Annotated in this window: 46 protein-coding genes (2 of these 46 cut by a window edge); 22 read left to right on the forward strand and 24 right to left on the reverse strand. The window is 42.3% G+C overall.

Going from position 1 to position 57,671, the window contains the following annotated elements; genetic code table 11:
* Positions 1-993, forward strand: partial view of an MBOAT family O-acyltransferase gene (locus tag BUC07_RS05605; RefSeq protein ID WP_217652652.1) — the 3' portion only. The gene continues 696 nt to the left of window position 1, outside the view; only the last 993 of its 1,689 coding nucleotides appear in the window; its start codon lies beyond the left edge, outside the window; the stop codon is at positions 991-993.
* On the opposite strand, the gene BUC07_RS05610 is transcribed toward BUC07_RS05605, so the two are convergent.
* From BUC07_RS05610 to BUC07_RS05620, 3 genes are all read right to left on the reverse strand, one after another.
* The gene (locus BUC07_RS05610; RefSeq protein WP_073167088.1) at positions 994-2,265 is read right to left on the reverse strand and encodes a DUF819 family protein; all 1,272 of its coding nucleotides are present in this window, start codon (positions 2,263-2,265) and stop codon (positions 994-996) included.
* A 140-nt stretch (positions 2,266-2,405) separates the two neighbouring features.
* Complete coding sequence (locus tag BUC07_RS05615; RefSeq protein WP_073166876.1) at positions 2,406-3,908, reverse strand: OmpP1/FadL family transporter; 1,503 nt, start codon at positions 3,906-3,908, stop codon at positions 2,406-2,408.
* Between the two features lie 122 nt (positions 3,909-4,030).
* Positions 4,031-5,494: a hypothetical protein gene (locus BUC07_RS05620; RefSeq protein ID WP_073166879.1), complete on the reverse strand. Its 1,464-nt coding sequence runs from the start codon at positions 5,492-5,494 to the stop codon at positions 4,031-4,033.
* 99 nt (positions 5,495-5,593) lie between these two features.
* Here BUC07_RS05620 and proS point away from each other — a divergent pair, with 99 nt between their 5' ends.
* From proS to BUC07_RS05640, 4 genes are all read left to right on the forward strand, one after another.
* Complete coding sequence (gene proS, locus BUC07_RS05625; protein ID WP_073166882.1) at positions 5,594-7,069, forward strand: proline--tRNA ligase; 1,476 nt, start codon at positions 5,594-5,596, stop codon at positions 7,067-7,069.
* 265 nt (positions 7,070-7,334) lie between these two features.
* Positions 7,335-8,561, forward strand: a complete 1,227-nt coding sequence (gene pepT / locus BUC07_RS05630) for a peptidase T (RefSeq protein WP_073166886.1) — start codon at positions 7,335-7,337, stop codon at positions 8,559-8,561.
* Positions 8,562-8,574: 13 nt separating this feature from the next.
* Positions 8,575-9,900 carry a tRNA lysidine(34) synthetase TilS gene (gene tilS, locus BUC07_RS05635; RefSeq protein WP_073166889.1) on the forward strand — a complete coding sequence of 442 codons (1,326 nt, stop codon included), beginning with the start codon at positions 8,575-8,577 and terminating at the stop codon, positions 9,898-9,900.
* Between the two features lie 352 nt (positions 9,901-10,252).
* Positions 10,253-11,626, forward strand: coding sequence for a T9SS type A sorting domain-containing protein (locus BUC07_RS05640; RefSeq protein ID WP_175552471.1), 1,374 nt, complete (start codon positions 10,253-10,255; stop codon positions 11,624-11,626).
* 152 nt (positions 11,627-11,778) lie between these two features.
* On the opposite strand, the gene BUC07_RS05645 is transcribed toward BUC07_RS05640, so the two are convergent.
* The 10 genes from BUC07_RS05645 to BUC07_RS05690 form a co-directional block, all read right to left on the reverse strand.
* Positions 11,779-12,717, reverse strand: coding sequence for a sugar phosphate isomerase/epimerase family protein (locus tag BUC07_RS05645; protein WP_073166895.1), 939 nt, complete (start codon positions 12,715-12,717; stop codon positions 11,779-11,781).
* Between the two features lie 22 nt (positions 12,718-12,739).
* Positions 12,740-14,146 carry a Gfo/Idh/MocA family protein gene (locus BUC07_RS05650; protein WP_073166898.1) on the reverse strand — a complete coding sequence of 469 codons (1,407 nt, stop codon included), beginning with the start codon at positions 14,144-14,146 and terminating at the stop codon, positions 12,740-12,742.
* Between the two features lie 255 nt (positions 14,147-14,401).
* Complete coding sequence (locus BUC07_RS05655) at positions 14,402-16,630, reverse strand: GH92 family glycosyl hydrolase (protein ID WP_073166901.1); 2,229 nt, start codon at positions 16,628-16,630, stop codon at positions 14,402-14,404.
* Between the two features lie 472 nt (positions 16,631-17,102).
* The gene (locus tag BUC07_RS05660) at positions 17,103-17,840 is read right to left on the reverse strand and encodes a 3-keto-disaccharide hydrolase (protein WP_083578118.1); all 738 of its coding nucleotides are present in this window, start codon (positions 17,838-17,840) and stop codon (positions 17,103-17,105) included.
* A gap of 63 nt (positions 17,841-17,903) precedes the next feature.
* On the reverse strand, positions 17,904-18,485 hold the full coding sequence (locus tag BUC07_RS05665; RefSeq protein ID WP_073166905.1) for a DUF2179 domain-containing protein: 582 nt from the start codon (positions 18,483-18,485) through the stop codon (positions 17,904-17,906).
* A 23-nt stretch (positions 18,486-18,508) separates the two neighbouring features.
* The gene (locus BUC07_RS05670) at positions 18,509-20,143 is read right to left on the reverse strand and encodes a peptide chain release factor 3 (RefSeq protein WP_245792646.1); all 1,635 of its coding nucleotides are present in this window, start codon (positions 20,141-20,143) and stop codon (positions 18,509-18,511) included.
* 666 nt (positions 20,144-20,809) lie between these two features.
* Complete coding sequence (gene galU, locus BUC07_RS05675; protein ID WP_073166909.1) at positions 20,810-21,679, reverse strand: UTP--glucose-1-phosphate uridylyltransferase GalU; 870 nt, start codon at positions 21,677-21,679, stop codon at positions 20,810-20,812.
* A 2-nt stretch (positions 21,680-21,681) separates the two neighbouring features.
* A complete protein-coding gene (locus BUC07_RS05680) occupies positions 21,682-22,686 on the reverse strand; it encodes a mevalonate kinase family protein (RefSeq protein WP_073166913.1) in 1,005 nt (334 codons plus the stop codon).
* A complete protein-coding gene (locus tag BUC07_RS05685) occupies positions 22,683-24,602 on the reverse strand; it encodes an AMP-dependent synthetase/ligase (RefSeq protein WP_073166917.1) in 1,920 nt (639 codons plus the stop codon). The genes BUC07_RS05680 and BUC07_RS05685 overlap by 4 nt, the downstream gene beginning before the upstream one ends.
* A gap of 194 nt (positions 24,603-24,796) precedes the next feature.
* The gene (locus tag BUC07_RS05690) at positions 24,797-25,843 is read right to left on the reverse strand and encodes an aldose epimerase family protein (RefSeq protein ID WP_073166920.1); all 1,047 of its coding nucleotides are present in this window, start codon (positions 25,841-25,843) and stop codon (positions 24,797-24,799) included.
* 161 nt (positions 25,844-26,004) lie between these two features.
* On the opposite strand from BUC07_RS05690, the gene BUC07_RS05695 reads away from it, so the two are divergent.
* From BUC07_RS05695 to BUC07_RS05705, 3 genes are all read left to right on the forward strand, one after another.
* On the forward strand, positions 26,005-27,006 hold the full coding sequence (locus tag BUC07_RS05695; RefSeq protein WP_245792648.1) for a GntR family transcriptional regulator: 1,002 nt from the start codon (positions 26,005-26,007) through the stop codon (positions 27,004-27,006).
* Between the two features lie 134 nt (positions 27,007-27,140).
* The gene (locus BUC07_RS05700; RefSeq protein ID WP_073166924.1) at positions 27,141-28,430 is read left to right on the forward strand and encodes a galactokinase; all 1,290 of its coding nucleotides are present in this window, start codon (positions 27,141-27,143) and stop codon (positions 28,428-28,430) included.
* A gap of 142 nt (positions 28,431-28,572) precedes the next feature.
* Positions 28,573-30,051, forward strand: a complete 1,479-nt coding sequence (locus tag BUC07_RS05705; protein ID WP_073166927.1) for an MFS transporter — start codon at positions 28,573-28,575, stop codon at positions 30,049-30,051.
* A gap of 79 nt (positions 30,052-30,130) precedes the next feature.
* Here the strand turns inward: BUC07_RS05705 and ettA are convergent, their stop codons facing one another.
* The 4 genes from ettA to BUC07_RS05725 form a co-directional block, all read right to left on the reverse strand.
* Positions 30,131-31,816, reverse strand: coding sequence for an energy-dependent translational throttle protein EttA (gene ettA, locus BUC07_RS05710; RefSeq protein ID WP_073166930.1), 1,686 nt, complete (start codon positions 31,814-31,816; stop codon positions 30,131-30,133).
* An 88-nt stretch (positions 31,817-31,904) separates the two neighbouring features.
* Positions 31,905-32,375 (reverse strand): hypothetical protein, encoded by a 471-nt coding sequence (locus tag BUC07_RS05715; RefSeq protein ID WP_073166932.1) that lies wholly within the window; start codon positions 32,373-32,375, stop codon positions 31,905-31,907.
* A gap of 81 nt (positions 32,376-32,456) precedes the next feature.
* On the reverse strand, positions 32,457-32,846 hold the full coding sequence (locus tag BUC07_RS05720; RefSeq protein ID WP_073166935.1) for a response regulator: 390 nt from the start codon (positions 32,844-32,846) through the stop codon (positions 32,457-32,459).
* 74 nt (positions 32,847-32,920) lie between these two features.
* Complete coding sequence (locus BUC07_RS05725; protein ID WP_073166938.1) at positions 32,921-33,427, reverse strand: O-acetyl-ADP-ribose deacetylase; 507 nt, start codon at positions 33,425-33,427, stop codon at positions 32,921-32,923.
* A gap of 294 nt (positions 33,428-33,721) precedes the next feature.
* Between BUC07_RS05725 and BUC07_RS05730 the strand changes: the two genes are divergently transcribed.
* From BUC07_RS05730 to BUC07_RS05740, 3 genes are all read left to right on the forward strand, one after another.
* Positions 33,722-33,949, forward strand: a complete 228-nt coding sequence (locus BUC07_RS05730) for a DUF6132 family protein (RefSeq protein ID WP_073166942.1) — start codon at positions 33,722-33,724, stop codon at positions 33,947-33,949.
* Positions 33,946-34,242 (forward strand): thioredoxin, encoded by a 297-nt coding sequence (gene trxA / locus BUC07_RS05735; RefSeq protein ID WP_073166945.1) that lies wholly within the window; start codon positions 33,946-33,948, stop codon positions 34,240-34,242. Before BUC07_RS05730 ends, trxA begins: the two co-directional genes overlap by 4 nt.
* A gap of 112 nt (positions 34,243-34,354) precedes the next feature.
* On the forward strand, positions 34,355-35,533 hold the full coding sequence (locus tag BUC07_RS05740; RefSeq protein WP_073166947.1) for an alpha/beta hydrolase family protein: 1,179 nt from the start codon (positions 34,355-34,357) through the stop codon (positions 35,531-35,533).
* 5 nt (positions 35,534-35,538) lie between these two features.
* Here BUC07_RS05740 and BUC07_RS05745 read toward each other — a convergent pair whose 3' ends face one another.
* Entirely contained in the window at positions 35,539-36,387 is an 849-nt protein-coding gene (locus BUC07_RS05745) for an MBL fold metallo-hydrolase (RefSeq protein ID WP_083578119.1), read from the reverse strand.
* Between the two features lie 158 nt (positions 36,388-36,545).
* Here BUC07_RS05745 and BUC07_RS05750 point away from each other — a divergent pair, with 158 nt between their 5' ends.
* From BUC07_RS05750 to BUC07_RS05785, 8 genes are all read left to right on the forward strand, one after another.
* Positions 36,546-36,929 (forward strand): hypothetical protein, encoded by a 384-nt coding sequence (locus BUC07_RS05750; protein WP_073166962.1) that lies wholly within the window; start codon positions 36,546-36,548, stop codon positions 36,927-36,929.
* Positions 36,930-36,932: 3 nt separating this feature from the next.
* The gene (locus BUC07_RS05755) at positions 36,933-37,277 is read left to right on the forward strand and encodes a translation initiation factor (RefSeq protein WP_073166965.1); all 345 of its coding nucleotides are present in this window, start codon (positions 36,933-36,935) and stop codon (positions 37,275-37,277) included.
* A gap of 444 nt (positions 37,278-37,721) precedes the next feature.
* Positions 37,722-39,944, forward strand: coding sequence for a carbohydrate binding family 9 domain-containing protein (locus tag BUC07_RS05760; RefSeq protein WP_073166969.1), 2,223 nt, complete (start codon positions 37,722-37,724; stop codon positions 39,942-39,944).
* A 259-nt stretch (positions 39,945-40,203) separates the two neighbouring features.
* Positions 40,204-41,214: a sensor histidine kinase gene (locus BUC07_RS05765; RefSeq protein WP_073166973.1), complete on the forward strand. Its 1,011-nt coding sequence runs from the start codon at positions 40,204-40,206 to the stop codon at positions 41,212-41,214.
* Complete coding sequence (locus BUC07_RS05770; RefSeq protein WP_073166977.1) at positions 41,207-41,902, forward strand: LytR/AlgR family response regulator transcription factor; 696 nt, start codon at positions 41,207-41,209, stop codon at positions 41,900-41,902. The genes BUC07_RS05765 and BUC07_RS05770 overlap by 8 nt, the downstream gene beginning before the upstream one ends.
* Positions 41,903-41,995: 93 nt before the next feature.
* Positions 41,996-44,503, forward strand: a complete 2,508-nt coding sequence (locus BUC07_RS05775) for a glycoside hydrolase family 3 N-terminal domain-containing protein (RefSeq protein WP_073166980.1) — start codon at positions 41,996-41,998, stop codon at positions 44,501-44,503.
* A gap of 128 nt (positions 44,504-44,631) precedes the next feature.
* A complete protein-coding gene (locus tag BUC07_RS05780; RefSeq protein WP_073166984.1) occupies positions 44,632-45,582 on the forward strand; it encodes a glycoside hydrolase family 43 protein in 951 nt (316 codons plus the stop codon).
* A 68-nt stretch (positions 45,583-45,650) separates the two neighbouring features.
* Positions 45,651-46,484: a CvfB family protein gene (locus BUC07_RS05785; RefSeq protein ID WP_073166987.1), complete on the forward strand. Its 834-nt coding sequence runs from the start codon at positions 45,651-45,653 to the stop codon at positions 46,482-46,484.
* 55 nt (positions 46,485-46,539) lie between these two features.
* Here BUC07_RS05785 and BUC07_RS05790 read toward each other — a convergent pair whose 3' ends face one another.
* On the reverse strand, positions 46,540-47,016 hold the full coding sequence (locus BUC07_RS05790; RefSeq protein ID WP_073166991.1) for a hypothetical protein: 477 nt from the start codon (positions 47,014-47,016) through the stop codon (positions 46,540-46,542).
* Positions 47,017-47,533: 517 nt separating this feature from the next.
* Here BUC07_RS05790 and BUC07_RS05795 point away from each other — a divergent pair.
* Positions 47,534-49,078, forward strand: coding sequence for an alpha-N-arabinofuranosidase (locus BUC07_RS05795; RefSeq protein WP_083578120.1), 1,545 nt, complete (start codon positions 47,534-47,536; stop codon positions 49,076-49,078).
* 83 nt (positions 49,079-49,161) lie between these two features.
* On the opposite strand, the gene BUC07_RS05800 is transcribed toward BUC07_RS05795, so the two are convergent.
* The 5 genes from BUC07_RS05800 to BUC07_RS05820 all read right to left on the reverse strand — a co-directional run bounded on the left by BUC07_RS05800 (position 49,162) and on the right by BUC07_RS05820 (position 55,831).
* Positions 49,162-50,334, reverse strand: a complete 1,173-nt coding sequence (locus tag BUC07_RS05800; RefSeq protein WP_073166994.1) for a DUF6340 family protein — start codon at positions 50,332-50,334, stop codon at positions 49,162-49,164.
* Positions 50,318-51,361 carry a DUF6340 family protein gene (locus BUC07_RS05805; protein ID WP_073166997.1) on the reverse strand — a complete coding sequence of 348 codons (1,044 nt, stop codon included), beginning with the start codon at positions 51,359-51,361 and terminating at the stop codon, positions 50,318-50,320. Before BUC07_RS05805 ends, BUC07_RS05800 begins: the two co-directional genes overlap by 17 nt.
* A 2-nt stretch (positions 51,362-51,363) precedes the next feature.
* Positions 51,364-52,416, reverse strand: coding sequence for a DUF6340 family protein (locus BUC07_RS05810; RefSeq protein ID WP_073167000.1), 1,053 nt, complete (start codon positions 52,414-52,416; stop codon positions 51,364-51,366).
* A gap of 15 nt (positions 52,417-52,431) precedes the next feature.
* Complete coding sequence (locus tag BUC07_RS05815; protein WP_139279486.1) at positions 52,432-54,483, reverse strand: hypothetical protein; 2,052 nt, start codon at positions 54,481-54,483, stop codon at positions 52,432-52,434.
* A gap of 250 nt (positions 54,484-54,733) precedes the next feature.
* Complete coding sequence (locus BUC07_RS05820) at positions 54,734-55,831, reverse strand: MraY family glycosyltransferase (protein ID WP_175552472.1); 1,098 nt, start codon at positions 55,829-55,831, stop codon at positions 54,734-54,736.
* Positions 55,832-56,039: 208 nt separating this feature from the next.
* Here BUC07_RS05820 and BUC07_RS05825 point away from each other — a divergent pair, with 208 nt between their 5' ends.
* Complete coding sequence (locus tag BUC07_RS05825; protein WP_073167011.1) at positions 56,040-57,167, forward strand: aldose epimerase family protein; 1,128 nt, start codon at positions 56,040-56,042, stop codon at positions 57,165-57,167.
* Between the two features lie 167 nt (positions 57,168-57,334).
* A protein-coding gene (locus BUC07_RS05830) for an RNA polymerase sigma factor (protein ID WP_073167014.1) crosses the window boundary here: on the forward strand, positions 57,335-57,671 show its 5' portion. The gene runs 173 nt beyond the window's last position; only the first 337 of its 510 coding nucleotides appear in the window; its start codon is at positions 57,335-57,337; its stop codon lies off the right edge, out of view.

A 57,671-nucleotide genomic window follows, 5' to 3' on the forward strand; every position in this document is an offset into this window, starting at 1 on the left:
GCAGTTTATATTATCCTGAAAGGGCTGGTGAAGAAAATTTTTATAGGTGACTACATTGCCGTCAATTTTGTCGATCGGGTTTTTTCCGATCCCATTTCGTATTCCGGCTTTGAAAATCTGATGGCGCTTTTTGGCTATTCGTTGCAGGTTTATGTCGATTTTTCGGGCTACACTGACATTGCCATTGGCGTGGCACTGCTAATGGGATTCCGGCTGCCACAAAACTTTAATTCCCCCTACAAAGCGAAAAATGTAGGAGAGTTTTGGAAGCGCTGGCACATTTCGTTATCGTCATGGCTGAAAGATTATTTGTACATCCCGATTGGCGGAAACCGCAATGGCTCCTTTTTTAGCTACTTCAGCCTCGGCATCATTTTGGCCATAGTTGTTTTGCTGGCCGGGAAACTGATTCTGATACCTATTTTTGCAGGTATCGTTTTGCTTTTTGCCATTTTAGCCCGCATTTTCCCAAAGGTGAAACGCCAAATTGATACCAACATCAACCTGATGCTGACCATGTTGCTGGGCGGATTGTGGCACGGCGCATCGTGGCAGTTTATCATTTGGGGCGGTCTTAACGGCGTTGGTTTGGTCGTTTACAAGTTCTGGCGTAAAATCAGTCCGTGGGAAACAAAGACTAACTGGCTGGCAACATTTTGGAAGATTACCATTACTTTCTGTTTTATCACTTTTACACGTATATTTTTCCGCTCCGAGTCGATGGAAGTGGTTAACGGCATGATGCATCAGATTGGAACCAACCTCGATTTGTCAATCGTCCCGGAAGTACTGGTGGCTTACAAATGGGTTTTCCTGGTAATGTTGTTTGGATTCTTTACCCACTGGGTGAGCCAAAAATGGAAAGACAGGCTGAAAGATGCGTTTATTGCAGCGCCGCTTTGGTTGAAAATTGTCATTTCGGCCATCGTCGTAATTATTGTTTACCAATCTGTTTCTGCCGACATGCAGCCGTTTATTTATTTCCAGTTTTGATTACAAAATCTTTCCGATAAAAATCCCCAGGTACGAACCAAATGCAAAACCTAAAATCCCAATTGTAATTCCACCAATGATTACATCTTTATTTTTTAATGCGCCTGCAACTGCCGGAACAAATGGCGGAGAATAAGTGAGTGCAGTAATGGCAATAATTGTGGTGTCGGCATCTACCTTAAAAATGTGGGCCAGCCCAACATGAATGATCATTGAGCCCACAACTACCCAGAGTACGTACAAAAACAATTCGAGAAATTCAATCTGGAACATTTCGCTCAGGTTGGCCATTGATGAAAGTGCCAGGCAAAATACAATAATGAAGTACATGCCCAGCGGAAAGCTGATATTTAGTTTGTTGACAGCTTTTATCAACGAAGCAGCCAGCCCCAGGGTAGTTATGGAAAGGATGACAATAATTACCTGATCCTCTTTAGGCACAAGTAACGATAATCCGCCTCCAATGGCAAAAACGATGAGGGCAAAGAGCATTGATTTTCCCATGGCAGGAAAGTTTTCTTTCCTGAAAAGTCCGTCGTAGTTCTCAATATGATGGTTTTCTTCCTCTATTTCAACCTGCATCACATTTTCTGCTTTTCGGATTACGCCATAGCGGGGAAGAAATGTTATGAAAAGGCGCTGTGCCACTGTCATTAAAAAAAGCAATGCCACTGAGCCAATAATTAAATCGTAGGTATGGGTAAGAATGAAAATGTCGGGACTTACCTTCAGCGCGGTGCCAATTGCAGCCAGGTTGGGTGTGCCGCCGGTATAAACGCCTATGAGCATTCCGGTAACTTTATCCGATTCGCTGATGTTGTGTGCAAACAAAAAATAACCCACAAAAATGGATGCAAGTAGCGAAAATATTGCCAGGACAAGAGACAGGAGCGTATTTCGTGCATTTTTTAGCCATTTCTTCAAGTGAAGGGAAAAGAGCAGTAGTGGCAAGGCAACGAGAATGGTGTAGTTCATGATATTCTCCTGGAGCCGTGCAATCATATTGTAAGTGAAATCGCCTTCCACGTAATTGGGAGAGTTCATGTATTCCTGAAACTCATCGGGCGGGAGGAAATTTTGTGTGCCCCCCAGCAGTTGAACCAAGGTGTCGCTTGGTGTTGGCAAAATGCCAATGTTTCCAAAAAATAACCCGATGGCATAGGCAAGCACCACAGCACCTATGCGGTTAAGTGTGTTCGAAATTTTACATAAATAAATGAGCAGAACGGGTGTGAGTAGATAAAATAGGATGAGGCCGATAGTTGTCCACATAATTGTTTTTATTACTACTAAATCAAAAATAGTTATTTTTCTGATGCATGCCAGAATATCGGGCACAAGTTATAAAAACAAAAAAAAGCACAAATAAACATCTGTGCTTTTTAAAACTTAAAATTCAACTATTATTAACCTTAAAACTTAAATCCGAATGTGAAGCGTACGTTGTTTTTTGTGGTGTTGAAATGTGCCATCTCGGGCATATTATAAAAATCGGTTGGCGGAGCAGGATATAGGGAATCGTAATTTCCTGTATCAGTATAACGATAGGCTAAATCGAAGAAGAAACCTCCGCTGCGGTACCCCAAGCCGGCTGAATAGATGTTCGTGTTCACATCGGCATTTGGCTGTGAAACTCCAAATGCATTTTCGTTATAGGCCGAAGGATAATATTCGAAACCTGCCCGCAGACTAACACTGCTGGTGGCCAGCAATTCGCCTCCAACTCTCAGGTTCCCAACCGAACGGTAAACTTCAGAAATTTCATCGTTTTCATCTACAAACTGGTACCCATCACCTCCGCGCCGTAAATTTGCCGATGCGTAATCCACAAATTCATAATCGATACTCAGCAACCCTTTTTTTGCAATCACAAAAGCACCGCTTAATGTAGCACGCAGTGGTGATTCCAAATCGTAGTCATATTCTGAGTAGGGCGATTGAGCCTCAAAATTGCCCATCACACCCTCTTCGTCGGCGGCATTCGAATACATCGAAGTTTCAAACACATCATGAAGATTGTAAAATGTGGGTGTATGAACCGATGCCCCCAGGCGGATTTCATTTATGGGTTTGAAGATTACCCCAATCTTTCCGTTGTAACCTGTTCCCGAGGTGCGTAAATAAGAGTCAAACTGCATTTCGTTGAAAAATTCACTTCTGTTTTGTTCGTCCCATTCCAGTAGTTCAGAAGTTTCTTTGTAGAAAACATCAACGATTCCTATGGAAGCACCTAAATACAATTTGTGGTTAAAGTTCATTCCCAGAGCCAGTGAGTATTCATTCATGTAACCTTGTTTGGTTATGCTTTTGCGTTGACTTTGCCCGTAATTGGCTCCCTCTGAATCCAGATCATGCCAGTAAACATCGCTGTTGTCTTCCTTCCAAAGCAGGTAAGTATCCCAGGCCAGCTGCTCATAAAAATCGCTCCAGTTGCCAACTGTAGCATTATCTGCCATGTAATCGAGAAACGAACCATCAGGGTTGGTGGCTCCCGCAAGCATGTTGTTGTTAAAGTCTTTTACCCTGTTGTAACCAATTCCAACATTTAGGTTAACAAGTCCGGTTTCGCTCTGGTTGCCGGTTTGAATAGCCGAAACATAGCTCAGGTTATTTAGTGAAAAATTGTATTTGCTGTCATTCATCGTATTGCCAAAGTAACTTGACTCAACTTTTGACTGCCCAAAAGTGGGAGTTAAAACAAGCTCGTCTGCGCGGTATAAACCGAGCCCCGCCGGGTTAATACTTACCGAAGTGAAATCACCTCCGAGTGCACCAAATGCATTTCCCATTGCGCCGGCCCGTGCTGTTCCCTGTACCTGGAATTCTGAATAGCGTAGCGCATCGGCTAAATCCTGTGCCTGCACGAAAAAAGGCACAAGCATTATTGCTGCTATAAGTGTTGTTAATCGTTTCATCTCGCTAAATTTATTGTTTTCAATGGTTTTATTAAATAAACTACCAGCCTGCTGAATAATCTTTATTCATTTTGTGAGGCTTATAATATTTTTGTTTCTACCTAAATTTTAGTTATACAATCTTATCTCCTTCTTCCTGAAGAAGAGGATGATGAACGGCTGCTTCCCGAGCTCCTTGAAGAACCTGAACTCCTGGTTACAGAACTTCCACTGCTTCTGGAGCTTGAGCCGCTGCTCCTGTAAGTGCCCGAACTGCTGCTCCTGCTTCTTGTCGGTGTGCTCCTGTAGCTACCGGAACTTGATGATTTTGTTGGAGTACTGCGGTAGCTCCTTGATGAGCTGCTGCTTGTGCTTTTTGTGTAGGTAGAGCTGGAGCGGTATGTACGGTTGTAGCTCGATGTTGACCGCGGCTTGGTATATCGGGTGTTTGAACTGCTGCCCTGGCTTACTACCCTCGGTTTGGTGTAATTGGTTGATGGCCGTGTATAAGTTCTTTGTGATGAATTACTTCCCGGCCGTGTATATGTTCTGGTATTGGAAGAAGTTTCGGAGTTTTTTACTGCTGTACGGGTATTGGACTGGCTTTCTGAAGCCCTTCTTCTTTCGGTTAAAACAGCATTGGTTTTTGACGATTTACGGTCAGTATTAACACTGCTTCTGTTTTCTGAACTGCCTTCACGCACACCCAAACTGGAAGTGCTTCTGCGGGTAGCCTGTGAGCCTTCAACTGTGCGGTTTACATCACCATTTCTGCTGCTTTTGGTTGTTGTGCCATTTGCGCGGGCAGAAGTAGTGGATGTGCGTCGGGTTCCGCTATCACCGTAACGTACATTTGTTCCGGTAGTTCTTCTTTTTCCGTACCTGTAGTTATCTGAATCGGCATACCAGCTGTTGTTAAAGTAGCCGTTGTAGTAGCCTGAGTAATATCCGCTATGCCATGAACTGTAGTATGGATATCCCCAGCTGTAGTAAGGGCTGTTCCAGTAACTGTAATATGGAGAATACCCCCAGCTGCGGTAAGGAGAATACCAGCTGTGGCCCCATCCCCAGTTCCATGAATACGACCAGGTTGGGGAGTACCATGAAGAGTAATAAAAAGGATCATAATAAGAGTCGTAGTACCAGGTGTCCCAGTAAAACGGATCGTAAAAATGCGGACGGTGGAAACGGCGAATGCGGTATGCATAATCAATAGCCTCGCCTTCGTAATAGTTGTTTATCACATATTTAACTTCATCGTCGTTGTAATAAGCAGTGGTATCCGTTCCATACATGTCCATTTCATCTATGTTATATTCCAGAGCGTCTGCATCTTCATCAGTCCCGTCGAAAATATAATTGTTCATGGTTTGCGAGCCTTCTTCATTTTCTTCAACGTCACTGATAATCATTCTTTCAGATGACTTTTCCTGAACAGGCTCATTTTGGGTAATTGTTTCTTCTTCTTCTTCCACAGTAATCGGTGGAGGAACATCTCCCGGGTTGAAGTAGATGTCGTCCGAATAGTTACTGGAGACATACGACCCCGTGGTACATGCACTGAAGATGAGTGCAACCACCGTTAAAATTGTTAATCTTGATTTCATAACTCTTCCTCCCAGTTTATTAATGTCAATAATATTTATTTTCTTTGTGAACGCTTAAATCATTTAAGTAAACTCAAAATTTGTACCAAATTTAATAAAATGGCGAAAGAATTAACACCACGAAGCGAAAATTACTCACAGTGGTACCAGGATCTGGTTATAAAGGCAGATTTGGCCGAGAATTCGGCTGTGCGGGGGTGCATGGTTATAAAACCTTATGGCTATGCAATTTGGGAGAAAATGCAGGCCGAGTTAGACCGGATGTTTAAGGAAACGGGGCACGTAAATGCATACTTCCCGTTATTTATTCCAAAATCTTTTTTTAGCAAAGAAGCCGCTCATGTTGAAGGGTTTGCAAAAGAGTGTGCGGTGGTAACTCATTACCGCTTAAAAAATGACGAAGAAAGTAAAGAAATTGTGGTTGACCCGGATGCAAAACTGGAAGAAGAATTAATTGTTCGTCCAACCTCAGAAACTATAATTTGGAACACTTACCGCAATTGGATTCAGTCGCACCGCGATTTACCGTTGCTGATTAATCAGTGGGCCAACGTGGTGCGTTGGGAAATGCGCACCCGATTGTTTTTGCGCACGGCCGAATTTCTTTGGCAGGAAGGCCATACTGCACACGCTACCAAGCAGGAAGCCATTGATGAAACCATAAAAATAATCAATGTTTACGCCGAGTTTGCTGAAAACTTTATGGCCATGCCGGTAATAAAAGGATTGAAATCGGAAAATGAACGTTTTGCCGGCGCAATTGATACCTATACTATTGAAGCATTGATGCAGGATGGAAAAGCCCTTCAGTCAGGAACTTCTCACTTTTTAGGGCAGAACTTTGCAAAGGCCTTCGATGTTAAATTTACCAATAAAGAAGGCCGCGAAGAATACGTTTGGGCAACCTCGTGGGGGGTTTCCACCCGTTTGATGGGAGCGCTTGTTATGGCTCACTCTGATGACAACGGACTGGTTTTGCCTCCAAAACTGGCTCCGATCCAAGTAGTAATTGTACCTATCTATAAGAAAATGGAACAGTTGGGAGTGATTTCAGAAAAAGTGGACACGATTGTGGCCGAGCTGAAAGCAAAAGGCATTTCAGTAAAATTTGATGATAGCGACAACAAAAAACCCGGCTGGAAATTTGCTGAATACGAGATGAAAGGTGTCCCTGTTCGCCTGGCAATGGGGCCGCGCGACCTGGAAAACGGAACCGTGGAAGTGGCTCGCCGCGATACGCTTTCGAAAGAGATAGTGCCGCTGGAAGGAATTTCTGAATATATTGAAAGACTACTTGAAGAAATTCAGCAGGGAATTTTCAACAAAGCACTCGATTTCAGAACAAAAAATATTACTAAGGTGGATACCTGGAACGAATTTAAAGAAACGTTGAATAAAAAGGGTGGTTTCATTTGGGCGCACTGGGACGGTACATCTGAAACCGAAGAGAAAATCAAAGCAGAAACAAAAGCAACTATTCGTTGCCTCCCGCTCGATAATGAACAGGAAGAGGGGGCTTGTGTCTATTCAGGCAAACCTTCAAAACAACGGGTTCTTTTTGGATTGGCTTATTAACGAAAAAAATTGAACTAAATATAGAAAAGCAGTCCGTTTAGGGCTGCTTTCCCTTTTTTAGCGTTTGTCATTCCTTAATAGATACGCAGCCGGAATAAGAAATCTGTTTTTTTCAAGCGCCTCCATTTCACAAGTTCCTCTGTTTTTTGCCCTCATTCAAAATTAAAACTTTGCGAAATGCGGCCTTTCTTTAAAGCCAATGCTTTGATGCCAGCGGTCTTTAAATTTATATATTTGTACAAATCATATAGAAAAGAGCAATTCAATGGAAAAAGTAGTAGAACGGTTTTTAAAATACGCAAAAGAATATACCACCTCAGACCCTGAAAGTAAGACTTTTCCAAGCACTGAACGTCAAAAAGTTTTCATGAAAAAACTGGAAGCTGAGTTGAAGGAAATTGGCTTGCAGGAAGTAGAAATGGATAATAATGGTTACCTCATGGCTACCATCCCGGCCAACGGAGTTGAAAACGCACCGGTTGTTGGTTTTGTTGCGCATGTGGATACCAGTCCCGACTTTTCGGGCGAAAATGTGAAGCCGCAGATTATTGAAAATTACGGTGGAACACCCGTGAAGCTGAAAAATGATGTGACCATCGATCCGGATGAATTCCCTGAAATTTTGAAATACAAGGGACAGTCGATAATTACAGCCGACGGAACTACCCTTCTCGGAGCCGACGATAAAGCCGGAATTGCCGAAATTGTTACGGCGGCCGAAATTTTGCTCAGCTATAAAAGCATTAAACACGGAAAAATCCGGCTTGGTTTTACCCCCGACGAAGAAATTGGCAAAGGTGCCGACTATTTCGATGTGAAAAAATTTGGGGCCGACTTTGCCTACACACTCGATGGCAGCGAGCTGGGCGAACTCGAATTTGAAAATTTCAATGCTGCCAGTGCAAAAATAACTGTAACCGGCCGCAGTGTTCATCCCGGCTATGCCAAAGACAAAATGGTAAATGCCCTGCTGGTGGCCAATAAAATTATTTCGATGCTGCCTGCTCATCAACGCCCCGAGCATACTGAGAAATATGATGGTTTTTACCACCTGCTTTCTTTGAACGGGAACGTGGAAAAAGCAGAAATGCAGTATTTTATTCGCGACCATGATGCTAAAAAGTTTGAACATAAAAAGCAGTTGATAGAAGAAATAATCGGTGTGGTGAATACCGAACTGGGCCGCGAACTGGTAAAACTTGAAATGGAAGACCAGTACTACAACATGCGCCAAAAAGTGGAGCCGGTAATGTATGTGGTAGATATTGCAGAAGAGGCCATGAACAAAGCCGGAGTTACACCAATTGTTAAAGCCATTCGTGGGGGAACCGATGGTGCCCGGCTTTCGTACGAAGGATTGCCCTGCCCGAATATTTTTGCCGGCGGCCACAATTTTCACGGGCCGTATGAATTTATTCCCATTCCCTCGATGCTGAAAGCTGTTGAGGTGGTTTTAAATATTGCAGAGTTAACTGGAAAACTGAAAAATTGAAAGTAACCAATTTATGCTGTCCCGTTTTACTGATTCCATAAACGAAAAACAGCTTTTTGAACCCCATCAAAAAGTACTGCTCGCTGTCAGCGGAGGCATCGACAGTATGGTGTTGCTGAATTTATTTGAGAAATCGGGATTAAATTACGGCGTGGTGCATTGTAATTTTCAGCTTCGCGGTGAGGATTCTGACAAGGATGAGCAATTCGTTAGGGAAGCTGTGTTGCAACACGGTGTTCCTGCCTTTTTTCAAACTTTTGAAACTGAAGAACATGCACGGCTGAATGGAGTTTCCATTGAAATGGCTGCCCGCGAATTGCGGTACGAATATTTTGAGGAAATCAGGATTAAGAATCAATACGATTTTATTGCCACTGCCCACCACCAGGACGATTTGCTGGAAACCTTTTTTCTCAACCTCTCGCGTAAAACCGGAATCCGGGGCTTAACCGGCATAAAAGAAAAATCGGGGAATTTAATTCGCCCGCTGCTATTTGCCAGTCGCAGAGAAATTGAAGATTTTGCCCGCGCCAATTTTATCGAATTCAGGGAAGATTATACCAACAGCGAAGTGGTTTACCAGCGCAATTTTATCCGGCATAAAATTTTGCCGCTTTTTCAGAAAATGAATCCCGCATTCAAGAAAAACCTGCTGGCCTCAATGGAACATTTAAAGGAAACTGAAGAAGTGTATTCTTTTTCCATGAACAGATGGCAGAAGAATGTGGTTTCCACCATTGACGGGAACATTGAAATTCAAATCTCCGCTTTGCTGAATTTACCTTTCCCGAAAATTCTCTTGTACGAAATTTTAATCCGCTATAATTTTAATCCTAAAGTAACAGGTCAGGTTTTTCAAAGCATTGAAAATGAATCGGGAAAGCAGTTTTATTCGCCTACTCACCGACTTGTTAAAGACCGGGAAAAGCTTTTTGTCATCGAACTTCCCAAAGAAGAAAAGCGAATTTATTACATTGAAAAAGACGATATTGAATTGTTTGAACCGTTTGACCTGGCAATTGAAAAAAACGAAAATCGGAATTTTGAAATTAGCAGAAACCCCAATGTGGCCTGCCTCGATTTCGATCAACTCGATTTCCCGTTGTTAATCCGCCGGTGGAAACAGGGCGACTATTTTCAGCCGCTCGGAATGAGCGGTTTCAAAAAGCTGAGCGATTTTTTTATCGATGAAAAACTACCGCTTCACGAAAAAGAAAACACCTGGCTGCTCTGCAGCGGGCAGCAAATCGTTTGGGTGATGGGACATCGCATCGATAACCGCTTCAAAATCACTCCCCAAACCAGGCAGGTTTTAAAAATTGAAATCAGGGAATATTAGCCGGTTTATATTCTTTTAGGGAATGAAATAGGTTAAAAACCTGTAATTTACGTCAGGTTCTAAAAGACAAGTTCGATTTTTAAACCAGCAAATCAAATCATCATGTTTAAATTTTCAATTCTGAAAAGTATATTTTTTGCGGGGCTGCTCAGAGCTTTAACAATTGTTTTTGGCCAAAACCACTGGGAGAATTCTGCCATTATCGAAATCAACAAAAACCTTGTTCTGCTTGTAGTTTGGAGAATATGAATTGAAGGATTTAAAGAATCAAAACTAATTTGAAATATATACGTATAAAAATGTTTATAGAATTTTACCAAAAAAATAATCGAATCACTAAAAACTCATGAACATGAAAAAATTTACCTTTTTATTGCTTATGGTTTTGGCTGTTTCTACCGTTTTTGCTCAACCAAACAGTCAGTTTATAGAAAAAACCGAACAAACACAAAATGCACTTCAACCCCTTATTGAAGCCAGTAACTTATTACTCAAACAAAGTGAGGCAAAAAATTATTTGATGGGTGAAAATAAACTGTTACTTAAGAATGCCCTTGCTACCCAAAAGCTCGACAGTGCAGTTTATATGGAAAGAGAACCCGGAGAAACCGAATGGAAGTATGTTTGGAAAGAGGAGTACCATTGGGATGCATCGCAACAAACCTCCACGTGGATTGAAAATGAGTGGGATGAAACTTCAGGGAGTTTTTTTGTTTCGTCCCAAACGATTACCGAGTTTAACAATGAAGGTACAATTGAAGTAATCTACAGTTATTATCGTTTTGAGCCCGGCGATGATTTGCTTCTCGAAGGCCGGATGGAGCCTGTGTACGATAACTCCGGAAGGTTGGAGTCAATTAAATATTATGCCAGCGAGGACGATGGAGAAACCTGGTTTCTGGAAATGGAAGTATTTTACTCGTATAACAACTCCGGTCAACTAATTGAAACTGTTTACTGGACCCTGGAGGACGAAGAATTGCTTCAGTCAATGCGTTTAACATATTCATACAACGAGGCAGGTGAGCGAACAATGAGTCAAACTTATTACATGATGGAAGGAGAAGAAATTTTATTTGCAGAAACCCAAAACGAATACGATAATTCGGGGCGGTTAACAAGCGAAACCGACTGGTCGTTAAATTACACAACTTTTCAGCTCACTAAATCATCAAGAATAACAACTGAGTACAATGCCACGGGTGAGGTTTCAGTTGAAATTTATTACGACTGGGATGATGTCAATGAAGTGTGGCTGGAAGTTGAAAAGGATGAGTACAGCTACACCGCCACCAACATGTCGGATGTGCTCTACCTGTCCACATTTTTTATGTATGATTTTATGGGATTTGTCGAGTTGACAGAATTTGATGGTAAAGCGGTTGCCGAAATTGCTGGCTATACCTGGGTTGATGATGATTGGCTCCATGCTGAAAATCAGGTGTTCTACTATTCGTCAATTAATGCATCGAATGTTGAATTAACCGAAAACAATGATTTTGCTGTTTTCCCAAATCCTGCCACCGATAATGCAATCTTTACCTGGTCAAATGACCATCAGCAGTTAATGCTTGAAATTTTCAAAGTTGACGGCGCAAAAATGCTCGAACGCAGGATTTCTTCCGGCCAAAATATTCAGCTTAAAAACCTTGAGAGTGGTATTTATTTATATCACATAAAAACCGAAAATGAAACCCTGTTTTCAGGGAAACTGGTAAAACAGTAGCCGGTTGCTTAAACTAATTCATTGTAATTCCGGGAAATTTCAGGATTAGCTGTTGTTTTCCGGTTTTGTTTTGAATCAACATACAGAATAAGGGGCATAAAAAACGAGTGCAGAGAACTACACTCGTTTTTATGATTTTTTTTTGTACGAATTTACTTCACAAACGGCGCGTTGTTCAGGTACTCAAAACATGCTTTCACACCTTCGAATTGTGTCATGTTCGGATCCCGGATACCTTCCAGTTCAACATAAAATTCATTCAGCCCGTTTTCGTAGGCCTTTTTGAAAATATTCGGGAAATTCATCATTCCCGACTGTCCCAAAATTGAACGGTCTTTGATGTGCAATACCGGAAACCTGTCGGGGTATTTTTCGAAATATTCCAGCGGATCGTTTGAGCCCATCACAGTCCAGTACACATCCATTTCAAAGAAAACTTTGTTGGGATCGGTTCCGTTCAGAAACAGATCGTAAATCACGTCGCCAACCGGCATCCACGGATTGCTTTGACTGGCTTTTTGCTCTTCGGTGGCAATGCGTTCAAACTCCATGTGGTGGTTGTGATAGCCCCATTTTATCCCCGCATTTTTAGCAATTTCGCCAGCTTTGTTGAACGATTCGCAAACAACAGCCACATCGTCGTGATTTTCGATTGCCGGCATCATGGGTTGCACCAGTGTTTTTACCCCGAACTTCACGTGGTCTTCAACGGCAACCTTCCAGAAATCAGTCACTTCACCCAAATTGGCCTTAGTAATTTTGCGTACCGGAGGATTTACATGCGAACCGGTAATTTTCAGGCCCGCATCTTCGGCCAGTTTGCGGTATTCTTCCGGTGAGTAATCACCCATTTTCCGGTTGCGGTAACCAGCCAGTTCAATGGTGCTGTAACCGATGTCAGCAATTCTTTTCAATCCGTTGGGAACGTCTTCGGTAAGCTCTCTTCCCAGCGAATAAATTTGCAAGCCAATTTCTTTTTTTGCCCTTGCTGAATGACTCAAAACAGTTGCTGCTGCCGGTCGGAATGAGCCGGCAATGGCACCGCCGGCTGTGAGCAGGCCCAGTTTTTTTAGAAATTCTCTTTTTTGCATAGTATCGATATATTGGTTTAAATTATAATTTATATGGTCTCCTGTAATCGTAATGATAGAGGCGGTGGTTCCAGGCTTCTTTGTCGTCTCCGAAACTCAGCGTGGCCGGATTCCAAGTCACTGGCCGTTTCAATTCGGTGGCCATATTTCCGAGGCAGCATAAAATGGCCGTGCTTGCACCCACTTCAATCGGGGCAATCGGGTCTTTTCTTTCGCGTACACTTTCAATAAAATTTTCCATGTGTGGCGAACTGATCTCGAAACTGCCTTTGCCTTCTTCAATGCTTTTCTGCATTTCTTCATACATTTTCCGCATCTCTTCGCGAGTCATTTTACGAGGCCGGCGGCCGGCAAGTTCTTCGGGTACAAGCGAGGCATCGGAACAGGCGAGGTATCCACGTGCCACTTCAATCCAGCCATTATCGCCAATAAATTTGATTCCCTGCGCACCAGGCATATCTTCGAGGTAAGGCTGCTCGGTCATCACAATTCCGTTCAGGTATTTAAAAGTCAGATATTCCTGACTGTTGTGTCCTTTGGGTATAATTTCGGCAGGACCGGAGCCATCCATTCCAATAGCAGCCTGTGCAATGTCGAACATGTGGGCGCCCCAGTCGGCGGTAAAACCATTGCCGGTTTCGGTGTACCAGCGCCAGGCTCCCCACAGTTTCTCTTTTTCAGGCGGGTCGAGTGAAATGGGTGGACAAAGATCAGGGTGATAGTGAATATTTGGGTCGTTTAACGGCCCCATCCACAAGTTGAAGTTGAGGTTGCCCGGAACCGGTTCTGCCGGAAGATCCAAAGGTTTTGGCGGATCACCTACTTTGGCATAAATTTTTTCAATATGACCAATTGCTCCTGACTGCACTAGTTCAATGGCTTTCTGAAATTCGCCGCTGGAGCGCTGCTGGCTCCCTACCTGCACCACTCGTTTTGTGTCGTTGGCAACACGCACCATTTTCATGGATTCCGTAATGGTAAAAGAGAGCGGTTTTTGCACATACACATCTTTCCCGGCCTGCATAGCGTGAATGGTTTGCAGTGCATGCCAGTGATCTGGTGTTACAACCTCAACTGCATCGATGTCAGTTCGTTCAAGTAGTTCTTCGTAGCGTTCGTATTTATCGCAGCGTGGAGCTACGCCCTGTTCTTTTTGCCAGGCTTCTACACGTCGTTTAAAACGTTCTTGTTTCATGCTGTCCACATCGCAGCCTGCCACTACCTGTACGCCCGGAACGCTGGCAAAACCGGCAAAATCGGACAATGCCTGCTGGCCCAACCCAATAAAACCAAGGACAACTCTGTCGCTCGGTGCAATTTTAATTCCGTTGATTGTCCAGCTGGGTAGAACCGTTAAACCGGTTAATCCCAAAGCCGAGAGCCCGAGAAATTTTCTTCGGTTCAATTGATTCGAATTTTTTGTATCCATAGATTTATATTTTGATGAATATTTATATTGTGTAATATTGACACAATAATACTAAAATTGATTGAATTTTCACCTAAAAGTTGATAGCCTTTTTGTGAATGTTACAAAAAAATCCATCCCGGTTATTCAGAATGGATTTTTTTAACGATATAATTTTAAAATTACCGGAAAAAATACACCAGTGGAATAGTGTTTTGTTGTTTTCCCGCAGATTATCGCAGATAAATGCAGATTTGCATTTGTCTGTATTTAAACTTAGTACACAATTGATTTCGGTCGGTTTTCAGGCGCTTTCCCAAAATCAGCATTGGGTTCACTTCCCATGAGGAAAGTGAGTGTTCCGCCCTTTATAATTGTGTCGTGCGTGATGAACGTTTTTTCATAAGGTTCGCCATTTAATTCAACCGACCGAATGTAAATATTTTGTTTGCTGTTGTTTTCAGCAACAATGGTAAATGTTTTGTCTTCAGGTAAATCAATGGCCACCTCATCGAAAAGCGGACTCCCAAAAATGTAAGCTCCGTTTGACGGGTTCACGGGATAAAACCCCATGGATGATAGCACATACCAGGCTGACATTTGCCCGCAGTCTTCGTTGCCACACAACCCATCGGGCTGGTCGTGGTACATGGTAGTGCAGATTTCGCGTACCTTTTCGGCTGTTTTCCACTGCTGACCAGCATAGGCGTAAAGATAAGTGGTGTGGTGGCTCGGCTCGTTACCGTGGGCATACTGGCCGATTAGTCCGGTAATATCTGCAGATGCACCTTCCACTTTTATGGATTCAATGGAGAACAGGCTGTCGAGTTTGGTTGTAAAAGCTTCCTCGCTGCCAAACAGATTAATCAGGCCTTCCACATCGTGCGGCACCAGCCAGGTATATTGCCAGGCATTTCCTTCGCAATAATCGTCGGTGCGGTGTTGCGAAGAAATCGGGTTGAACGGGCTTCGCCAGCTTTGGTCACTCAATTTTCCGCGCATAAACCCGGTGGATTCATCAAAATAATTCTGGTAATATTTGGCTCTTTTCGAAAAGCGTTCTGCCTCCCCGGTTTTCCCCATATCCTTTGCCATGGCCGCAATGGCCCAGTCGCTGATGGCATATTCCATTGCCCGTGCAACAGATTCCACCTGCGAATCGGCGGGAATGAAACCCTGCGATTTTATGTAATCGAGACCACGTTCATCAAGCAATGCCGAGGTTTTCATGGCTTCAAAAGCCAGTTCAGTATCAAAACCGCGAAATCCTTTAAAATAAGCATCGGCAATAACCGGCACGGCTGAATAGCCCACCATGGTATTGGTTTCGTTTCCGTGCAGGTGCCAGATGGGGAGTTTGCCCTGCTGTTTGTAAATGTCGAGCATGGTGTTTATGAAATCGTTTACCCGTTCCTGCTGAACCAGTGTAAACAGCGGGTGGGCAGCCCGGTAGGTGTCCCATAACGATAATGTGGTGTAGGTGTCGTGTCCCGGGTTTTGATGAACTTCCCGGTCGGCACCGCGGTAGTCGCCATTCACATCGCTAAATAACGACGGGGCAATCATGGTGTGGTAAAGCGCAGTATAAAACGTGCGTTTATCGGCCGCGTTTCCCGTTTCAATATTTATTTTCGAAAGTTCATTATTCCATTTTTCTTTTGCCTCATTTTGTACCTGCTTAAAATTCCAGTGGTCGATTTCGGAAGTGAGGTTGGCTTTGGCACCGTTGGTGCTCACGGGAGAAAGTGCTGTTTTGGCCAGCAACTCACCGTTTCCTTCAAATTCAATAAGTGCGGTTACCGAGCCTTGCTTTTCATTTTCCTTCAGAATCCTGAAATCAGAAATTTCTTTTGAAAATGTGGTGTAAAAGAAAACCTGCTGATCGTTGGCCCACCCCTGTGAAAGACGCTGGCCTTTCACTGTAAATTCATCCACCTGCTCCAGGGCGCCGTCGGTTAACATGTCCCATCCGGTGCCGTATTGCAGGTCGATAATCAGGTGCGAATTTCCACCGTCATTAAAATTGTATTTGTGAAATCCCACGCGTTCGCTGGTTGTGAGTTCAGCATCTATGTTGTAACGGTCGATGTGCAGACTGTAAAAACCGGGCTCCACCGTTTCGTGATTGTGCGAGTAGGTTGATTTCCAGTTAAAGGCCGAATCGGCATCCTCTTCCGGATTATAGGCATCTGAAACCGGCATGAAAACGACATCACCCAGGTCGCCGATTCCGGTGCCGCTTAAATGGGTGTGCGCAAATCCAATGAGAATGGAATCGGAATAATGGTATCCCGAACACCAGTCCCAGCCTTGCGTTTCGTTATTTGGCCCCAGTTGAACCATGCCGAACGGAACATTGGCACCTACAAAAACATGGCCGTGGTAATCGCTGCCGATATACGGATCCACAAATTGCGTGTAATCAGTTTCTACTGCTTCTTTTTGTGTACACGAAACAGCAAAAATTAAAACGGGAGCCAGAAGTGTTAATACTATTTTATTCATTGGATTTTTACTTTATAAAACTTTTTGCAAAACTAATAAAATTGTGCTGTGTTGGCTCCGTAGCCGGTGTTTATGAGCTAAATATATTTTGAGAAGCTTTGAGCTTTTGTAAATTCTATTCCATGCAGAATCCGCAAAATAAAAGAATCGCTAAAATCGCAAAGTAAAAACAAATGACTGAGAATGATATTGCTCAGTGTTCACCTATCTGAAATTACAAAGAGTAAAACCCGGGGGCTGCTCATAAATTTCAACACCAAAACGTAAAATGATAATAGTCGCCGGATGGTCTATAATCTTCAACCTTCGCGCATTTTGCGAATATAATTTTGCGCGTTTTTGCGTGGAAAATTTTACCAGCATTTTAAAGTAATTTTTAGCCTGATTATAAGTTGACAAAAAAAGCCTGCCGGCTTTTGTGATGAATTTTTCACTTGGCAGGCAGGCTTTTCCAATGTCTTTCAGGATAATTCTACAATTCTCTGATTTTTATGTTTTTGAACCAAACAGTATAGCCGTGGTCCTGCAATCCGATATAACCTTTTTTTGCAATTCCTTCAGTGAAACCCGGGAAGCTTTTGAATTTGCTGTTTTCTACCAGCTCATCCCATTCGTTGGTCCAGTGGGTGTATTCCACTACTTTGGTGCCGTTCATTGAAACGGTTGCTTTGCCATCGTTCACTTTAATAACGCATGTGTTCCACTCGCCGGCCGGATTTACGGTTGACGGGTCGGCAGCAATCATATCGTACAACGAACCGGCAAGGTGACTGTCGATTTTGTTGTCGGTGGCATTTTCGTTGTCGAGCACCTGGATTTCCGGCGCCGCGTAATAAATTGGTTTGCCCGGCTCTTCTTTTACGTAGTAGAAAATTCCGGAATTGGCCATGTCGCCTGCTTTCCAGTCAATTGACAATTCGAAGTCTTTGAATTGCTCATCGCTGAAAATGATGTCGCCACCGGCACCGTGACCCGGTTGTTTCCCTTCACCCGTAAAAACTTTCATGGCACCGTCTTCAATGGTCCAGTTGTCGGGCATGGTTTCGCCGGCATACTGACGCCAGCCGTTAAAATTTTTACCGTTGAACAACAACTCCCAGCCGTTTTTTTTCTCTTTTCTTGTCAGCTTGTTGTCTTTTTGTGCAAAAGTTTGGGTTGAGAAAACCATTACAAAGCTGATTAAAAAAACTGAAATAAGATTCTTTTTCATTTGATTGTAATTTTTACCCTTCCGGGTTTTGTTAATAATTAAATTTAATTGATCGGTTACAAATTATTTTCCTTTTCTCCACGGTCGCGATCCCTTTTTAATGGGATAGATTAAATGACTTACTGTTTTTACATCTTCAACAGAATAAAACGCCTGTGGATTGGTTGTTTTTATTATTTTTTCCACCTTCCTTATTTCGTGGCGTTTTATAATACTGTAAATTATGCTAACATTGTTATTATTGCTTCCCTTAGCCGCGTGGTGTGTTATTCCATATCCGGCTTCCTTCAGGTTTTCAATTAGTTTATCCGCATTTTTGCGGGTGATAATCTGAATTTTCAAAATGCCCACTGCGAGTTTTTCTTCTATGAGCAGCCCAATGTAGTTTCCGGCTGCAAAACCGCCGGCATAGGCAAAATAGCAGAGCCAGTTGTCCAGGTTCTGGAAGATTTTGGTCATGGCCAGCAGCCATACAAAAATTTCAACAAAGCCCAAAAAGGGTGCCCATTTCTTGGCCCCTTTTGAAATCATTACAATGCGAACGGTACCAATTGTAACGTCGGTGACCCTTGCCATGAAAATGAGCAATGGCAGCACCACGTAGGTAAATAGGGAGCTGTCGTAAAAAGTTTCAAGAATAACCATGACAGGCAAATTTATGGTAAAAATTAAAACTCCGAAGTAAAATGAAACTTAATGTCTTTAAATTCGTCCTGAGCCATTTGCAGGATGAACGGAGAATCAGCCATAAACACATCGCGCCCCAATTTGTCTTTGGCCATTTTCTGGTGTTTTCGTTTTTTAAACTCCACAAGTGTTTCCGGTTTGTCCGATTCAATCCAGCAGGCTTTGTGCATTTGCAACGGTTCAAATCGACATTTGGCGTTGTACTCATGTTCCAGCCTGAACTGAATGACTTCGAACTGCAACTGCCCCACTGTACCAATAATTTTACGGCCGTTAAACTGGCTGGTAAACAACTGCGCCACTCCCTCATCCATCAGGTGATCGATTCCTTTGTTCAGCTGTTTCGATTTCATGGGATCCGCATTTTCAATGTAACGGAACATTTCGGGGGAAAAGCTCGGCAGTCCTTTGAAATGGATTTTCTCACCGTCGGTTACAGTATCGCCAATGATGAAACTGCCGTTGTCGGGAATTCCGATAATATCGCCGGGGTAGGCTTTTTCAACAATTTCTTTTTGTTCGGCCATAAAAGCAGTCGGGCTCGATATCCGGATATTTTTACCCAGCCGGGTATGCGTATATACTTTGTTTCGCTCGAATAATCCGGAGCAAACCTTGGCAAAAGCAATACGGCTGCGGTGGTTGGGATCGATGTTGGCGTGAATCTTAAAAATGAAGCCGGTGAAGTTTTTTTCATCGGGTTTCACCACGCGTTCTTCCGCTGTTGAAGGTTGCGGTGTTGGTGCAATTTCAAGAAATGCATGAAGCAGTTCGTCCACGCCAAAATTATAAAGGGCACTGCCAAAAAATACAGGGGCAAGATTTCCTTCGAGGTAGCTTTGGCGGTTGAATTCCGGATAAACACCTTCCACCAGCTCCAGCTCTTCGCGCAGCGTTTCGGCATCGTCGCCAATATGGTTTTCCAGTTCAGCACTGGAGACATCTTCAAACTGAAGCCCCTCTTCAATTTCCTGAATACTCGGGTCAAACAGTTTCAGGCTTTTGGTGAAAATATTGTAAACCCCTTTGAAATCGGGGCCGTTGTTAATGGGCCAGCTCAACGGGCAAACCTGAATTTGCAGCTGGTCCTCAATTTCATCGAGCAGCGTGAAGGAGTCTTGTGCAGGGCGGTCCATTTTATTGATAAATACGATGACCGGTGTTTTGCGCATCCGGCACACGTTCATCAGTTTTTCAGTTTGCGGCTCCACACCTTTTGCGGCATCGATAACAATGATTACGCTGTCAACCGCGGTGAGCGTGCGGAATGTGTCTTCCTGGAAATCCTGGTGACCGGGGGTGTCGAGGATGTTAACTTTATATCCGCTATATTCGAACCCCATCACCGAAGTAGCGACCGAAATTCCGCGCTGCCGCTCAATTTCCATGAAGTCGGAAGTGGCGCCTTTTTTAATTTTGTTGCTTTTTACAGCGCCTGCTACATGAATAGCGCCTCCAAAAAGCAGTAGTTTCTCGGTTAATGTGGTTTTACCGGCATCGGGGTGGCTTACGATTCCGAATGTGCGACGACGTTGAATCTCTTTTTCTATGGTCATTCCAATCCTGTTAATTTTCGGGGCAAAAATAACAAACAAGTCGGGACTTTGAGTTTCCAACTCAAAGATTTAAAAAAAACGTTTTCTTCAGTTACCCGGTTAGCGGTTCGATCCGCTTACCGGGTAAGGTTGAATGAGCAATTTGGAACCCGACTGTCCCGGTTATGTGAAGCACGAAAGAAAGGCAAAAAAAACTCCCACCGAAGCGGGAGTACAGGACTTAATATCCTTCGGCATACCTGTCTGCCGAACAGGCAGGTAGCCTTATTGTGATAAGATGTAAAATTGAAATGATATTCACCGTGTTATAAAACAAAGACCTTTAACTGCTGTGGCGGCAATGGAGGAACTGAGCAGAGTTATGGCTGTTCCCGTAAGAATCAAAAAAGAAACCATCTGGCTAAGGACAGATATCCCTCCCAATGCCATTGGAATGAAGATACCACCAAAAATTTCACCTCAAAATAAGAAAATGTAGTGGCATAAATCGCGGCGAGTCTATTAATCTGTTTGATTATAAAATGCTTGTAAAAAATCAACTGTCAAACACGGGAAGTCCAAAAATTCCAAAGGCCATAATTAGCGCGAATAGTACTTTTTTGTTCATAGTGTAATTTTTAAGTTAATGTTTTAAAAAATAACTAATTAATACACTCCCAAATCTATTTTTCTGGATGATGTTCATGAAAACCGGGGTTGAAAATTGTCAAGCCAGCCCGGAGACATTTACAAATCCCCGGAAAATTCTTTCAGCCATTTTCGGAGTGGGGCTCCAATTTCTTCATTCATCAACCCATAAATAATATTTGTTTTTATGAAGTCGAGTTTGTTGCCAATATCGTAGCGTTTACCCTTGAATTGCAATCCATACATGGCATAGCGTTTCACCATGTCGCGCATGGCATCGGTGAGCTGTATTTCGTTGTTTTTTCCGGGTTTTGTTTTTTCCAGGTACTTGAAAATTTCGGGCGTGAAAATATACCGGCTGGCAATGGCAAGGTTCGATGGAGCTTCTTCTACTGTTGGTTTTTCAATAAAATCTTCGGCAATCATCACGTTTTTTTCCAGTGTTTTGCCTTTTATAACTCCGTAGCGGTGTACTTTATTTCGCGGAACTTCTTCGAGCGCCACCACCGAACTTTTGTAGCGTTCGTAAACATCCATCAGCTGTTTGGTAATTGGTTCTCCCTCACCGCTTATCAGTGTATCGCCAAGCAAAACAGCAAATGGTTCATTCCCTACGTGGTCGCTTGCATAACGAATGGCATCGCCCAGTCCGTTCATCTCTTTCTGCCAGATAAAGTGAATATTGGCCAGCTGCGATATTTTTTTGACTTTCTCCAGCAGCTCAAACTGTTTTTTGGCCACCAACGACTCTTCCAGGATTGGACTCCTGTCGAAGTGTTCCTCAATAGCCCGCTTCCCTTTTCCAATAATCATCAGGATGTCGGTAATTCCGCTGGCTACGGCTTCTTCCACTACATACTGAATTACAGGAGTGTCCACTATCGGAATCATCTCTTTGGGCTGCGATTTGGTGATGGGCAAAAACCGGGTTCCCCATCCGGCGGCGGGTATTACTGCTTTTTTTATCATCTCTAATTCTTGTTTACAATGTTGGGTTTTATTACTTCAATATCTTTTTTGGCCAGTGTCTCTTTCAGCCTTTTAAACATTTCGTCGTTTTTGTAAGTGCCGATTATTGCTCCGCCCGAACCGGTAAATTTTGCCGAAGCGCCAACCGAACGCGCGGCTTCAACCATTTCCACATTTCCTTTTGAAATGGGGATGAGGCTGTGGCGCAAATCGAAGTTGGCATTGATGAGGCGGTGCATGGTTTCGCAATCGCGGGTTTTCAGCGCGGCTTTAAAATCTTCAGTAAAACCGGCCCATTTTTCCATGGCCTCCAATACTTTTGGTTCACCAATATTGAAACGTGCCCTCAGGTTATTGTGCAATACTTCGGTGCCTTCCGAAAGGTTTTTGCGGAAAGCGATGTACATGTTCGGGAAACTTTCGGCATCCAGCACTTCGTAGTTGCCAAATCCCTGTTTTTCCATTGTTTTCTTGTTGAAATCCATGTAAACGGGCTGTTCGTAGGCTTGTGCCACGCGATCCTGTAAACCGGCTGCAATGCCCAGCTCCTGGTTTTCGACATTCAGCACGAGGTTAGCCAGAATGGCTTTGGGGATGGCCACGCCGTAAAATGAAATGAGCGCTTTCATGCAGGCTGTAATAATAGCGCTCGAACCGGCAAGCCCCAGCCGCAGCGGTATGTTCGAATCGTAACGGATAGTAAAATTCCGTTCGTCGAGCTGAATGTTGCACTCCCGGCAATAATCGTAAAACACCTTTATGGTGGCTTTCAGCAATCTGATGCCTCCGTAGTAACCCGATGAGTTGACATTTTCAACCAGCTCCTGCATGCTGCTGAAACGGGTTTTGTCGAGCCGCTGCGGCTGAATATCGAGTTCAGGAGTGTGGTAAAGCTGAACTTTTGCCTGAAAATTTGAAAACAGGAACGCGATGGTTTTTCCAAAATAACCATCTGACGGGTTTCCGATTACCGCTGCCCGGGGGTGACAAAGTGTTTCAATAATCATTTTTTAGTGCGTTTTAAGTTCCATTTATTTATGGCCGCTGTGTTTACATCATTTTCGATGTTGCGGGCCAGTGGTGAGTATAAAAATTCGAGTTCTTTGTTAAAATAGTCGCATATTTTTCCCCTGACCATTTTCATGGTGGTGTTCATCAACCCGTTTTCCTGGTTAAAACTTTCGGGCAACACAACAAATGTTGCAGGCAGCCAGCGGTCAGGAAACAAATTTTCATGTTCTCCACCTTTTTTGAATTGGTTGATTTCATTTTGCAGAATCAGCACCGATTCAAGGTTTCCCTCTTCGCTTCCCGGTTTAATGTTGCGTTTATCCAGTTCGCGGTTAATGGCTTCAATTTCGGGGACCAGCATGGCTGAGGTATAAGGATTTTGATTGTTGTAAAGCATCATTTGCTGAATAAAAGGTGATTGTTCCACAATGGCTTCTTCAATTCCTTCGGGACTGAATTTTTCGCCATCGTTGCCAATCAACAGGCTTTTGAAACGACCGAGAACATACAAAAATCCGTCTTGGTCCATGTAGCCCATGTCGCCGGTGTGCAGCCAGCCGTTTCTTATTGTTTCTTCGGTGGCTTTCTCATTTTTCCAGTAGCCCAGCATCACATTGTCGCCTTTTACCACTATCTCGCCTTTTTGTCCGGTTGGCATTTCGTTGCCATCGTCATCCAGGATTTTCAGGTCCATGTATTTTACCAGCTTTCCTGACGAACCAAATTTTATGGCATGCAGAGCGTTTGACGAGATAACAGGAGATGCTTCGGTTAAACCATATCCCTGGCAAACCGGAATGCCTATGGCATAGAAAAAGCGTTGCAGTTCAATATCGAGCAGGGCGCCGCCGCCAATGAAAAATTTTAGCTGGCCGCCAAAACCTTCTCTTATTTTTTGGAAGAGGATTTTATCGAAAACCCAAAGCAGCGGTTTTAAAATGAATTTCCATCCTTTGCCGCGGTTGTATCCCAAATCATTGTGAATATATGCCACTTTTAAGGCAAACTGGAAAACTTTATAGAGCGTTTCTCCTTTTTGCCGGATTTGGTTCTCAATATTTTGTCTGAATTTTTTTGAAAATGCAGGCACACTCATTAGCAGCGTGGGTTGAATTTCTTTTATGTTTTTAGGAATATTTTTTAAGGTTTGCAGGGCATTTTTACCGGGCTCAACAGACGCAATGCTGGCACCCTTAAACATAAAAGCGTAAAGACAGGCTGTGTGTGCAAACGCATGGTCCCACGGGAGAATGGCCAGTGTGCGCCATTCGGGTTGCAGTTCCATCAGGGTATTCGACTGCACCACGTTGGCCGCATAATTCAGGTGCGAAAGCATAATTCCTTTCGGATCGGCTGTGGTGCCGGATGTGTAGCTGATGTTGGCCAGATCGTTGGGCTGAATGTTTTTCCATATCTCTTCCAGTTCACTGTTGTGTTCTTTAAGGTATTCTTCTCCTTGCTGAATCAGATCCTGGTAGTTTACATCATCTTTTCCCGGATTTTCTTTTCCATCAATGAAAATTATTTTTTCAAGTTCAGGAAGGCTTTCCCTGATATCTTCAATTTTTTCAGTGTGGGGTTCTGAAACAAAAATATACTTGCTTCCACTGTGTTTCAGTCTGAAAATCAGCTCTGATTCGTGAAGCCTGATGGAAAGCGGGACGTTAACCCCGCCGGCATAAAGCATTCCCAGTTCGCTGATAATCCAGTCGTTGCGTCCATCGGATACCAAACCCGCCCGGTCGCCTTTTTTGAAACCCATTGCCACCAGGCCGGCGGCCAGTTTCAATACAATTTTGCGTGTTTCTTTATACGTTGTGCCCTGGTATTTACCATCCTTTTTTTCCCAGAGGTAAACGTTGTCTGGGTAATTGGCAACTGTGGTCTCAAAAAGTTCGATGATTGTTTTCATTACAGATGATTCCTGATTAAATTTAGTAATCCAAAAGTAAAAAAAAATGGGAATTATTTTATTCTGCTACTATCAGGGTGGTTTAAGATTGAAAAAAGACTGTTTTTCAAAAGGAGCAGATGTCAATTAAAACAGGGGAATTTGCTTGTTATTTAAAACAAAGTTCCCCTGTAAGAATTGTATTTTGTTTTCCTTTATTGGACGGTGAGTTTATAAATTGTTTTCTCGTTGTATTTTTTGCCTGGTTGAAGCAGTGTTGTCGGGAAGTTTTCATGATTTGGTGAATCGGGGTAGTGTTGCGTTTCGAGCGCCAATCCCGAATAGCTGCCAAATTTTTTGGTTCCGTCAATTGTTAATTCCGGAATCCAGTAGCCGGTGTAAAGTTGCACGCCCGGCTGGGTGGTGAATACTTCCACCTGGCGTCCGCTTTTTTCCTCTTTCAGGCAGGCGATGTTTTTCAGTTCTCCGTTTTCGTTGTCGAGTACAAAATTATCGTCGTAGCCAGTGGGTAGTTGGTCCAAATCGCGGGCAATTTTTTTGGGTTTTGTGAAGTCGAAAGGAGTTCCTTCAACCGGGATGATTTTTCCGGTGGGGATTTGTTCTACCATTTCGGTCATTTTTTCGGCTGTAAGTTTCAGCTCGTGGTTTAGAATATTCTCCTTTCCTCCGGTAAGGTTAAAATAGGTGTGGTTGGTAAGGTTGACCACTGTAGTTTGATCGGTTTCAGCAAAATATTCAAGGGTGAATTCGTTCTTGTTGTTCAGGCTGTAAACGCATTTTACCTTTAAATTACCGGGATAATTTTCTTCGAGATGCGGGCTCAGGTACGAAAGTTCTAATTCAACAGCATCTTCCTTTTCAGTTGTTTTTGCTTCCCACAAGCGTTTGTCGAAACCGGTGTTGCCACCATGTAAATGGTTGGGGCCGTTGTTAATAGCCATTTGGTAAACTTTGCCATCAACTTTGAGGTGACCTTTGGCAATGCGGTTGCCAAACCGGCCGATTAACGCACCAAAATACGGATAGCTGCCCAAATATTCATCGCTGAGGTAATCTTCCGTTTTTTCAAAACCACACACTACATTTTCAACGTTCCCGTTTTTATCGGGCATTTCAATGCCAGTAACAATACCCCCGTAGTTGATAATTTTAATTTTCAGGTTGTTGTCGTTGCTCAATGTGAACAGTTTTACATTTTTTCCGTTCGGAAGTTTCCCGAAATCAGCCGATTGTATTTTCATGATATTATTGTATTAATTAATATTTCAATATTTGTTTATGAGGTACTAAATTACAAAAATGTGAAAAGAAGCTGAGTAAACTGGTAGGTACTGGTAGTGTTTAAAAACATGTAATACTTTCAAAGAATCTGTTATTTTTGTTAAAACCTAATGCCTGTATTTTGAAAAAAGTAATTAAAATTGATCCTGCATCATCTAAACCGAAATACCGCCAAATAATCGATTCGGTTTTTTGTTCTATTGAAACCAACGGGTTGAAAAAAGGCGACAAAATGCCCTCCATTAACCAGGTTTGTGCCGAGTTTGATTTGAGCCGCGACACGGTAATGGTTGCTTTTAACGAGCTCAAAGAAAAAGGTGTTTTGCTGAGCCAGCCCGGGAAAGGATACTACATTGCAAGTACTGAAATTCGTCGCGAAGAAAAAGTTTTTGTGTTGTTCGATGAATTTAATGCGTTTAAGGAAGACCTCTACAATTCACTTATTGAAAGCCTGAAAGAAAAAGCAAGCGTCGAAGTGTTTTTTCATCATTTTAATTACAAGGTTTTCAAACACCTGATTCTGGAGAGTATCGGCCATTTTACTTCCTATATAATTATGCCTGGTACTTTTGACAATATCAGTCACCTGATTTCGAAATTGCCGAAGGAAAAGGTTTATATTCTCGACCGCCTGAAACCAGAGTTTAAAAATTACCCGGTTATTTATCAGGATTTTGAGCAGGATTTTTACGATGCCCTGAACGAAGGTGACAAGCTACTTGAAAAATACCGCAAACTGATATTTGTAAATCCGGGAGGCAAAGAGCCGGATGAACGGGTAAAAGGGTTTGAACGGTTTTGCCGTGAGAAGAATTTTAAATTTCAGGTTCTGAAGTCGCTGAAAGGAACCCGGCCCGGATTGTATGAAGCCTATTTTTTGATTTCTGACCGCGACCTGGTCGATCTGGTAAAAGTGGCAAAAAACTATCAGTACAACCTGGGCGAAAAATTTGGTATTGTGTCATTTAACGATACCGTGCTGAAAGAGGTGGTTTCCGGGGGGATTACGACTATTTCAACCGATTTTAAAGCGATGGGGAAAAACCTGGGGAACATGTTGTTGAATCATCAGCTTGACAGGGTGCGAAATCCATCGAAATTAATTGTAAGAAACAGCCTTTGAGCAATTTTTTTCTGTTATGTAACATTTTTTTTGCGAAATTGCTGTGCTTTTTAAACCATATATTTGTACCTACTAGTACCTACCAGTTGTATAAAATTCATATAATTGTGTATTAATTTAAAACAATATCAGATATGACTAAGATTAATAACTTAATTGAGAAAATTGATAGCGGGAAAAACCCACTGTTTCAGGATTTGTACGGAACCGATGAGGCGGTATTAAAAGAACAGGCTGACCGTTACGCCGCTTTGATGAATGAATTTGAAAAAACTTACGGGGCTGACGATGTGCAGTTATTTAGTTCGCCCGGACGTACAGAGATTGGCGGAAATCATACCGACCACAACTATGGACGAGTGCTTGCCGGTGCGGTTAACCTCGACAATATTGCAGTGGCTGCGGCCAACGGCACTGATAAAATACGTGTAAAATCAGTGGGGTACCCGGCATTTGAGGTGGACCTTTCCGATTTGGAAATTGATAAATCAAACTTTTACACCTCCAGTTCGCTGGTGAAAGGAATTTGTGCCCGCATGAAAGAAAAGGGGTACAAAATCGGCGGATTCGATGCCTGTGTTGAAGGCCGCGTGCCCAAAGGTTCGGGACTCAGTTCTTCTGCTTCATTTGAAGTACTCATGGGTACCATTATAAACGAGCTTTTTAACGACGGGAAAATGTCGGCTGTTGAAAACGCGATTATTGGCCAGTGGGCAGAAAACAACTATTTTGGAAAACCCTGCGGATTAATGGATCAAACGGCTTGTTCGGTTGGGGGGCTCATTACCATCGATTTTAAAGATCCGGCAAAACCAATTGTAAAAGAGGTTGATTTTGATTTTGTTTCCACCGGTTTTTCGCTTGTAATTACCGATGTTGGCGGAGGCCACGACGATGCTGCTTCTCAGGAAGAATACGCATCGCTGCCTACTGAAATGAAAGCAGTTGCTGCTGAGTTGGGAGCCGGTGTACTCCGGGAAGTTACCTGGGAGCAGGTAATGGAAAAAATTCCGGAAATCAGAGAGAAAACAGGCGACCGTGCAATTTTGCGCGCCTACCACTTCTTTGGCGATAATCAACGTGTGGTTGACCAGGTTGCAGCGCTGGAAAATGATGATTTCCAGGCTTTCCTTAAAATGGTAGTCGAGTCGGGCTACAGTTCTTACATGTATAATCAGAATATTTATGACGTGGTGCACAAGCACGAACAGGTAGTTTCAATGGCTCTGGCTCTCAGTGAAATGGTGCTGAAAGGCAGTGGCGCATGGCGTGTTCATGGTGGCGGGTTCGGCGGAACCATTCAGGCATTTGTCCCGCAGGATAAACTCAGTGAATATGTAAATGCATTAGAGCATGTTTACGGAAAAGGGGCCTGCCATAAGTTGTTTATCAGAAATCAGGGGTCTGTTAAACTTGATCTGTAAAAAGCTTCATTCTGAAAGCTTTTTCGGAAAAAATATTTTAATACTTTTGCTGCAGACTAAAAAAAATCAAAAAAATCTGTTTCGATTAAATTATAACACAAAAAATAAAAGAAGTATTTAATCAATTTAAATTCATTTAATCATGAACAAAAACAAAAGTTATGTAGTGCCAATAATTATGATGATCCTGCTGTTTGGTATGATCTCATTTATTACCAATTTGGCAGCACCGATGGGAATTGTACTTAAAAACCAGTTCAATGTTTCTAACTCACTGGGTATGCTTGGTAACCTGGCCAATTTTATTGCCTATGCTGTTATCGGTATTCCGGGAGGTATTCTTCTTCAGAAAGTTGGATATAAGAAAACCGCATTGATTGCAGTGGCTGTTGGATTTGTTGGCGTGGGAATACAATATCTCTCAGGCCATGCCGGAAGCTTTGGTATTTATTTGCTGGGTGCTTTCGTTGCTGGTTTCTCCATGTGTTTGTTAAACATTGTGGTTAACCCGATGCTGAATACCCTTGGTGGAGAAGGAAACAAAGGAAACCAGCTAATCCAGGTTGGTGGTTCATTCAATTCTGTTATGGCCACTTTTACTCCTGTTTTTGTAGGTATTCTTATTGGTGAGGCAACAAAAGCCAATATCAGAGACGTATTTCCTATTCTTTATATCGCTTTAGGAGTATTTGCCCTGGTATTTTTTATTCTTTTGGTTACCAGAATTCCGGAACCACATGCTGACCAGCCTAAAGAACCACTGGGACGCATGATGGGCGGTGCATTAACATTCCGCCATTTTGTTTTGGGAGCCATTGCCATTTTTGTATATGTTGGTGTTGAAGTAGGAACACCCGGAATGGCCAACTTGTATATGACTACTCCTACAGTAGAACAATCTCAGGAAATTATTGATGAATATCAAAAACAACAAGCTGACGCAGCTTATCTGCAGGAACTGAAGTCGAAGGACGAGCAGAATGTTGACGATAAAAGTTACAGGGATTTGGTAATTAGTGATATGGCCTACGAAAGTGCCCTGAAAATTGTGGAAGGCAGGGACACTCCCGGTCTTGGAATTGGAGCAGGTATTGCAGGCGGAGTAGTTGGAATTTACTGGCTGCTTATGCTTGTCGGTCGTTTGTTTGGGGCTTCGTTCGGCGATAAAATTGCCAGTAAGAAAATGTTAAGTACAGCTTCATTTGTGGGGTTGGTACTGGTGCTGTTATCCATTTTCTGGCCTGCAAAAACCATTATTTCTATGCCCACTTTTAATGTTATAGGAGGTTCAATTCAGTTTGGAATGATGCCGGTGCCAATTAAGTTCTTCTTCATTGCCCTGGTTGGTTTGTGTACTTCAATTATGTGGGGAAGTATTTACAACCTGGCTGTTGAAGGATTGGGTAAATACCTTGCTGCAGCTTCCGGTATTTTCATGGTGTTGGTTGCCGGTGGTGGAATCCTGCCGTTGGTACAGGGCTGGCTTGCCGATGTTGTCAATTACGAAGTTAGCTACTGGGTAATTGTTGCCGGTTTGGCTTACCTGTTGTTTTATGGAGCCATTGGAAGTAAGGTTCACAAAAGAGATGATAGTTTAAAACTTGACGGAAATGCTGAATAATCAGATATAGAATAGAATTAATTCGGAATTACAAAAAGAAGGGCTGCCATGCCAGTTGGCAGCCCTTTCTTTATGAGGTTTATTGCAGTTTTTTATATTTAAAACGTTTGGGAGCGGAGTCTCCCAGTCGTTTTTTCCGGTTCTCTTCATATTCCGAGAATGAGCCTTCAAAATAGTATGCTTGTGCTTCTCCTTCAAAAGAGAGGATGTGTGTGGCAATGCGGTCGAGGAACCAGCGGTCGTGAGAAATGACTACGGCACAGCCGGCAAAGTTATCCAGTCCTTCTTCCAGTGCACGCAGTGTGTTTACATCAATATCGTTGGTTGGTTCGTCAAGCAGCAGCACATTGCCCTCGGCTTTCAGTGCAAGCGCCAGGTGTAGGCGGTTGCGCTCGCCACCGGAAAGTACGCCGCATTTCTTTTCCTGGTCGGCACCGGTAAAATTGAAACGCGCCACGTAGGCCCGCGCATTTACCTGGCGGTTGCCCAGTGTAATGGTTTCTGTTCCGCCGGAAATGACTTCAAACACCGATTTTTCCGGGTCGATGGCTTCATGGGTTTGATCCACGTAACTGATTTTTACGGTATCGCCAATTTCAATGGTACCTGAATCGGGCTGCAATTGATTCATGATGAGTTTGAAAAGTGTGGTTTTACCCACACCGTTTGGCCCAATCACCCCGATAATGCCTGAACGCGGCAGCTTAAAACTCAAATCTTCAAAAAGAAGCCGGTCGTCAAATCCTTTGGAGACGTTTTCCATTTCAATCACTTTATCGCCAAGGCGCGGACCGTTTGGAATGAATATTTCCAGTTTTTCTTCCTTCTGTTTTTCATCTTCGTTCAGCATTTTATCGTAGGCGTTTAAACGGGCCTTCGATTTGGCGTGCCGGGCTTTTGGTGCCATGCGTACCCATTCCAGCTCGCGTTCCAGTGTTTTTTTGCGTTTCTGGCTGCCTTTTTCTTCCTGCTCCAGGCGTTTGGCTTTTTGCTCGAGCCACGAGGTGTAATTACCTTTCCACGGGATGCCCTGCCCGCGGTCGAGTTCGAGGATCCAACCGGCAACATTGTCGAGGAAATACCGGTCGTGTGTGATGCAGATAACCGTTCCTTTGTATTGTTTCAGGTGCATTTCGAGCCAGAGAATACTTTCTGCATCGAGGTGGTTGGTAGGCTCGTCGAGCAGCAGAATATCGGGCTCCTGCAGCAACAGGCGGCACAAAGCTACACGGCGCCGCTCACCGCCTGAAAGTTCACTCACCGGCTGATTGTTGGGAGGGCACTGCAAGGCATCCATTGCCCGTTCGAGGCGGCTGTCTAAGTTCCAGGCATCCATCTGGTCAATTTTTTCCTGCAGCTTTTCCTGCTCTTTCATCAGCCGATCCATTTCATCGGGGTTTTCATAGACTTCGGGTAACCCGAATTTATGATTGATTTCCTCGTATGCATTCAGCACATCTACCACTTCTTTTGCACCTTCTTTTACCACCTCAATAACGGTTTTGTTGTCGTCGAGCTGAGGTTCCTGTTCAAGCAGGCCAACCGAATAGCCGGGGGCAAAAACAAGTTCGCCGTTGAAATTTTTATCTTGCCCGGCAATAATGCGCAGAAGCGTTGATTTACCTGACCCGTTCAGGCCGATAATACCGATTTTTGCTCCCAGAAAAAAGGACAGCGAAATATCTTTGATGATTGTTTTATTGCTCTGAGGGTAAGTCTTGCTTACCTTATACATCGAAAAAATTATCTTCTTGTCGTCGCTCATTTGTATCAAATTTAAATTTAAGGCAAAAGTAGAAAAAGAAAGGGTAATTAAGGATTCGATTTGGTTGAATAAGGTTGGAAAATCACTTTTAAAGTTTCTCCACTTCCTCCACGTAATCGAGCTGAAGATCTTCGTGCAGCATCGAAAGGGCTTTTTTGATGCGTTCCACCTGACGGGAATACATATTCTGAATTACACGGCTGGAGCGCCGTTGCAGACCAGATTCTTTCAATTTTTGGCAGAAATAAATGAGTAGCTCAACTTCGGTTTGTTTTGAGCCGGAAAAACGAATGTACTTGCGTGTGGTGCGCAACACTTTTCGGAGTGTTTTTTTGGCAAGATAAAAACTACTGCGGTTCAGGTGGGTGAATTGCTCGTCGATTTCTTCCTTTACTTGACGAATAAAATATTGTTCGTTGAACGACTCAAACAGCAGGTAGCTCAGCAGTTCCTTATTCTCCTTTTTGTATTTGGCCAGCCGGATGCAAATATCCTGAAGCTGTTGCGGGGATAAGGTTTTAAGTTCTTTTTTAATAATACTTACTGAAGCTGTGTCCATGTTGGTGAAACGTTTATGGGCTGGTAAAATTCTCCGAAAAAATTAACTGAATGTAATAATGGAGAAAACCAGCTGTGCTGGCTAACCGGGTAGAAAGGCATTAATTTTTTTCAGCAATATTTCTTTTTTAATTGGTTTGGAAACATAATCGTCGCAGCCGGCTTCAATTGCTTTTTGATTGTCGCCCGAAAGTGCATAAGCTGTTTGCGCGATAATGGGAATATCGGGGTGAGAATTCTTGATCGTACGGGCTGCTTCATATCCGTCCATTACAGGCATTTTTAAATCCATTAAAATGAGCGAAATATCGGGATTTTGTTCCAGCATTTCAATAGTTTGTTTTCCGTTTGCGGCACGTAATAATTTGTAGTTTCCTTTTGATAAATAGGCTTTTAGTAACATGAAACTGGTTTCGTCGTCTTCAGCTATAAGCAAAACAGGTTGGTTTGAATACCGACTTTCTTCATTCATAAACTTGATTTTTCTGAATGCCTAAAAGTATTAATTTCATTGAATAAAGGAAAGAAAATCCCTTTATTAATTTTTCAGGCTTTCAGCAGCTTCTTGTAGATGTCAAAATTTTCATCATCGAATACGCAAAATGTAACTTCTTCAATTTCCGGGTGTTCAATCAGAAAAGCAGAAACCTCGTAAATGGCAATTTGTGCGGCCTGGTGTTTTGGATAGCCGTAAACACCAGTGCTGATATTGGGGAAAGCAATTGTTTTTACGTTGTTATCGAGCGCAATTTCAAGGCTACGCCGGTAGCAGGAGGCCAGTTTTTCAGGTTCGTTTTTGTTGCCGTCTTTCCAAACCGGACCAACTGTGTGAATAACATATTTGGCCGGGAGTTTATAGCCTTTTGTAATTTTTGCATCGCCGGTATCACAACCGTTCAATGTGCGGCACTCTTCCAACAACTCTTTCCCGGCTGCACGGTGAATGGCCCCGTCAACACCCCCGCCTCCCAGCAATGTAGAGTTTGCAGCATTTACAATTGCGTCAACTTTCAGTTTTGTAATATCTCCTTCGTGTAGTTTTACCTGTTGCATAATATTAACTTTTCGGGTTTAAACAGTTAAAATTAAAAAACCATCAACCTTCAGCCAACGAATTCAACTATTTTTTACCGGCCCTTTTTAAGGTGTGTGACATTAGTCGTAGCCAAATGCAAAATATATTCTTTCCTTTGCCCTGTAAATGAAGTTTTTCTATACATTCCGGGACTCTCCAAATGAGCTGAATCAAATCATTTCAATTTATTCTAAGTACCATAATTATTATTGATTGAAACGGAAGAACTTCGAAATAAGTAAGTTGTTTAAAAATAAGTATCATGAAATATTATGAAAGAATTAATTCAAAATAAGAAACTTGCAATTGCCTTTACGCTTGTTGGCGCATTAGGCGGATTTTTATACTGGAAATTTATTGGGTGTACCAGCGGCACCTGCCCAATTCAGTCAGTTTGGTACTGGACAACCTTGTGGGGAGCCGCCGTTGGTTACCTGGTGGGCGATTTCATTAATGATTTCGTTCAGAAACGAAAAAAGAAATCGGAAGGAGAAAAGTGAACCAACGTTTTTTGCATATCATCAAGTCGCGCAAGCCGGTCCTGGTCGATTTTTATGCCGACTGGTGCGGCCCTTGCAAAGAAATACCGCCGGTTTTAAAGAAAGTAAAGCAGGAATTGAAAGATGTGCGAATTGTAAAGGTGAATGTGGACAGGAACCCGTTTATTGCCAGCCGTTACAAGGTAAATCGCTTACCCACACTTATTGTGTTTAAAGAGGGGGAACCCATCTGGACGCATGAAGGTATTTTTTGCCCGGAAAAGCTAAAATCGATACTGCAAAGCAAAATGTAAAGTTTCAGTAACTCTCCGCTTACCCCCGTTTCATTCTCATCAAAGCCGTTATCAGTTTAATTCTCCTGAAAATAGTATCTTTAACCAATGTAACTGATAACCAATAAAAAAAATGAGACGATTAGTTTTTCTGATTTATTTCCTTGCTGTTTCAAGTCATTTTAACCCGGTTTTTTCTCAGGAACAAAATAATCCAAATCTTTGTATTGGTCATTATTATACTGAGAATGAAGCAAAAGAAGTACTTGAAAAGTTGAAGTCGCAATACCAGACAAAAGATGCGTGGCTTCAGCGTGCTGAAATTATCCGGCAGGGAATTCTGGAAGGTGCCGACCTGGTTCCTTTCCCTGATAAAACACCACTCAAACCACGTTTTTCTGAGATTCGTGAATACGATGGTTATTCGGTGCAAAATGTGGCCATTGAAAGTTTGCCCGGTGTGTTTGTTACCGGCAGTTTGTATCTTCCTGAAACCAAAACCGGAAAATTGCCCGGCATCCTGAGTACTCATGGTCACTGGAATGAACCAGACGATTATGGCCGTTTTCGGGAAGATGCCCAGAAACGTTGCGCAGCACTGACCAGAATGGGTGCTGTGGTTTATTCCATCGATATGGTAGGTTACGGCGAAATGGCTGAATGGGGCTGGAAACACAAACACCCGCTTGCACTAAAGCAGCAGTTGTGGAACAGTGCGCGCGCGCTCGACTTTTTACTCTCGCTCGATTTTATAGATGATGAACGCATGGCAGTAACCGGCGCTTCGGGAGGTGCCACCCAGACTTTTTTACTAACTGCTATTGACAACCGGGTGAAAGTTTCCGTGCCGGTTGTGCAGGTTTCGGCGCATTTCTTTGGCGGTTGTGTTTGCGAAAGCGGAATGCCCATTCATAAAAGCAAACAGCACCAGACCAACAATGTGGAAATAGCTGCACTGGCGGCACCGCGTCCTATGCTGATTGTATCCGATGGTGCCGACTGGACCAAAAATACGCCTGATGTGGAGTTTCCGCATATTCAATATATCTATAATTTAATGGGCGTGAAAAACCGGGTAAAAAATGTTCATTTACCCGATGAAGGGCATGGTTACGAACTGCCCAAGCGAAAAGCGGTATATCCTTTCCTGGCTGAACAACTTGGGTTGAATATGAATGTTGTCCTCGACAAAAACGGGGCGGTAATCGAAAAAGGAATCGTTGTTGAGCCTTATGAAAAAATGAAGGTTTTTTCGGAGCGCAACCCGCGGCCGGATTATGCTGTGCTGACGAATGATGGAGTAGAGTGGTGATTTAACTATTTCAACTCACCATAAACCGATTCCACCAGCCTTGCTTCGTTTTCATTAAAGGCAGCTCGGGTTTCTTGCAGTGTTTTTCCTTCGTCCACCAGCTTTTTAACTTTTTGTTGAAAAGCAGTTATCTCCTCCAGGTGTTGTTCAATATCTGCACGGGTCATAATATCAGCATGCCCGCTGCAGAATTTTTCGGCATCCAGTGTTTCCAATATTTTGTGGGTGGTTTTTACATGTTCGAAGGAATCCCCACCTTTGTAGGAGTGAATGAGTTGAGGGCGCCCTTTAAATACCTGGTCGCCGATAAAAGCCGTTTTTTCTTCCGGGAAATACACCACAATGTCGCCTGTGGTGTGGCCTGCCCCAAAGTAATACATTTCAATCGATTGGTTGCCCATGTGCAGTTGCATTTTGTCGTTGAAGGTTACCTGCGGCACAAAAGGCAAAAGTGCTGCATTGTTCCATCTCGGGATTGAACCATCACGGCCAGGATGGAAAAATTCTTCACGACAGTTTTCGTGTGCGATAATGGTTACTTCTTTCGGGAAAAATTCGTTGCCGTTTACGTGGTCGCCGTCGCTGTGGGTATTGATGAGGAATTTCACCGGCTTGTCAGTTACCGATTTTACCGCTTCGAAAATGCCGTCAACCGAAGCTTTATCCATTTTGGCATCGATAATCAGCACTTCGTTTTCGCCAATAAACATTCCGCCGTTGGCACCACGGCCTCCCATCACCTGGTAAAGGTTATCCGAAATTTTATCGAGCGTAACCGGTGGGGTTTCCTGGTTTTGTGCCATCAGAAAAACAGAAAGAAAGAGGGCAAATGCAAAAACATATAATCTTTTCATAGTGATGATCTTTTTTTATAATTGAACATTATGCGTTAAGGTACGAAACATTTTTCCGGCAATCAAATTTACCCCCCGGACCTGAATAAAGAATAAAATCTTTTCCTGTGTTCATTTAAGAAAATTACCTTTGTTCTGCTTAACCTGTTTTAATTGTTATGAATCCGATTTCGCTGACCGGTGCTTTTGTAATAACTTTTTCGTTGCTTTCATACGGCATTGGCACAATATCGCTTACACATTTTAAAATGGTTTCAACAGGCGTGTTGGTATATATCACTACTGGTGTGATTCTCGATATTACCGGGGCTGCCTTAATGGTAATTGCTACATCCGGAAGCCCTTTTACACTGCACGGTATTCTTGGTTTTTCAGGGGTGCTGGTCATGTTGGTAAATGCGCTGCTGTTATGGCGTTATTTCAGGGAAAAAGGAAGTGAAACAGAGGTGTCAGGTTCATTGCTACTGTATGCTAAATTGGCTTATTTGTGGTGGATGTTGGCCTACATTTGGGGGAGTTTGTTAATAATCTGGAGATTTTGAGTTATGGATAACGACTGGAAAAAAAGACTGGGTACGGTATATTCTACCAATCCCGATTTTGAATATGAAAAGGATAATGAACCAGAGGCAGAAACTTTGCCTCCACAACAACAAAGCCTGAAAGTGAGCATCGACCGCAAAAAGCGGAAAGGTAAAAGTGTGACATTGGTTACCGGTTTTGTAGGGAGTGAAGACGATTTAAAAGAACTGGGCAAAATGCTGAAAACAAAATGTGGTGTTGGAGGTACCGTTAAAGACGGTGAGATTTTGATTCAGGGTGAATTTCGTGAACGCGTGATGGAACTGCTGAAAGCAGAAGGGTACAAGGTGAAGAAGTCGGGAGGATGAAGAGGATGGGGATTTGTGGGGATTGGGTGGTGATTGGTGGAGATTTATAGTAATTGATTGAAAATAAGTGGATATTTATGATGATTTATTTTTTTTGTAGCGTTGAAGTACCTAGCTATCATTTTCCACTAAGTAGGTAAGATAAAATGCAGATTGAAACTGAATCAAGGAAAATGATCCAGTTCGACACTTATAAAAAAAAGTCTGACACCTCTTTATCAGGCTGTAATAACGTGTTAGATCTATTGTATGGAACAATAAATTTCCTGCAATATAGTTGAGATTATTCGTCTGATAAAGTAATTTAGGTTGATTACCTAAACCCTTGGTTAAACAGCCATTTATTTTTATATCGTGTTGTTCGACCTGTTTATTCTGTCATTTATCGATTCAAAATAAACTTTTCAAAAAAGCAGCTATCTTAGTTATAAAACCTTATTTGTTATGAAAAGAGAGTCAGCTGCTTTTTTAATTTTATCAGCCATTTTACTAATTGGATTTAACGTTTTTGGGCAGGATGGAGTGCAAATCAAACCGCTTTCCGGTGAAATTAATTTTGACGGGAAAGTTGAAGAACCGGCCTGGAAGCTCAGCACTGAATTTCCACTCACCATGCACTTTCCGGTTTTTAATAATCTGCCAACTGAAAAAAATGAAGTGTACATAACTTTTGACGATGAATACCTTTGGGTAGGAGCCATTTTGCATTACGAAGATATTTCTGACATCGTATCCACAAGTAAAAAACGTGATGAAGAATCTGAAAATTCCGACTCATTTGGAATTTTGCTCGATACTTATGATGATAATGAAAACGCGCTGGGATTTTTTACCATGCCCTCAGGATTAAAAATTGATTATTCCGTTTCAAATGACGGACAGGGCGGAGGGCCCGGTGGTGGAAGTATAAACTACACATGGGATTCTTTTTGGGATATAAAAACGGTAACCACCCCGAATGCCTGGCATGTTGAGATGCGCATCCCGTTTTCGAGTTTACGTTTTCAGAGTGCAAATGACATAACAGAAATGGGATTAATAATCAATCGTAAAATCAGTCATGTGAATGAAATTGACACCTGGCCGGCAATCGATACCAAATATGGCCGCGATGCCAATTTGCGCCCTTCTCTTGGAAAAACCATTGTTTTTGAAGGGATTGAATCACGAAATCCGGTTTATATTTCACCCTACCTCTTGGGAGGTACTTCAAAAAATTATGAGTTGAATGAAGCCGGAAATGAATATGTTAGCACCAGCGACCCGGAGTTTACCGGCGGCCTCGATGTGAAATACAACCTGAATAATAATCTCACCCTCGATTTTACGGTAAATACCGATTTTGCACAAGTGGAGGCCGATGATGAACAAGTAAATTTAACCCGCTACTCGCTGTTTTTCCCTGAAAAGCGGTTGTTTTTCCAGGAGCGCTCCGGTATTTTTAGTTATGAACTGGGAGGTCCGCAGGATTTGTTTTACAGCCGTAACATTGGAATTGCCAATCGTGAGCCGGTTGATATTTTAGGAGGCGTCCGACTGGTTGGACGGCTCGGAAAATGGGATGTCGGTTTTCTCAATATGAATACCACAAAATTTAATGGGAATCCAGCAGAAAATTTTGGAGTTGCACGGTTGAGAAAACAGGTCATCAATGAAAATTCTTACGTCGGCGGAATGGTAACTTCACGTGTTGATTTTGAAGGAAATTACAATGTGGCTTATGGCCTGGACGGGATTTTTAAAATTACTGACGTGGATTATGCAACTATAAAACTGGCACAGTCGCAGGATAATTCAATTGACTCAGAAATGCTTTCGCTCGACCCTACATTTTTCTCTTTTGAATTGCAACGCAGAGCAGAAGAAGGATTTTTGTATGGGGGGAAATATGCTTACTGGGGCAAAGACTTCATTCCGGCATCAGGATTCATTTTTATCAACAATATTCATGAGGTTAGAAGTACGCTCGGATACGGTTGGTTTCCCGGGGAAAATTCTACCATCTTTAAGTATTCTATCGAAAATGATTTTGAAATGACGAAGCGAATTTTGGATGGAAAAATTGAGCAAATGGAAGTTGCATTGCAGTTCAAAATGGACTTAAAAAGTGGAATAGGTATGTTTATATCTTACCAATACAATAAAGAAGGTTTAATACATGATTTTTATTTACCAAACAACATTGTTGTGATAGCCGATGATTATTCATATTGGAACCTGCGAACCCGCTTTAATACGCCCAGAACAAAAAAAGTTGTTGCGGATTTTAGTATTGACGGAGGAGGCTTTTATGACGGGAAACAGTTTTCAGTAGAATTTGAGCCTGAATTCAATCTTTCATCAAGTGTGCAATTATCAGCTACTTATAAACTGGATAAGGTCAATTTCCCTGATCAGAATCAAAGTTTTACCAACAACATTGCACGAATAAAAGCTACCTACATGCTGAATACAAAATTATCGATGAGTTCATTCATTCAGTACAATGAAATTGACAATATATTGCTGACCAATTTCCGGCTCAGGTACACTCCGCGCGATGGGAATAATTTATACCTGGTGCTCAACGACCTGAGAAATGCCGATAAAGCAGGAACAACACCCGAATTACCTGCTTTTATAAACCGGACGATACTGTTGAAATATACACATACGTTCAGGTTATGATGTTCGATATAAAAAAAGCCTGATACCTCTGTATCAGGCCGTGTTAACAAACTATATTTATTGTATGGAACAATAAACTTACTGCAATATAGCTTAGAGTAGTCAACAGGGAAAATATATTCGGCCGGCTACCTGTATTTCTGGTTGAATAGCCAGGTGTTTTCAAATCCTGTTGTTCAACCAGTTTATTCAGTTATTTATCGAATCCAAATAAACATTTCAAAAAAGGCAACTATCTTCGTTATAAAATAGTTAATGCATGGTACGACTTTTAAAAAGAGCAAACAAAGAATACCTGTTTCTGGGCATTTTCATAGCATTACTAATTTTCCTCGATATTTTTGATAGACACGAACCTGGACTGCAGTGGCATAAAGTGGTTTATAAACTCAATTATATTGTTGCTGCTCTCGTTGTTAATTATTTCCTGCTTCCACGCTATTTTTATACGAAAAAGTATGGCGCTTTTACATTTGGATTTTTAATTGTACTGGTGGCGGTTATTTTTGTAGATGAATTTTTTGTAGAATGGCTGTTTTATCGCAATTCGGCACGGTATGAAAACGTACTGTTTTTAATGACGCTTATCAAGAGTCTGCCTACAATTCTGCTCATGATCGGTTTTAAATTTGCCTGGGACGCCAATCAAAAACAACGAAAAATCGACACATTAAACAGGATGATTGCTGAAAGTGAATTACAGTTTTTGAATTCACAAATCAATCCTCATTTTCTGTTCAATAATTTAAATAACCTGTATGCTTTTGCGCTGGAGAATTCACCTAAAACTCCTGAAATTATCCTGCAACTTTCCTCCATTTTAAGGTATATGCTATATGATTGCCGGGATAAAACTGTATTGTTAAGCAAGGAATTAGATAATTTGAATGACTATGTAAAGCTTAGCGAACTTCAGTTAGATGATGAAGGGAGGGTTACTTTTAATATAGATGGTGAGCCGGGAAATTTACGAATTGCTCCGCTTATTCTAATGGTTTTTGTTGAAAACGCTTTTAAACATGCAACTGCCAGTCAGCTCAGCAATGTTCAGATTAATATTTCAGTAAAAATAGTTGATAATACCTTATCTTTTAATTGTGAAAATAATTATTCAGGACAAACCAATACCGATAACCTGAGCAAAGGAATTGGATTAAAAAATGTAAAGGGACGTTTGGGATTGAGTTATCCGGACAGGTATAAACTAACTATTGAAGCGAAGAAAAATTGGTATAAAGTTTTTTTAGAAATTGATTTATCAGATGATTAGCTGCATTGTAATAGAAGACCAGATGCCGGCCCGTAAAATTCTGCAAAGATACATTGGCGATGTAAATGAGCTGGATTTAAAGGGCTCGTTTTCAAATGCCCTGGATGCAATGGAGTATTTGCGTAATCATCAGATTGATTTGATATTTCTTGACATTCATTTGCCCAAACTCTCGGGCATCGATTTTTTAACGATATTAAACAAGAAACCTTTCGTTATCATAACTACAGCTTTCCCCGATTATGCTTTGCAGGGTTATGAACTTGAGGTGGTGGATTATCTTTTAAAACCTTTTTCTTTCGAACGCTTTTTAAAAGCAGTTGTAAAGGTGGAGCGTTTAACGAAAAATACTTCAACCTCTGCCGAAAGTAAAATACCTGAAAGCATTTTAATAAAAGAAGGATATGATTTTATTAAACTTAAATTTGATGATATTACATATATTCAGGCTGATGGAGATTATTCGCACATATTTTGTAAGAATAAAAAACACCATGTTTCATATTCTTTAAAATACTGGAAAGATAAATTACCAGTCAATCAATTCATCCAGATTCATCGTTCCTATATCGTTAATTTACAACTTGTAGAAAAAACATCCTCAAATTATATTGAAATAAATCAGGCTAAAATTCCACTTGGGAGAGTTTATAAAAAGAAATTTAAGGAGGCATTCAGTAACAGGTGAACATTAAACTTTATTAATCAGAAAAACAGAGAATTAAACGAACATTATTTAAACATATTTGATACTAACTATTAACGAGAAGGAGATAAACCAATGAGACTAATTAAAGACCTTACTTCCTCAAAAAACACCCTGATTATCCTTATTTCTTTTGCAGTAGCGATTTTATTTTTTGCCTGCAGCAAAACTGACGATTACCCAAGAAAAACCGATCCTCTCGGCTCGGGCAACATCAGGTGGGAAGAATCAGAGACTCCGGATGGCTGGACGATGGTTACAAATGAAGCAGGAACTACCCTCGGTTATTCGAAGAATTCAGGGCTACAGCTTATCCAGGTTGACGGATACGCATTTAAAGATCTCAACAAAAACAACCTGCTGGATGAATTTGAAGACTGGCGCGTTGATTTTGAAACCAGGGCGAAAAGCATGGTTGATGAAATTCCAACAGAACAGATGATGGGCATGAAAATGAATCCCTTTGGCAGTTGGACGGTTAATCCTGATTCACTCGATGCGATAATAAAGAATTCCCTGGACCTGGGCTATCGGCAGTTAAGGGCGCCTCGTGGAGGTAGAACTGACTCAAGGACAAAGGTAAATTGGAACAACATGGTACAGGAGTACATTGAAGGCCTTGACAATATTGTTTGCATTCCAGCGGTTTGGATAGATGACCCAAGGTCTGGCGACGTATCAAACTGGCCCAGCAATCTTGGTTTGGCTGCAACATTCGATCCTGAAGTTGGAGCGCAATTTGGCAGAATGATGTCGGAAGAATGGCGTGCCATGGGAATATCTATGCAGGTTGCCACACAAATGGACCTGGCAACAGAACCCCGCTGGAAACGTATCCCCGGCACGTTTGGAGAAGATCCCGCCCTTTCAATGGATGTGGCGAGAGCCGTCATCAACGGTTGGCAATCTACTTATGATGAAGAAGGGAATGATTTGGGTTGGGGCAAACACAGTGTGAATAACCAGATGAAACACTGGCCCGGAGACGGCGCGGCCGAAGGCGGCCGTGAGTCGCATACCCGCGACGGTGCATACAACGTATTTCCGGGCGGTCAGTTTTTTACGCATGTTCTGCCATTTGTAGCTTGCATGGACCTGCCCGGAAAAACAGAAACAGTAACAGCTGCTATGACAAACTATTCGGTTGGTATTGAGGAAGATGGATCGCCAGTGGGTGGTGAGCGCATTGGGACAAGCTACAGTGAATATAAAATCAATGAATTGTTAAGAGAAGATTATGGCTGGGACGGTTATATCCTGACCGACTTTGGCATTCTTACCAGCAAAAACTATGGTGTTGAAGATTTGACTCCGGTTGAAAAAAGACTGGCCACACTGGAAGCCGGATGTGATGCATTTGGAGGCGAAGGCGGTGCTCTGCAGGAAAGTGTTGACTTGGCAATGGAGGCTTATGAGTTGGGAGTTGCCAATCTGGGAAAAATAGAAATGGATGAAATTATGAAAAAAGGGACTGAGCGGATGCTTAGAACTCACTTCAATATCGGCATCGTTGACAATCCATATCTCGATTTTAAAGTGGCCGAATCCACATCCCTGAAACCTGAACATGAAGCGGCTGCACATCAGGCACATCTTAAATCTGTTGTTATGCTGAAAAACAGCGGCAACATTATTCAAAAGGCATCAGCAGAAACCGAAAAACCAAAAGTATATATTCCCAGGTTATATACAGCAGCAACAGGTGGATGGCGAAGGACACCGGCATCTGCTGAACCGGGATTCGACCTTGAGGTAGCCGGAGAGTATTACGATGTGTTAACTGATGCACTGGCCGAAACGTTTACCGGCCCGGCGGATGACAAGGGAAATCCAACGTTATCAGAAAACGACATCATCCGTGCATCCAAAAATGAAATAGCGAAATGTGATTTTGCCATAGTGCGAATTAGCAATCCTAAAAACGGGAATCCAACTTTTATGGAGTCAGGGGGCATGAGAGAAGGCCCGGGATCTGAAAATAGCATAACCGATCGTGAGGAATATACATATCTGCCAATTTCGCTGCAGTATCGGCCGTACACTGCCAATTCAGAATTTGTGCGCCGCGAGTCACTTGGAGGAGATATGATTGAGGTGACAGAAAACGGAACTAAAAAACTGGTAAAGGAGAATCGCTCCTATTTTGGAGAAACAGGAATCATCACGAATGAAAGTCATTTGGATCTTGTGCTGAACACCGCATCTGTTGCTGACAAAGTTATTGTTGTGGTTGACATGTCGAATCCAATGGTTTTCAGTGAATTCGAAAGTGAGGTGGATGCTATCCTTGTAGGATTTGGTGGAAACAGGGCTTCTAATGTGCCCGACAAAGCATTTCTTGAGATCATTTCCGGCCAGGTAGAACCATCCGGGTTGCTGCCGCTACAAATGCCTGCAAACATGGAAACCGTTGAGGCACAGTTTGAAGATGTACCGAGAGATATGGAATGTCATGTTGATTCAGAAGGAAATTCGTACGATTTCGCCTTTGGATTGAACTGGAACGGAGTAATCGACGATAAGCGAACAACCAAATACAATGTTCAGCCGATTGTAGGTGAGCCTCCTGTCAGCATGAAATAAAACTAAATTTAATAACCTTTCGTCGCCTTTTGCAAAAAACAAAAAAGCTAAAACAGTTTCAATCAATTTTTAATAGTTTTGAAGCGGTTAAGGAGTCGAATTCAAGATAATTATTTCATACTCAAAAAATGAATAATAAAATCAAAATTATTTTTGTAGTCTTTTGTTTATCCTGTTTAGGATTTCAGGTTTTTTCACAGAATAGTGATGAGGTTTACATGTTTTCCTTTTTCCAGGGAAATGGCGAAGATGGTTTGCATCTGGCCTACAGTTACGACGGCCTGACCTGGGAGGCGCTGAACAACAATCAATCGTTTTTAATGCCGCAGGTGGGCAACGACAAACTCATGCGCGACCCGTGTGTCATTTCCGGTCCCGACGGCAAATACCACATGGTGTGGACCGTGAGCTGGAACGAAGAAGGAATCGGGTACGCCAGTTCCGAAGATTTAATCAACTGGTCGGAGCAAAAGTACATCCCGGTGATGGAGCACGAACCCACAGCCCGCAACTGCTGGGCACCTGAGGTTTTTTACGATGAAGCGTCGGAACAGTACATAATTTTCTGGTCCACCACCATTCCCGGCCGGTTTCCGGAAAGTGCATCCACCGGCGACGACAGTTACAACCACCGCATGTATTACGTAACCACCAAAGATTTTGAAACCTTCAGCGGAACGCAACTTTTCTATGATAAAGGTTTTAATGTGATTGACGGCACGCTGGCGAAAGAAGACGGGAAATACATTCTTTTTCTGAAAGATGAAACCCGCCATCCGGCCGAGAAAAATATACGGGTGGCTACCAGCAATCAGCTTACAGAAGGCTACAGCAAACCCGGCGAGCCCATCACCGGCGACTACTGGGCCGAGGGACCGACTCCGTTGAAAATGGGCGAACACAGGGTGGTGTATTTCGATAAATACATCGACCACAATATGGGCGCGGTGCGCTCGTCCGACCTCGAAAACTGGGAAGACATTTCCGACCAGATAAACTTCCCGGAAGGAACACGGCACGGAACGGTTTTTAAAGTACCGGGGGAAATTTTTGAAAAACTGTTGAAAGAAACTCCTTAGTCATAGCCTCACTTTGAGTGAGACTATGACTTGTGGAAAACCTGAAATCAATTCATTAAAAAAATACAATGGCAGAAATAGGCAAAATAAATATCCTGAGCGTAGTACGGGAAACGGAGAACGGTGTTTACTTAGATGGCGAAAACCTGGGTGAAATTTTAATGCCCCGTAAGTTTGTAACCGACGAGGTAAAAGCCAGTGAGCAGGCTACAGTGTTCATCTATTCCGATTCGGAAGACCGGCTGGTGGCTACCACCGAAAATCCGCTGGCGATGGTGGGTGAATTTGCATTTTTAAAAGTGATTGAAACCAACCGTTTCGGGGCTTTTCTCGATTGGGGCCTGCCTAAAGATTTGCTGGTGCCCATGAGCGAACAAAAAGCAAAAATGACGGAAGGCAAAACCTACCTGGTTCATGTTTTTCTGGATGAAAAAACCAACCGGATTGCAGCCTCCGCAAAAATCGATAAGTTTTTGGACAACGTTCCTCCTGGTTATGTACCCGGCGAAAAAGTGGACCTGCTTATTGCCGAAGAAACTGAAATCGGATACAAGGCCATTGTGAACAAACAGCACTGGGGAATTTTGTACAAGAATCAGGTTTTCAGACCCCTTTCACCCGGTGAAAAGCTGGAGGGTTTCATCAATAAAATCCGGGACGATGATAAAATTGATTTACTGCTTGAAAAACCGGGTTACGGGAAAATTGACCCCATTTCAGAAAAACTGCTGGAAACCCTGCGCGAAAATAACGGCTTCCTTGCGTTAAATGACAAAACTTCACCCGAAATCATCCAGTCGTTGCTGGGAATCAGCAAAAAGAATTTTAAAAAGGCTGTCGGCAATCTTTATAAGAAAAAGCGAATCGAATTTAAATCGGATGGGATTAAGTTAATCGGATGATTAACGAAAGAGGCACACATTATTACTATGCGCCAGCGGGGGATTTTTGTTTTTTTTAAATATGGTCTTTAACAATTTCAACAACTTTGATTTCTTTTTTATTAGAGGGCTTTTTAATTACAGTATGGTATTTTGCGCCAGAAGCAACCGTTGTTAAATCTGTTAAAAAAGTTATAGTGTAAACAATTTTTTTATTGTTTTCCTCCACTTTTTCTTCAAATAAAGAAACTCCGGTAGTAAAACTTTTGCTTCCAATTATTACAACGTATTCGTTAAAATCGATTTGTGGCATACAATCGCTATTAATATAGACGCTTAATTTTTGTTGAGAATTAATTATGTAGTAATTATTGGAATAACCGGGTTTAAAGTTCCATGTGTAATTTTCACATCCGAAATCAGAGAATTTTAATAATTCTATTTCAGTTAACTCCTCGTCTTCTTCTTTTTCACAACCAGACATCAGCAAAGCCGCACAAATAGGCAACAGGAGCAGGAAGCTGGCAAGTAATTCTATTTTTTTTGTTTTCATTATTTCAAGTGTTTAGTAGAGAATGATTTGTACAACGTGCTTTTTGATATTCAAGGCAACCAGAGTTACCAAGCATAAGAGCAAATCGGATTGGTTTTTTTGCTTTTGGTTGGCATTTTCCCGGAGTGATTCCACCTTGTGGTTTCCTGGGAAATATGTGTTATGGGCTGTGTTTCATCATACTATTGGTTTTAAAAGTTAATGTTTTGTTTGTTAAGATGCTAAAAGTTAAAATTTGGTTGCGTGCCTCCTGTTTTTTAAAATTATTGGTATTGTGTTTTTGTATATATGTTCAGAAAACGGGGAAAAGGTAACCCGGAAGATGGATGTTTTACAGCAGAGAATTTAAATGTGGTTTATGTGAGAAACAGTCATAGCCTCACTTTGAGTGAGACTATGACTTGTCAGGATAATCGTCATAAAATAGTTTTAAACAGGTCATCATCTGTTTGTTTTTTTGGTAGAGAGTTTTATATTTGTAGTAAAAGTTACTTTTATTCATCTTAAACCTACTGAAATGAACTTCAAAAGATTAATCCTTCCCGTTTTTTTACTGGTAGCCCTGTCTGCAACAGCACAAAATAAAATTGTAGTGAACACCGATCTCGGTAAAGAAAAAATCAGCCGCCACATTTACGGTCATTTTTCTGAACACCTCGGCCGCTGTATTTACGGCGGGTACTGGGTTGGCGAAGATTCCGACATTCCCAACACCAACGGCATCCGCAACGACGTGGTGGACGCCCTGCGCGAAATGGGAATTCCCAACCTGCGCTGGCCCGGCGGTTGCTTTGCCGACGAATACCACTGGATGGACGGCATCGGTCCGCGCGACGAACGCCCGACCATGATTAACACGCACTGGGGCGGGGTAACCGAAAACAACCATTTTGGCACCCACGAATTTTTGGAACTCTGCAACCAGTTAGATACCGAACCGGTAATTTGCGGAAACCTCGGCAGCGGAACGGTTCAGGAAATGTCGCAATGGGTGGAGTACCTCAACTCCGGCAACATCAGCCCGATGACCGATCTGCGCAAATCCAACGGTCGTGAAGAACCCTGGGGCGTAAAATACTGGGGAGTTGGTAATGAAAACTGGGGCTGCGGCGGAAACATGACTGCCGAGTATTATGCCAACGAAATGAAACGCTATTCCACTTACACCAAAAATTACGGAGACAACCGTTTGTACCGTGTTGCCTGCGGGCCAAGCGGCGCTGATTACCACTGGATGGAAACACTGATGCGCGATGGGGCACCGGGCAGAAGCTTCCAGGGAATTTCGCTGCATTATTACACAGTAGCGCATTCATGGGGCGATAAAGGATCGGCAACCGATTTCGATGAAAACGATTACTTTTTAACCATGAGCAAAACGCTGTTTATGGATGAGCTGCTACGGAACCACATCAATATTATGGATCGTTACGATCCTCGAAACCGGGTAGGTTTGATTGTGGATGAATGGGGCAATTGGCACAATGTGGAGCCGGGAACAAACCCGGGTTTCCTCTATCAACAAAACACCCTGCGCGATGCCATGGTGGCTTCTGTTAATCTGGATTTATTCAACAACTACTGCCGCCGGGTAAAAATGGCCAACATTGCACAAACTGTGAATGTGCTGCAAGCCATGATCCTGACCAAAGACGATGAGATTGTTAAAACACCGTCCTACTACGTTTTTAAAATGTACAAAGTGCACTACGACGCAACCCTGCTTCCTACTGATGTGGAATCTGAATTTTATTCGCACGACGGTGAGAGGATTCCGGCCATTTCAACCTCTGCCTCAAAAAGCGAAGACGGAACCATTCACATCACCATCAGCAACATCGACCCGAATGAAGCGCTCGATTTAACCTGCGAACTGCGCGGACTGGAAAATGTAAGTTTTGAAAGGGGCGAAATTATTACCGGTGAAAAAGTAAATTCCTACAACGATTTTGGAGAAGCCGAAGAGGTTTCATCCGCATCTTTCAGTGATGTTAAAGTAAACGGAAATCAATTGGAGGTAAATCTTCCGGCTAAATCGATTGTGATGCTGGAGCTGAGGTAGTTGCGGAATTGTTTTCAGTCAATACAAAATATCAAAAGCAGTTATCCTGGAAAATGGGTAGCTGCTTTTTAATTGTAAAGAAACTACAATTTAATTTGTTTTTCAATGATTTTTAAATCCCGTTTACGGGTCGATAAAATCCGGATGTAATCTTTACAGTTTTCGGCATGAAGTTTATTTTCTTCTCCAAAAACGTGGTACGATTTTACGGCCCAGTCGATGGCTGCATCCAGGTAACCTTCCATTTCGGAGGCCAGCGCCATGTTAAACATACTTTTTGCTGCAATCCTATCGTTTTTATTCTCAATGTTGGCTTTCCAGATTGCAGCAGCCTCTAACCATTTTCCTTCTGAAATGAATTTATCCGTTTTTCTTAACCCGGAATTTCCCGATTTGTAATACATCCGCTGAACCAGTTCCCAGTGGGGCACCAAAAATTCTGCAAAACTAATGGCTGATATTTGCGCTGCTTCTTTCAGGGCTTTTTCTCGTTGTGGCAGTTTTTGTAAAGATGCAAAGGCAGTGATTTCATCAGACTGCCACGAAATGGTGTCCACACGATTGTAAAAATACTGAAGTTCCTGGTCGGATAAATCATAAAAATTCCAGAAAGCCATATTAAAAACCAGATGGTAACTCTTATCAAGTTCAGGGTTGTAGCCAATACCATCGAGGCTGGAAAATAAATCAAACGACAATAGTATGTCGCACTGGGTTGTATCGGCAATTTGTTGTAATTTATTTTTTGAGTAAAGACCCAAGTCGGGGTCCAGTGTTATTTTGTTGGCAGCCAAACTGTCGGCAGGATAAGTGGTAAGAATGGAAGAAAGTTCGCGTGTTGAAAGGTTCCCCGGGGTTTCGTCCTCAGTTGTTAGCGAATCCGGTTTTATCAACTCATCTGAGAAGCGGGTTTCTTTATAGTTCCCAGGTTCAATATACACAATTGTATCAAAAAAATTCTGATACTTTAATGTCTCCAGAAATTCCCGGAAATAGATTTCGGATGCAATACTGTCAATGTTTGTTGTATCTCGCGCTGCAACCGATTCGATGGAGTATTCTGCAAACCACGGATTATACTGTGCATTGCTGTTGTTGTATCGCACGGCCACATTTTTATATTCAGGAGGAAAAACAATACTGGCGGGCACAAAAACTTCCAAGTCAATTGTTTGAATATTATTAAGCGTATTGCAGCCGGAAAGCAGCAACATTGCAGCTAAACCAGCTGACAGAAGCTTAACGCTGCTCTTCATTTTCCGTTTGGTTTAATTTTTTGAAATCTTTTTTACGCGTTTCGAGCGCTTTCCGGTATGAACGAATCATGTCCAGCTCCTCCTGGTTGCGGTAACTCTTTGCCAATTTATAGGCCGCTTCTAACCACTCTTCAGCCAAAGGAATATTATCTTTCAGTTCGTAGGCCAGCGCCATGTTGTAGCGGGCATTGATGGCAAGCTTTCCATTTTTATCATCGGCGTATTTTTCCCACAGCGCAATGGCTTGATCCCATTTTCCTTCTTCAAAATAGAGAGCAGCCTGTTCAAAGTCGGGTAGCGGCGGAACTGAATAAATGCGGTTAACCGTTTCCCATGACGCGTGAAACCGTTTGGCGTAATTTTCGCCTGCCAGTGCCGATGCCATTTGCAAGGCCTGCAGCCTGGGCGGCGGATTGTACCCTTTCTGGTAATTGCCCTGATTGTCGTAGCCGTTCCAGAAAACTGTATCAATAATTGTTTTTCGTTCAATAAGCCGTTCCCTGGCCGGATCGTAAATTCCCCACACCGCAGCGGTAATTACCTCGTTCGATTCCGGTATTTCAAAATTTTCAGGATAAGAGGCAAAAAAGTAGGAGAATGTTTCCAGTGCGATAAGTAAATCAGATTGGGTGGTGCCGGCAATTTTTTGGGTAAGTTCACCGGGCAACTCAGGCAAATGTTCTCCCGTGTGACGTTCAAACGAGCTATATGGAAACAGATGAACCTGTTGAAATGTATTGCTGCTTTTCAATTCTCTTGCCAATCCGTTCAGGCAGGAATAAACCATAATGCTGTCCAGCCCGTCGGGGTCGTTTTTTGTTTTTACCAGCCGGTAGTTGTTTTTGTAGAAATGCTGAAGGGTATCGTTGGGGTATTTAAAATTACGGTAAATTAGTGCCACGCTGTTTGCCGCAGGCGGAACAGCTGCCTCACCGGGTTTGTAAACATCTATAGGATATTCTTTATAAACCGTGCATGACGTAAACAAAACCAACAGTGAAATTATGGGCAATAAAAGGCGGTTCATAGTTATTTGTTTTTTAGTTCGCTTTTTCTTCTTTCCAGAATTTGTAAGTATTCATACGTAATTGGGCGGTACATGGTGTTGTACGATTTTAGTGCCCACGAAACAGCAGCGTTTAAATCGCCCAGAATTTCGTTACCGACGGCGATATTGTATTGCGCTTTACTTCGTAATGTTTTTGAACCGGCATTTTCGCTGATCTCTTTCCACAAGGCAATGGCCGTTTGCCAGTCGCCAGAGTTTGCCAGCTGCGTGGCTTGCTTCATTTCAGTATTTCCCTTGATGAAAAAGTTGCGTTGTTCAGTGAACCAAATCATCGAAATTTTTTCTGAAAAATCGAGGGCAATGGAAATTCCGGCCTCGGTAAGTGCTTGTTTAACCGGTGTAAATTTAGTGAAGAGGTTTCTGGTCGATACGTCGGTATCTTCCCAGTAGAGCGTGTCGCGCAGGAATTCACGCATTAAAACTTTTTCCTGTGCCGGATCATAAACCCTGAAAAGTGCTTCGTACATGATTTGCATTTGCGCAGTGGCTGCCGAGAAAAATCCATCCTGAAAGGGGTCGAAATAGGATTCACTTCCGTAATCGGTTACCACCCTGGTTTTGAGGTGGTCGAGCGAAAGCACTGCATCGGTTTCAAAAGTTTGTGCAAGATTTTTTATCGTGTCCCAGGGCAGCGGAAGTCCGAAGAACGAACTCCTTTGCGGGGGCAAAAACCTGTTTTCAGGAATGACATAATCGTATCTTCCCGATTCAAACAGAAGTTCACCCAAAGCTTTCATCGTGGTGTCTGCCATTTGAAAGTCGTAAACAACAGTGTCGTAGCGGAAATTTTTTTCGTAGAATATATTTTGAAGTGAATCGGACGAGAGATCGGAATAGTTATTATCGACTGCCTGTGTTACAATGGTAAGGCTTTGGATGTTTGCCGGAAGATTTTTGGGAGCCGGTTCGGGTATTTCAATCAGCAACGACTGGGTGGAAACACATGAATAACCGAGTATCAAAAAAATCAATACTGTTAAGTAGTTTCCTGTTTTGCTGAATTTTTTTTTCATTGTCTAAAGCCTCAATTAGTAAATTCCCCAGTATTTTCTCAAAAACCATTCCACGCTCAGCAGCAGTAAAAAAACAAAGAACAGCCAGCGCAGGTTTAGCAATTCGTTTACCATTTCCTGAAAATAGCTGACAGGTTTAAACTGGTTACTGTTCTCAATTTCATCAACCAGCTGACTGGCCTGGCCGGGAAGGAAAAAGTTACCGCCGCTTTGTGAAGCCAGTTGATACAACATGCGGTGGTTGGCCCGGGTAACAACGTTTTCGAGGTTAACAGCGGTCACCGCAAAACTTCTTGTTTCGGTATAGGTTTCGTCACCAATGGTTACCTCCGATGTGAAATTGTAATTGCCTACCGGCAGCTTTCCGGCATTAAGTGTGTAGCTGTCGCCCTGCACGTCAAACGTGAAATGAAACTCTTCTCCCGTATCGTTAACAATATCTATGTTGACTTCTTCGGTTGTAATTCGCTCAAACGCATCGTTATACACTTCGGCTTTTAAAACAATATCGTCAATCTCGGCATAAACCGGCTGGAAATCAATCATGAAATTATCTTCATTTTCGCGAAGTGCCAGGTATTGCACCAGCTGGTTAATTAGTTCATTAAACTCATCGTGTGTTTGGTTGAAATAGTAGTTGTAAAGCCTCCAGCGCCAGATTCCCTCACCAAAAATATAGCCGGTTTTCCGGCCGTTTAAAGTGCCTGTTGCAATCAGCGGTTTCGATGTTTCAATGTTTTTTACTTTTTGATAGAGCAACGGTGTAAATCCCGGCTCAAGATTGTAATTTGCAAAAGGTACGAGCAGCGGCGGAAAGCGTAGAACAACCTCCCTGAAATTTTCGCTAATTGAGAAGGTGCCGTAAGCAGGATTGACAATTGCCTGGGTTTCCTCCGGCGAGCCGGCCATGGGGTTTATTTCAACACCTGTTGCCAGTGTGTTTAACTGGGGCAGAAATGTTTTGTTGCCCACTATAAACAGCAGCGGTACCCGGCTGTTCCGCGATTCAGAGATAATGTCGGCCATTGAAATGCCCGAACTGGGAAGCTGATTTAATACCACGAGGTTAAAATCGGACAGATTTGCAGGGTAGGGTTCTTCCGAAAATAGGGATACTTCGTAGGATTGTTGTTGTTCCAGTGTGCTTTTTATCGCTCCGTTATCGGGATGCGGCCCTTCGGAAAGAATCAGTATTTTTTGTTTGTTCTCCAAAACATTCACCACAAAACCAGCCGAATTGTTTTCTGTGTTGCGTTCATTTTCAGTTGTTTCAATTGTGGCGGTAAAATGTTTCAGTCCGGGGTCGCCCGAGTCGAGTATAAACTGGTGCGAAAAGAAATAATCGTTGTTGGGTGGGGTGATGACCGTTTCGGCCAGTTTTTCATTATCCTGAAAAACCGAGAGTTTTAACGGCTGCCCGGCCAGTTTTGAAAAACGGGTATCGAGTTCAACCGGAAAGCGGTTGCCTGAAAAAGAAGTCCGGTTTACCTTCACATCCTGAATCCGGGCATCGGCAACCACGGTAGTATCTCCCATCCCAATTGTGTACACAGGATAAGTAATTTCATCGGTCATGTTCACCGGGTTCATTCCCTGGTTGTAAATTCCGTCGCCGGCAATGACTACAGCGCCAATATTTTCATTAAAATGATTGTTGCTGATGGTAGTTAAAAGCTCGCTGTAATCGGATTTCTTTTCAGCAAAATTCAGGTCACCGTCCAGTTTGATGTCCTGCCCGAAAGTGTAGTTTACAACAGTATATTGGTCGCCTAACTCGCTTTCGACAAGTTCTTTGATTTCGTTAACCGACTGGGCAGCAGTTGCTGAATCGGCATCGGCAATTACCGACCCGGAATTATCCCACGCTGCAATCACAATCGGGTTTTGAACAATGCGTTTCAGGTTTTTTATAAATGGCGACAACAGCAAAAAGGCAATCAGAAAAAAGGAGATGAACCGCAAAACCATTAAAATGCGAACTTGGGTTTTGGTTAGCTCCCTGTTATCTTTGTTTTTAAAATAAAGTATAGAAACGATGCCGACAGCTGCAATTAGTATAGCCAGCAATATAAAAAACCAATAATTTGTGCCAAATGAAATCAATGTATTACCCCCTTCTTTTTACGACCGTAAATATACAGAACTCCTTTTTTAATATGCTGATTAATGCTTATAATTACATAAACCGCCTGCAAAACCTTGAAGCCGGTCAGGTTATCTCTGTTGACATCATCAGGGATGAGGAAGAAAAAGTCCTGCTGATTCAGCTTTAACTGAGATAACAAGAAAACTCTAAGGGAGTTAAAAATACAGGGTTTTAAGAAGTATGTTTAACTATTTTTCCTTCCGCTGGCATTTTTACATGCTTTATTCGTAAAATCATGGATGGTACAAACGAAAGGAAAATACCAAATAAAAAAATTGCTAAAAACTGAAAGGTTACATTCAGCATTAAATTGTTTAGCAGCAAAGCAAAACCCATCAAAAATATATTTGCAATTATTATGATAATGGTCACTTTCAGGTGGCTGGGAACCAAGGCAAGTAACCGGTGGTGAATATGATTATTGTCGGGATGAAATGGTGATTTTTTATTCCAAAGCCTGATGGTAATTACCCGAAAAGTATCGATTAACGGAACCATAACCAGGGAAAAGGAGACTGCCGGTGCCGCAACTACTGAGTATTGCCCGGTTTTTATTATATTAAATTCATTGAATTTTATGATTATTGCTGAAATTATTAGTCCAATAACCAACGACCCGGCATCCCCCATAAAGAGTTTATTTCTTTTACCGAATACATTAAAAAGGAAGAACCCCATAAGGCTGCCTGTCAGTGCGAAAGACATAATTGCAAATTGAAATTGACCGACAATAAAAAACCACCACCCAAAAAGCGATGATGCAAATATGGCTAACCCGCTGCCAAGTCCGTCAATGCCGTCAATAAGGTTATAGGCATTAACAATGGCGAGAATTATAAAGAGGGTCAGTAAAACTCCAATAGCACTGTGGATTTGGTAAACTCCAAAGATACCATGAAGATTTGTAATTTGCAGATTTCCTAATAAAATTAGCAACATGGCTGCAAATAGCTGAACCACAATTTTTTTCCTTGCCGAAATAGCCAGTAGATCATCCTTCAATCCAATAAAGAACATAAGGATTATGGAGGCAACAATGTATTTGAGCGATTCAAAACTGTAACCGTTAGTAGCAATAATAGTACTTAGTACAAATCCTATGAAAATTGCAACACCCCCTAAAGGTGGGGTGGGCGTTGTGTGAATTTTTCTGTTGTTAATAGTGTCAAAAAGTTTTTTCTCTCTTGCAACTCTTAAAATTGGGGGAATAGAAATAATGACCAGCATAAAGCTCAGAAAAACAGCTAACAGAATTAAAAAAAATTCCATGTTCATGTTTGGATTTTGTATATTCAAAGAACAAATATATTAATAAAAGTTAAAACTTTTGAATATAGGATTTAAAATATGACCCAATGTTTATTGAATATTTTTTTAAAATCAAGTTTAAATCAGTATTGTTTTTAAGTTTTATGTTTTATAAAGAACCTGATTTTCATAATGATTTTGTACTTTTATTCCCAAATTTTAAATAATTATGAAGATACTGTCACTATTAATTTTGGTTACATCTTTTGCCGCGTGCTCCGGTACTACTGAAAATGAAATTGATATGCCTTATTCAAAAGCTGATTTCGAAGGAATTATTGATGGAGAAACTACCCGGATGTTTAAAATGGAGAACAAGAACGGGATGGTTGTTACACTAACCAATTACGGAGCGAAAATTATTTCGGTTTATGTTCCGGATAAAAATGGAATTTTTAATGATGTGTTGCTGGGGTTCAATTCCATTGAAGATTACCAGCGTTACGGTGCAAGTCATGGCGCAGTGGTTGGACCGTTTGCCAATCGCATTGCCAATGCGCAATTCACCATTGGTGAAGAAACCTATCAGTTGCCGGTAAATAATGGCGAGGCCTGTTTGCACTCGGGGCCCGACAGCTGGTATCGCAAAGTGTGGAACTACGAAAAAAACGGAAATGTGGCTACATTCTCACTCAAAAGCCCCGACGGTGAATTTGGCTTTCCCGGGAATAAAACCGTAAAAGTGACTTACACGCTTACTGATGATAATGAATTGAAACTCGACTATGAAGTTTCTACCGATAAAGCCTGCCATATCAATGTGACCAACCATAGCTATTTCAACTTGAAAGGCGAAGGGAACGGGAAAATCCTCGACCACGTGCTGGTTATAAATGCCGACAAATCGACACCTGTTGTGGATGAGAGCATGATTCCTACCGGTGAGATTGCAGACATTAAAGGAACCCCGCTCGATTTTACTTCTCCGCACACCATTGGAGAACGTATTGATGCGGATTATCCTCAGCTTAATTACGGAGCCGGTTACGATTTCAATTATGTGATTAACAAGCAGCCGGGCGAACTGGCTTTTGCCGCCAGCGCTTTTGAACCCGAAAGCGGGAGGTACATGGAAGTTTTTACTACCGAACCGGGTGTACAACTTTACACTGGAAATCATTTGCAGGGTACTGAAATTGGAAACAGCGGGGTGGCTTACACCAAACGTACCGGTTTTTGCCTCGAAACTCAACATTTCCCCGACAGTCCAAATCAGCCGGATTTTCCTTCAACTTTACTTCAACCGGGCAAAGTTTTTAAATCGACTACCATCTATAAATTTTCGGTGAAAGAGTAACCAGTGAATTAAATATTGACGGAGATTTGTCACAATTGTTAAAGCGAAAAGGCTAACGATTGTGGCTTTTTTTATGATGTTCCTGAAAAATCAGAATACGTATTTGGCAATAATACAGCTAACTTTGGGTTTTCTTTCAGTAAATTTGAAAGTATAAAGTGTAAATTTTGAAGAAACACAGAATCGATGCAAAAACCTGGTTTAAGGATATTTTCAATGCAAACTATGAATATATCCGGAACTACTTGTATTACCTTTCGGGTGATATGGAGTTTGCTGAGGATTTGGTGCAGGATGTGTTTCTTCGGCTTTGGGAAAAACAGGCTGACGTGAAAGAGGAAACTGTCAGTGCTTTTTTATTTACCATTGCAAAAAATAATTTTCTGAAAAGCAGACGCCGGGTGAAAAATGAATTGAAATTCCGGTCGGCTTTTTTTGATAATACTGAAAACAAATCGCCGGAATATATTATGGAAATGAAAGAGTTTGATCAAAAGCTGCAGC

Source organism: Tangfeifania diversioriginum (assembly GCF_900141875.1).
In the GTDB taxonomy this organism is placed as follows: domain Bacteria; phylum Bacteroidota; class Bacteroidia; order Bacteroidales; family Prolixibacteraceae; genus Tangfeifania; species Tangfeifania diversioriginum.

Bases quoted from the DNA above. Each gene is read 5' to 3' on its own strand.
- BUC07_RS05805 (WP_073166997.1), bottom strand. From the start codon at position 51,361: ATGAACCGCCTTTTATTGCCCATAATTTCACTGTTGGTTTTGTTTACG.
- BUC07_RS05755 (WP_073166965.1), top strand. From the start codon at position 36,933: ATGGATAACGACTGGAAAAAAAGACTGGGTACGGTATATTCTACCAAT.
- BUC07_RS05765 (WP_073166973.1), top strand. From the start codon at position 40,204: ATGGTACGACTTTTAAAAAGAGCAAACAAAGAATACCTGTTTCTGGGC.
- BUC07_RS05685 (WP_073166917.1), bottom strand. From the start codon at position 24,602: ATGAAAACAATCATCGAACTTTTTGAGACCACAGTTGCCAATTACCCA.
- BUC07_RS05645 (WP_073166895.1), bottom strand. From the start codon at position 12,717: ATGCAAAAAAGAGAATTTCTAAAAAAACTGGGCCTGCTCACAGCCGGC.
- BUC07_RS05745 (WP_083578119.1), bottom strand. From the start codon at position 36,387: ATGAAAAGATTATATGTTTTTGCATTTGCCCTCTTTCTTTCTGTTTTT.
- BUC07_RS05610 (WP_073167088.1), bottom strand. From the start codon at position 2,265: ATGTGGACAACTATCGGCCTCATCCTATTTTATCTACTCACACCCGTT.
- BUC07_RS05800 (WP_073166994.1), bottom strand. From the start codon at position 50,334: ATGAAGAGCAGCGTTAAGCTTCTGTCAGCTGGTTTAGCTGCAATGTTG.
- BUC07_RS05715 (WP_073166932.1), bottom strand. From the start codon at position 32,375: ATGGACACAGCTTCAGTAAGTATTATTAAAAAAGAACTTAAAACCTTA.
- BUC07_RS05785 (WP_073166987.1), top strand. From the start codon at position 45,651: ATGGCAGAAATAGGCAAAATAAATATCCTGAGCGTAGTACGGGAAACG.
- BUC07_RS05820 (WP_175552472.1), bottom strand. From the start codon at position 55,831: ATGGAATTTTTTTTAATTCTGTTAGCTGTTTTTCTGAGCTTTATGCTG.
- BUC07_RS05760 (WP_073166969.1), top strand. From the start codon at position 37,722: ATGAAAAGAGAGTCAGCTGCTTTTTTAATTTTATCAGCCATTTTACTA.
- proS (WP_073166882.1), top strand. From the start codon at position 5,594: ATGGCGAAAGAATTAACACCACGAAGCGAAAATTACTCACAGTGGTAC.
- BUC07_RS05655 (WP_073166901.1), bottom strand. From the start codon at position 16,630: ATGAATAAAATAGTATTAACACTTCTGGCTCCCGTTTTAATTTTTGCT.
- BUC07_RS05750 (WP_073166962.1), top strand. From the start codon at position 36,546: ATGAATCCGATTTCGCTGACCGGTGCTTTTGTAATAACTTTTTCGTTG.
- tilS (WP_073166889.1), top strand. From the start codon at position 8,575: ATGCTGTCCCGTTTTACTGATTCCATAAACGAAAAACAGCTTTTTGAA.
- BUC07_RS05690 (WP_073166920.1), bottom strand. From the start codon at position 25,843: ATGAAAATACAATCGGCTGATTTCGGGAAACTTCCGAACGGAAAAAAT.
- BUC07_RS05700 (WP_073166924.1), top strand. From the start codon at position 27,141: ATGACTAAGATTAATAACTTAATTGAGAAAATTGATAGCGGGAAAAAC.
- BUC07_RS05730 (WP_073166942.1), top strand. From the start codon at position 33,722: ATGAAAGAATTAATTCAAAATAAGAAACTTGCAATTGCCTTTACGCTT.
- BUC07_RS05780 (WP_073166984.1), top strand. From the start codon at position 44,632: ATGAATAATAAAATCAAAATTATTTTTGTAGTCTTTTGTTTATCCTGT.
- BUC07_RS05770 (WP_073166977.1), top strand. From the start codon at position 41,207: ATGATTAGCTGCATTGTAATAGAAGACCAGATGCCGGCCCGTAAAATT.
- BUC07_RS05620 (WP_073166879.1), bottom strand. From the start codon at position 5,494: ATGAAATCAAGATTAACAATTTTAACGGTGGTTGCACTCATCTTCAGT.
- BUC07_RS05720 (WP_073166935.1), bottom strand. From the start codon at position 32,846: ATGAATGAAGAAAGTCGGTATTCAAACCAACCTGTTTTGCTTATAGCT.
- BUC07_RS05725 (WP_073166938.1), bottom strand. From the start codon at position 33,427: ATGCAACAGGTAAAACTACACGAAGGAGATATTACAAAACTGAAAGTT.
- BUC07_RS05680 (WP_073166913.1), bottom strand. From the start codon at position 22,686: ATGATTATTGAAACACTTTGTCACCCCCGGGCAGCGGTAATCGGAAAC.
- pepT (WP_073166886.1), top strand. From the start codon at position 7,335: ATGGAAAAAGTAGTAGAACGGTTTTTAAAATACGCAAAAGAATATACC.
- BUC07_RS05665 (WP_073166905.1), bottom strand. From the start codon at position 18,485: ATGGTTATTCTTGAAACTTTTTACGACAGCTCCCTATTTACCTACGTG.
- BUC07_RS05825 (WP_073167011.1), top strand. From the start codon at position 56,040: ATGAAGATACTGTCACTATTAATTTTGGTTACATCTTTTGCCGCGTGC.
- galU (WP_073166909.1), bottom strand. From the start codon at position 21,679: ATGATAAAAAAAGCAGTAATACCCGCCGCCGGATGGGGAACCCGGTTT.
- ettA (WP_073166930.1), bottom strand. From the start codon at position 31,816: ATGAGCGACGACAAGAAGATAATTTTTTCGATGTATAAGGTAAGCAAG.
- BUC07_RS05775 (WP_073166980.1), top strand. From the start codon at position 41,996: ATGAGACTAATTAAAGACCTTACTTCCTCAAAAAACACCCTGATTATC.
- BUC07_RS05790 (WP_073166991.1), bottom strand. From the start codon at position 47,016: ATGAAAACAAAAAAAATAGAATTACTTGCCAGCTTCCTGCTCCTGTTG.
- BUC07_RS05740 (WP_073166947.1), top strand. From the start codon at position 34,355: ATGAGACGATTAGTTTTTCTGATTTATTTCCTTGCTGTTTCAAGTCAT.
- BUC07_RS05660 (WP_083578118.1), bottom strand. From the start codon at position 17,840: ATGAAAAAGAATCTTATTTCAGTTTTTTTAATCAGCTTTGTAATGGTT.
- BUC07_RS05650 (WP_073166898.1), bottom strand. From the start codon at position 14,146: ATGGATACAAAAAATTCGAATCAATTGAACCGAAGAAAATTTCTCGGG.
- BUC07_RS05705 (WP_073166927.1), top strand. From the start codon at position 28,573: ATGAACAAAAACAAAAGTTATGTAGTGCCAATAATTATGATGATCCTG.
- BUC07_RS05615 (WP_073166876.1), bottom strand. From the start codon at position 3,908: ATGAAACGATTAACAACACTTATAGCAGCAATAATGCTTGTGCCTTTT.
- BUC07_RS05810 (WP_073167000.1), bottom strand. From the start codon at position 52,416: ATGAAAAAAAAATTCAGCAAAACAGGAAACTACTTAACAGTATTGATT.
- BUC07_RS05795 (WP_083578120.1), top strand. From the start codon at position 47,534: ATGAACTTCAAAAGATTAATCCTTCCCGTTTTTTTACTGGTAGCCCTG.
- BUC07_RS05640 (WP_175552471.1), top strand. From the start codon at position 10,253: ATGAAAAAATTTACCTTTTTATTGCTTATGGTTTTGGCTGTTTCTACC.